Origin of the sequence: Terrabacter sp. 2TAF16 (assembly GCF_052115065.1) — a bacterium.
Classification (GTDB): Bacteria; Actinomycetota; Actinomycetes; order Actinomycetales; family Dermatophilaceae; genus Terrabacter.
This window is the reverse complement of the sequence record NZ_JBFRFZ010000015.1, coordinates 1-55,306: the sequence shown is the minus strand read 5'-3', so window position 1 is coordinate 55,306 and position 55,306 is coordinate 1. Positions and strand designations below refer to the sequence as shown.

Below are 55,306 nucleotides of genomic sequence, written 5' to 3'. Positions count from 1 at the left end.
TCGAAGCCGCGCTCGGAGACGTCCCGGTAGTCGCCGTGCCGGACCTCGGCCCGGTCGGCCAGGCCCTCGGCCTCGATCGCGGCCTGCGCCCACGTCGCCTGCTCGCGCGAGAGCGTCACCCCGAGCGCCGTGACGCCGTAGTGCCGCACCGCGTGGCGCACCATGCCGCCCCAGCCGCACCCGACGTCGAGCAGGCGCATGCCCGGCCGCAGGCCGAGCTTCCGGGCGACGAGGTCGTACTTGTACGCCTGGGCGTCCTCGAGCGAGGCCTCGTCGGTGGGGAAGCACGCGCACGTGTAGGTCATCGAGGGGCCGAGGACCTTCTCGTAGAAGGCGTTCGACACGTCGTAGTGGTGGCTGATGGCTTCGGCGTCGCGTGTCCGGCCGTGCCGCAACCCGTGTGCCAGCCGACGCAGCTGCCCCGGCGTCTCCTCAGGCGGCAGGGTCGGGGCGTGCGGCCGGTGGTGGGCGACGAAGCGCGCCAGCTCCGTCGCCTCGTGCCGCGAGGGGCGGCGCGGGGTGAGCCCGTCGCCGACGACGCGCAGCACGTCGTAGGGGTCGGCCTCGTCGATCCCGTCGATGACGAGGTCACCGAGCAGGTACGCGCGGGCGAGGCCGAGCTCGCCGGGCGCGGTCAGGAGGTGGTTGAGCGCGTCGGGGTTGGTCAGGCGCAGCACGAGCCCGTCGGGGCTGCCGCCCTCCGAGCCGTCCCACGCGACGACCCGCACCGGGGCCTCGGGGCCGAACACCTGGTCGAATGCCTGTCCCACTGTCAAGGTCATCGAGCCTGCACCGCCTTCTCGTAGAGCGTCGGGAACCGTCCCCCCGGGTCGTACCTGCGCTTGACGGGGGCGTATGCCGTGCCGCCGTAGAGGGCGGCGAAGGTCCCCTCGTCGTAGTACGCGTCGGAGTAGAGCGACTTGTGGCCGCCGAGCCGGGTCACCTCGGCCTCGATGCGGCGGTTGACGTCGCCGTCGGCCGCGCCCGGCTCGATGGCGACCGTCGACCAGAAGCCGACGTTGACGTAGCGCTCGTCCCGGCGCATCGGGTAGAGCGGCCACGGCGTCTCGTCGGGGGCCGCGCCCGGAGCCGGGCGCAGCTGGATCGGGCACAGCCAGACCGGTTCGATCGGCACCTCGTGCAGGAACCAGTCGACGAACTCGGCCGTGCGCGCGAGCGGGATCTCGACGTCCTGCACGACACGCTCGCGGTCGGGCAGTCCGCGCAGCCGGTCGAGCCGGCCCATGACGCGGTGCCGGTTCTCGAAGGCGACGATCCGCCAGTAGACGTCGCTGCGCAGTAGGTGGCGCGGCCAGAGCCGGCGGATCGCCGGGACCTGGGCGCCGAAGGCCCGGCTGCACCAGAACCAGTCGGTGTCCCAGCGCCAGAGGTAGTCGTGGGCGGTCAGCACGTCGGTGCGTCGCTGCTGGATCGAGCGGTAGAAGACGTGCTCGCCCGTGTAGTCGCTCGGCCGGGCCTGGCCCTCGAGGTGGTCGGTCCAGCGTCCGAGGCAAAGGTAGGCCTCAGTGGCGCCGAAGACGACGCCGTCGACGAAGTCGACCCGGTCGCCGTCCCACGTCTGGGACGACAGGACGACGTCGACCGCGTCGGTGAGGGCCCGCACCGAGTCGAACCGCACGTGCCGCAGGGCGACGTACGGCCGGGCGTGCTCGAGCTCGATGACGAGGTCGAGCGCGTAGCCGAGCGAGCCGTAGGAGTTGGGGAAGGTGTGGAAGAGGTCGGCGTGGTCGCCGTCGGGCGTCGCCGTCACGACCGCGCCGTTCCCGGTGAGGATCCGCATCGCGTGCACCGACTCGTGCGGCAGGCCGTTGCGGAACGACGCCGCCTCGATGCCGAGACCCGTGACGGCCCCGCCGATCGTGATGGTGCGCAGCTGCGGCACGACGAGCGGCACGAAGCCGTGTGGCAGGAGCTCGTCGACGAGCTGTTCGTACGTCGTCAGACCCCCGACGAGCGCGGTCGCCGGACCGCCGTCGACGCCGGGGCGGACCTCGACGACGCCGGACATGGCCGAGAGGTCGAGCCCGGGGGAGTCGGTGGCGCTGCGGTCGCGGAAGAGGTTGGACGTGCGCTTGGCGAGCCGGACGGGCCGGTCGGGCGGCAGGGCGGCATACGCCCTCCCCACCTGTTCGAGTGCACGCTCGTGCTCGCGGACCCGCTGGAGGGGATCGTGCCGATCCGCAGGAGACGTGACCTGAGGGGTTGCCACCATCTCAGTCAAACAGATCCGGATCGGGTGCGCTCGGCATGTGCGACTACTCGCGAGCGAGCATCGCCGCGCCGAGACCGACCATCATGACGCCGCCGGTGGCACCGAGCGTGTCGAGCCGGGCGGGCTTGCGGGCGAACCACTCCCGGGCCCGCGCGGCAAGCAGGGCCCACATGCTGTCGCTGCAGATGGCCATGAGGCCGAAGACCCCACCGAGCACGGCCATCTGGACGCCCACGTGGCCCGCGCCGGTGTTGACGAACTGCGGGAGGAACGCGACGAAGAAGAGGATCGTCTTCGGGTTGGTAAGGCCGACGATCGCACCGATGCGTAGGGCGTGTCCGCGCTTCGCCGACACGTGCGCCTCCATGGCCTCCCGGGCGTCGTGGCGGTGGCGGATGGCCTGGACGCCGAGATAGATGACGTAGGCGGCGCCCGCGACCTTGATGACGGTGTACGCGGTGATGCTCGCGGCGACGATCGCGCCGAGGCCGACGGCGACGAAGACGGCCTGCGCCGTGACGCCGACGGCGTTGCCGACGACCGAGAGCAGCGCCTCGCGCCGCCCGACGGTCAGGGCACGACCGATGGTGAAGAGCAGGCTGGGGCCCGGGACCTGGATGAAGAGGATCGACGCGACGAGGAACGCGACCCACTGGCTCGATGACGGCACCGGACCAGTGTGCTCCCGGCGGCCGACAAAGGGCAGGCGGTTTTCGAGGCTCGGACACTAGCGTCGGGGGGATGACGACGCCTGCTCGGACCGAGCGCACCGACCCGCCCCTCGCGGCCGACGAGGCCACCACCCTCGTGGCCTTCCTCGACTACCACCGCGACACCCTCCGTCTGAAGACCGAGGGCCTCACGGCCGAGCAGCTCGCCCAGCGCCTCGCGCCGTCGACCCTGACGCTCGGGGCCCTGCTCAAGCACGTCGCGCTCAACGAGGCGAGCTGGTTCGGCGAGGTGCTGCACGGACGTCCGATGCCCGAGCCGTGGGCGAGCGCGGACTGGGACGCCGACCGCGACTGGGAGATGACGTCGGCGCGCGACGACAGTCCCGAGGAGCTGCGCCGGATCATGGACGAGTCGGTCGAGCAGGCCCGGCGCGACATCGACGCGGCGCTCGCCGCGGGCGGCCTCGAGTTCCGCTCGGCGACGCTGTCGCGCAAGGAGAACCAGACGTTCAGCCTGCGCTGGATCCTGCTGCACATGATCGAGGAGTACGCCCGCCACAACGGCCACGCGGACTTCCTCCGCGAGGCGGTCGACGGCGTCACCGGGGAGTGACGGCCCGCCGGAGGCAGAAGCGACGGAGCGGCTCCGCCGGCATGACCTCGGCGAGGTCGCGGTAGCGCTGCGCCGCGTGCTCGCGTCGCCCCGTGCGCCACTCGAGGTCGGCGAGGGCGAGGCTCGCGTCGCGGCTGGCGTAGGCCGGTGACCCGGCCTCGATCGCGGCCAGCTCGGTCTCCACCTCGGCGACGGACCCACCGGGGTCGGCGGCGAGGATGCCCTGGGCCGTGGCGACGAGTCGAGCGACCCGGACGGAAGGGGAGGGCCACCGGTGCTCGAGCGCGCCGTAGAGCTGGACGATGCGCCTCCAGTCGGTGCGCTCGAACGACGGCGCGCTCGAGTGGACCCCGGCGATCGCCGCCTCGATGGCGAAGCGACCGTCTCCTGCCGCGGCGACCGTCGCGTCGGCGAGCCCGGCCCGGAGCAGGGCGCCGTCCCACCGGCTGCGGTCGACCTCGTCGAGCGCGAGCCCCGTCCCGGTCTCGTCGACGCGGCCGGGGCGACGGGCCAGGCCGAGCCGGATGACGGCTCGCAGGCCGCGTACCTCGGTGTCGTCGGGGTAGGCCGCGACGAGGGCGTCGGCGATGGACAGCGACTGGCGCCCGGTGTCGGCCAGGGCATCGGCAGGGTCGAGGACCGTCCGGTGCGCGACCGTGAACATGCCTGAGACGCAGGCGATGACGACAGGGAGCCGCCGACCGCGCTCGGTGGCGTCCGGCACGTGGAAGGTGCCCCGGGCTTCGGCGAGGGCCCGCTTGGCGCGCGTGAGCCGGGCTGCGGCCGCGGTGTCCTGCACGCCGAGGTGGCCCGCGATCTCCGGGATCGTCAGGCCGCACACGACGCGCAGGGCCAGGACCATGCGGGACGCGGGCGAGATGGCCTCGTCGCACGCGACGAAGAGCAGGGCGAGGCGGTCGTCGAGCCCCTCGCGTCCGTGCAGGGACAGGTCGTCGGCATCCATGGCGGCGTGGTCCGCCTCGGGACGGGCGAGCTCGGGGGCGAGCCGGCGCAGCGTCGTCCGCCGTCGGGCGTCGTCGAGCCAGGCGCGCCGGGCCACCGAGGTGCACCACGCGGCATACGACTCGATCGGCGCCCCGCCGGCGCGCTCGTGCGCGGCGGCTCGTGCGACGGCCTCGGCGGCATACTCCTCGGCGTCGTCGAGGCTCCCGGTGAAGGAGGCGAGGGCGCGCACGATGCGCGGCCACGCCTCCTCGAACTCACCCGTCCCGAGCGGCACTCACATCCCCGTCGGGAAGACCTTGCGCCACTCGATCCGACTGGTGGTCGGCACGAGGGCGGCGATCCGGCGGGCCGTGTCCTCGTCGTCGGTCTCGACGAGGTAGAAGCCCGTGATGACCTCCGAGGTGTCCGTGAAGGGCCCGTCGGTGTAGACCGCGTCCTCGACGGCGCGGTCTCCGGAGCCGGGAGTCACCGTGCCGCCGTGGCGGGAGTTCTGCAGGGCGGCGCCACCCATGATGCGGGCCCCGAGGTCGGCGACGGCCTGCTGGAAGGCCTTGTGCTCGGGGAACGACGCGTCCATGTCGGACGCCGCAGCGGCGCTGGGGTCCTTGCCGGCGGGGCCGGCGTCGGTCGTGGGCTCGCCACCGAGGTAGGCGTCGGAGTCCCAGTCACCCTCGTGGATCAGGTAGACATATGTGTCGGCCATGGCCGGCTCCTTCTCGAACGGGCGCGCAGCCGTGAGATCTGCGCGGGTGGCGACTCTCGCCACATCATCCTGACGAACTCGCCGGATGGGAATCGACACGCGGTCCCGAGAATCTCGGGCCGGCCCGGTCAGCTCCCCCCGAGACGCTCGAGGCGGCCCTCGAGCGAGGCCCGGCGGTGGGCGTTGCCCTCGAGGTCGAGGTAGCGCGTGCCGAACGTCGCGAGCAGTGCGTCGTCGAGTCGGCGCACCGCGCCGGGCGGGTACTTGTAGCCCATCCGCTCGATGAGGGTGGTGCCGTCGACGGGGGCGATGACCTCGGCGAGGGCGTCGACCGACGTGATGCCGAGCTCGAGCAGCAGGCCCGACACCCACGTGTAGTGGTCGGTGCGCGACCAGCCGGCGTCGGCGTACTTCGCGGCGAGGAACTTCGCGAGGTCCTGCGTGCTGATGCGGGAGTCCTGCGCCACCGCGTCGGGCGGACTGGCCGGCAGGGCCATCTGGAGCCGGTCGCGGATGGCCGAGAACTCGCGGTCGGCGAGCTCGATGAGCCCGGCGGCCAGCGTGAAGCGGCGGTCGAGGTCGTGGGCGTGCTCCTCGGGGACGGTGCCCTTGTAGCGGATGTCGTGCTCGAACTCGGCCCACGCGTGCTGGAGCACCGTCCGGATCTGCACGGACGCGCTGCGTCGGCGGAGCGCCTCGTAGGCCGTCGGGACGGTGCGACTCGCGTCGACGGCGACGAGCAGGTGGCGGCTCGCGTAGCCGAAGCGTCCCGATCGTGCGGTCTCGAGGCCCATGTCGCGGTCGTCCAGGACGGCGAGCTCCTCGGCCAGCAGCTCGGCCACGGCGGCGACGTCGTCGTGGACGTAGGTGATGACGCGCACGCCGATCTGGTCGGTGATGTCGGCGAGCGGGTCGGGGAAGAGCAGCTCTCCGTCGCGGCGTCGCTCGGCCTTGGCGGCGAAGGACGCCACGGACTTCGTACGGCCGCTCACGCTGAGGTAGTTGATGCCCGCCTCGTCGAGGAGGCCGGTGACCATCTCGACGAAGAGCGCCGTCGCGGCCTCGACCTCGGGGCGCACCGCGGCGTACGCCAGCGCCACCTCGCTCGTCTCGGTGGGCTCGACGGGCTCGTTGGGCGGGGTGCTCGCCCCGTCGGTCGCGCCTGCTCCATCGCTGTCGGACATGCCGCCATCCTGCCGTGCTCGCAGGACCGGCGGCGACCGGTAGTCGTGGAACCACCAGAGGTCCTCGCGCTCCGAGGCGCCCCACCCGTGCCGCACACCCCACCACGTCGGTGCCTGCGTCCACACGGCCCCATGTGCCGGGAACGCGCGCCTGGCCGCGTCGACGAGCCCGACCGCGCCGTCGTCCTCCCAGTCGTGGCATCGCGGCCTCACGTCGTCACTCTGCGGACACGGGAACAGGTGAGTCAGGCCGACGCCGAAGCCGAGTGCGCGGTAGAGCGAGATCGCGGACTCGAGCGTGATGCTGTGGTGGCCGCTCTCGAGCCGGGAGATGCGGCTGTGCGGGACGTCGAGCCGCTCCGCGAGGGCGCGCTGGCTCAGCAGGTAGGTCCGGCGCACGTGCCGCAGCGCGTTGCCGAACGCATCGGGGCCGTGGCCGAGGGGGACGGTCATCGGTCCACGGTCCCGGCTCCGCAAGCGCGCCGTCGCCGCTGAGCTCGGCACTGTGGACGAGCGGTCGCCCGGCCCCGAGGGTGTGGACGACCGCCACGAGGCCGGCGGGCCGCAGTGCCGTCACGGACGCTGTGCGTTGGGTTGCCCGGTGACTCAGCCGCCGGCGGGGATCTCGCGCGCGCTGTGCGTTGGGTTGCCCGGTGACTCAACCGCCCGGCGCGGCCGTCTGAGTCACGTGATGACCCAATGCACAGGGGGCACCCACGGTGGCCGTGGAAGCGTCGACTCGGACCGGGCGGGGGGAATGGCGTGGACGGGCGGGGCGGGCAGGTGCGAGCGTGTCGCCATGCACCTCGAGACCGCCCGCCTCACCATCCGTCCCTGGTCGCACGACGAGGCCGAGCGGCTGCTCGACATCCAGAGCCGCATCGAGGTCGTGAAGTGGCTCGGCGACGGCGAGCCGGTCCTCATGAAGGACCTCGACGAGGCGCACACCCGCATCGACCGCTACCTCGAGCGCAGCGAGGCGCCGCCGCTCGGCTTCTGGGCCGTCGAGGTCCGTGAGACCGGGGTCGTCGCCGGCTCCGTCATCCTGCTGACCCTGCCGGACGCCGACGACGGCGAGGTCGAGGTGGGCTGGCACCTGCACCCCGACTCGTGGGGCCACGGCTACGCGACCGAGGCGGCGACCGCGGTCATCCAGCACGGTTTCGACGGCGGCTTGCCCGAGGTCTACGCCCTGACCCACACGACGAACGAGCCCTCGCAGGCGGTGTGCCGCCGCCTCGGCCTCGACGACCTCGGGATCATGGAGAAGTGGTACGCGGACGAGTCGCGCGTCTACCGCACCACCCCGGAGCGCTGGGCCAACCGCGCCTGAGTATGCCGTCCGGCCGGTTCAGCCGCCGACGTGCACCTGCGGGCGACGGTCGGCTTCGGGCTCGGCCCGCCGGATGATCTCGTGCGTCAGGGGCGGGATGTCGCCCTCGCCGGCGAGCAGGAAGCGCAGCACGTTCTGCCCCGGCGCCTTCTCGCTCCACTCGAAGTAGATGTGGGGCGGCTTGCTGACGCGGTCGCGGACGTCGAGCAGGACCGCAGCGAGGACGTTGGGCACCGATGGGCCGGTCGCGCGCAGGATGTAGTGGCCGCCGACGACGGCGGACCCGACGTGCACGGTGGTCGCGAAGTCGCTCGCGTCGCTGATCTCCACCTCGAGGAAGATCGCGCCCTGCCGGGCGTTGAGGTGGTTGTGCATGCGGACGTCGAGGGACTTCGCGCGGTACTCGTCGCGGTCCCCGGCGTTGATCTTGTTGGCGATGAACCGCAGCGGCTGGGGACCGAGCGCGGCGTCGTCGAGGATCGCCCGCGCGCTGTCGTCGTAGACGACCCGCTGCACGCGCAGCTCGGTCGAGCGCACGATGCGCGACCAGACGCTGATGACGACGATGAGGGCGATGAAGATCAGGGCGATGACGAGACCCTCGGGGCGCTGCTCGATCGTGATCGTGATCGTATAGACGAAGATCGCGCTGACGACGGCGAAGAAGGCGGCTGCCGCGCGGTGGCCGCGCCGCAGCTCGGTGAGGAACACGGCGATCGCGGCGGACGTCATGAGCGCGAGCACGCCGGTGGCATACGCCCCCGCCTGCTCGTCGACGTTGGCCCCGAAGGCCAGCGTCACGACCGCGGCGATGAACGACAGGACGAGCACGAGCGGCCGCGTCGAGCGGGCCCAGTCCGGCGCCATGCCGTAGCGCGGCAGGTAGCGCGGGACGATGTTGAGCAGGCCCGCCATGGCTGAGGCGCCGGCGAACCACAGGATGCCGATCGTCGAGATGTCGTAGATCGTGCCGAAGCCCTCGCCGAGCAGGTCGTGGGCCAGGTAGGCGAGGGCGCGGCCGTTGGCAGGCCCTCCCGGCTGGAACGCCTCGGCCGGGATGAGCAGGGTCGTGACGAGCGAGGAGCCGATGAGCAGGACGCTCATGATGAGCGCGGCTGTCGTCAGCAGCTTGCGCGCGTTGCGGATGCGGCCCTCCGGCTTCTCCGGCGTGTCGGCCGGGTCGCCCTTGACGAGGGGCATGACGACGACGCCCGTCTCGAAGCCGGAGAGCCCGAGCGCCAGGGCCGGGAAGACGAGCAGGGACGCGCCGATGATCCCGAACGGGGCCGAGTGGGCCGAGGTCATCGCCGTGATCCAGTCGCTGAACGCCGTCGGGTGGTCGCCGATCTCGACGACGCCGCGCACGAGCACGACGAAGCTGAGGCCGAGGTAGGCCACGACGAGGACGACGGCGATCCCGATGGCCTCCTTGAAGCCCTTGAGGAAGATGCCGGCCAGGAAGACGAGCAGCGTCAGCGTCACACCGACCTGGTGGCCGGTCAGCGTGCTCTTGAGGTACGGGTTCTCGATGAGGTGGGCGCTCGCGTCGGCCGCCGACAGGGTGATCGTGATGATGAAGCCGGTCGCGACGAAGCCGATGAGGCACAGCACGAGGATCTTGCTCGGCCAGTAGGACAGCAGCCGCTCGAGCATCGAGAGACTGCCGTCGCCGTGCGGGCTCTCGGCCGCGACGCGGCGGTACATCGGGAGGGCACCGAAGAGCGTGATGAGCACGAGGACGAGCGTCGCGACGGGCGACAGCGCGCCGGCCGCGAGGGCCGCGATGCCGGGCTGGTAGCCCAGCGTCGAGAAGTAGTCGACACCCGTCAGGCACATGACGCGCCACCACGGCTGCACGTGCTGCTGCTCGGTCGCCTCGCGCTCGCGCTCGTAGTAGCCGCCCGGGTCGGCCTCCTCGGCGTCGAGGAACCACCGCATGAGGGGTGTGCGCTCCGCACTCTGTGTGATCACGGCGGCGAAGTCTAGGGGTCGGCGCTGGGAGCGCCCTACCGGCGGCGCGACCGGGACTGGTAGGCGAGGGAGAGGACGACGAGCCCGAGGGCCCACAGCGCATGGACTCCGTTGACGACGAGCAGGACGACGACGGACACGTGCGCGACGAGCGCGGTCCACCAGCCGCGGGTGCCGCGGGGCAGCAGGCGCAGGGCGGAGGCCGTGCCGAGCACGTAGACGAGCGTGAAGCAGCCCGTCGCGAGCAGCATGAGCGGCGTGAGGCCGAGGTCGAGCGTGACCGCGAGGACGAGCGAGAGCATCGAGCCGGCCGTGACGAGGGCGATGCTGCGGCGTGGAACCTGTCCGGCCTCGCCGCCCCGCGCCAGCCATCGCGGCAACGCACCGTCGCGAGCCAGCGCCGCGCCCAGCCGAGAGCCACCGGCGTAGTAGGCGTTCATCGCCCCGACCGTCAGCAGCACCGCCACGACGGCGGTCACGACGCGGGCCTGCTCGCCGAGGGCGATCGCCATGAGGTCCGAGAGCGGCGCCTGGCTGTGGCCCGTCGCCGGTCCCAGCACGAGGACGCTCGTCGTCGCGAGCCCGAGGTAGAGCACCCCGACGACCGCGACGGCGATCCCCGTCGCGCGCGGCACGTCGCGGCGCGGGTCGCGGTAGTCCCCGGCGAGCGAGGCGACGGCCTCCCACCCGGCGAAGCCCCAGACGAGCACGGCAGCCGCGGTGCCGACGGCGGCCCACCCGTTCGGGGCGAAGGGGGTCAGCGACGCCGTGCTCCCGTGCGGTAGGGCGACGGCCATCGTCGCGGTCATGAGCAGGGCGAGCACGGTCGCGAGGCCGAGCTGCACGCGGCCCGAGAAGCGCAGGCCGGCGAGGTTCATCAGTCCGGTGCCGAGGATGAGGGCCGCCGCGACGACGACGGTCGTCGTGCGTCCGCCGCCCACGACGTCCGCGACGTAGCCGCCGGCCATCATCGAGGCGGGTGGGGCCCCGACGGGCACGGCGAAGTAGAAGCACCAGCCGACCGCGCCCGCCGCGCGGTCCCCGAAGGCCCGACGGACGTACGTCGACACGCCACCGCCGTCCGGGTGCCGGGCGCCCAGTGCGGCGAACGTGCTCGCGAGCGGCACCGAGAGGAGCACGAGCGCCGCCCACGCGAGCAGCGAGGCGGGGCCGGCGACCTCGGCGGCGAGGGCGGGCAGCGTGATGACGCCGGTGCCGAGCACGGCGCCCACCGACAGGGCAGCCCCCTGTGCGACGGTGAGCGTGCCCCCGGTCGTGGAGTGGCCGGGGGTCGAGGTGGCCCCGGGGATGCGTGCGGTCGTCGCCATGGCTCCAGACTCCCGCCCAAGTGGACCGGTCAGAAGTGCCACTTCTTGCCAGGCTGTTTGGGCCAATCCAGACTGGTGGCATGGACCTGCACCTCAGCCTCACCGGGTCGGGCGACCTCACCGCCCAGATCTACGCCCAGCTGCGCGCCGCGGTCCTCGACGGCCGCCTCAGCGGTGGCGACCGGGTGCCCGCCTCCCGTGACCTCGCCGCGAGCCTCAGCGTCTCGCGGGGCACGGTGACGGCGGCCTACGACCGGCTCCTCGCCGAGGAGCTGCTCGAGAGCCGTCGCGGGGCCGGGACCTTCGTCGCGGCCGGGTGCGTGCCGCCCGCTCGGATGACCGGGCGACGGGCCCGGGCGGGAGCCGTCACGGCCACGTCGCTCTGGGCGACCGAGCCGGACGTGCGGCCTGCACCCGGTCCTCGGGGCGCGCTCCACGACTTCTCCGTCGGGGTGCCCGACGACTCGCTCTTCCCCCTCGCGACGTGGCGACGTCTCGTCAGCGGCACGCTGCGCCGGGGCCGCCTGTCCGCCGGCACCTATGACGATCCCGGCGCGAACCGTGGCGGGAGCCGTCTCGAGGCCGAGATCGCGAGGTATGCCGGCGTGTCCCGGTCGGTCGTCGCGTCCGGTGCCGACGTGGTGACCACTGCGGGGGCGCAGCAGGCGCTCGACCTCGTCGCGCGGGTGCTCGTCGAGCCCGGCGACGTCGTGGCCGTCGAGGACCCGGGCTACAGCGCCGCGACCCGCCTCTTCGCCACCCACCGCGCCGTCGTCCGAGGCGTCCCGGTCGACGGTGAGGGGATCGTCGTCGACGCCCTTCCGGACGCGGCCCGACTCGTCTACGTCACGCCGTCGCACCAGCACCCGACCGGGGTCGCGATGTCACGTGCCCGGCGGATCGCCCTGCTGGAGTGGGCCGTCCGGCACGGAGCGGTCATCGTCGAGGACGACTACGACAGCGAGTTCCGCTTCGCCGACCGGCCCCTCGAGCCGCTGCAGAGCCTCGACCGCGACGGGCGCGTCGTCTACGTCGGGTCGTTCTCCAAGTCGCTGCTCCCGGGGCTCCGCGTCGGCTACGCGATCGCCCCGGCGACGCTGACGCCCGCCCTGCGCGAGGCCAAGCGGGTCACCGTCTGGGACGGCGACGTCGTGACCCAGGGGGCGCTCGCGGACTTCCTCGCCGAGGGGCACCACGCCGCCCACGTCAAGCGCGCGACGAAGGTCTACCGCGCCCGGCGGGAGGCGCTGCTCGAGGTCCTCACGAGCCCCGACGGCCTGGGCGACTGGCTCGAGGTCGTCCCGTCGGCGGCGGGCCTGCACCTGTGCGCCCTGCTGCGCGACCCGGACCTCGACGACGTGGCGATCGCCGAGGCCGCCCTGGCCGTGGGGGTGTTCGTCGAGCCGCTGTCGGTGCGGCACCTCGAGCAGCCGGCCCGCCACGGGTTCGCCTTCGGGGTCGGCGGCATACCCCTGACGGGCATCGGCCCGGCGCTCACCGCGCTGCGGGGTGTCCTCAGCTCGAGCCGGCCGGGACGCCCCGGCGGCGGATGATCGCGAACTGCGTCGCGAGCGGGATGATCCCGAGGATCAGGACCATCGGCACGGCGAAGCCGAGGCGCAGGTTGTCCGAGCCGACGGCTCCGGTCAGCACGGCACCGAGCAGCGCTCCGACGTAGTTGAACTGGTTGAAGCGGGCGACGACCTGGTCGGTCTTGTCGATGCGCTCGCCGGCGGAGTCGGCGTCGCCAGCGGCGATGGCACCCGCCGCCGAGAAGCTGAGGGGCGCGATGGTCGCGACGGCGCCGCCGAGGATCGTGAAACCGACGACGGCGACCACCCACGTCGGCGCGAAGACGATGACGGCGAGCGCCAGGGCGGCGACGACGCCGCTGATCCGGAGCAGCCACACGGCGCCGTGGCGGTCGACGAGACGGTCGCCGACGGTGCGGGCCAGGAGCGTCGCGACGAGGTAGGGGAGCGTCGCGAGCGCGGTGAGCCCCGTCGGGGCGTCGAGCGTGCCGTCGAGGTAGACCGGTCCCCACGTCGTCGCGGCCGTGTCGACCATGTAGAAGAGGACCATCGCGACGCCGAGGAGGGCGATCCGCCGCCACGGCACGTCGACGGTGGCGTCGGTCTCGGCAAGGCGGTCGCGACGGACGTACGGCGCGGCCAGCGCCGCGACGGGGAAGACGAGCAGCGGGAGCAGGGCCGGCCCGAGGTCGACGCCCGACGTCGCCAGCGTGACGAGCGTGCCGAGGATGCCGCCGGCGGTCCAGAAGGCGTGGAAGGAGGGCAGGATCGGGCGGCGGTAGAGGTGCTCGACGGTGACGGCCTGCATGTTCGACGACGCGTCGACGAGACCGAGCGCGAGCCCGTAGGCCGCGAGCCCGCCGACGAAGACCCCGAAGGTCGGTGCGACGAGCAGCACCGCGAAGCCGGCCGTGGCCACGACGAGCCCCACGCGGACGACCATGGCGCTCGACGAGCGTGCGGCGACGAGCTCGGCGACGACCGAGCCGACGCCCGCGAGGAGCACGACCATGAGGAGCAGGCCGCTGACGGCGAGCTCGTCGAGCGACCACTTCTCCTGGACCTGCGGCAGGCGAGTGGTGAGCGAGATGAAGAGCAGGCCCTGGACGAAGAAGGCGGTGCCGGCGGCGAGGCGTGCCCGCAGCAGGGAGGAGGACTCGGCCCGAAGTGTCACGGTGGGTCACACTGTCGGTCGCCAGACCCGCCGTCAAGACTCATGCCGTGGTTCCGCGAGTCAGCAGCAGGCGTCGCCGCGCCAGTTCGAACGTCCCTCGCGGACCGCCACGGCCGCGATGACGAGCGCCGCGACGGGGTCGAGCCACCACCAGCCGAGGAGGGCGTTGGCGAGGAGGCCGACGAGGAGCACGCCCGAGAGGTAGGTGCAGAGCAGCGTCTGGGTGCCGTCGGCGACGACCGCTCCGGACCCGAGCTCGCGGCCCGTGCGCCGCTGCCACTGCGAGAGCAGCGGCATGACCGCGAGTGACAGGGCGGCGAGCGCGATGCCGACGACCGAGGTGTCGGGCTGCTCGCGGGCCACGACGGCGCGCACCGACTCGACGGTGACGTAGGCGGCCAGGGCGAAGAAGGAGACGGCGATGAGGCGTCGGGCCAGGTGCTCGCGCTCCTCCGGTACGGGGTGTCCGAACTGCCAGAGGATGACGAGCCCGCTCATCACCTCGACCGTCGAGTCGAGCCCGAAGCCGACGAGCGCGGTCGAGTCGGCCACGCGCCCGGAGGTGATGGCGACGACCGCCTCGGCGACGTTGTAGGCGACCGAGGCCGCGGCCAGCAGCCGGGCCCGGCGCACGAGCGCGGCCCGCCGTGACGGCGGCAGGAGCGAGAAGACGGGCCGGGACGGGGTGCTCACCAGTCGGCCCCTCGGCACTCGGACCGGTCGGTCGTCTCGACCTGGAGCGTCGCGTGGGCGACATGGAAGCGGTCGCGCAGCATGGCGCTCGCGGCCTCGAGCACCTCGGGCGCCGCATCGGCACGGGTCGTCACGAGGTGCGCCGTCGCGACGTCCATGCCAGAGGTCAGCGTCCAGACGTGGAGGTCGTGGACCTCGGTGACGCCCGGCACCTCGCCGAGCGCGGCCAGCAGGTCGGTGGGCTCGAGGCCCGTCGGGGCGTGCTGGCCGAGCACGGCCACGACCTCGCGGCCGAGCCCGACGGCACGCGCCGCCACGAAGACGGCGATGGCGAGCGCGACGACGGTGTCCCACCACGCGCTCCCGGTGGCCCCGACGAGGATCGCAGCCGCGATGACGCCGACCGAACCGACGGTGTCGGCGACGACCTCGAGGTAGGCGCCCCGGACGTTGAGGCTCTCCCCGGCGCCCCCGCGCAGCAGGAGGAGGGCGACGACGTTGACGAGGAGGCCGATCGCACCGACGACGAGCATGGTGCCCGAGGCGATCTCGGGGCTCGAGCCGATGCGCCCGAGCGCCTCGACGGCGATGTAGACGGATACCCCGAGCATGAGCAGCACGGCGAGACCCGACGCGAACACCTCGGCACGGTAGGAGCCGAACGTGCGTCGGCCGGTCGTGTCGGCGCGCGTCGCGATGCGCGTGGCGACGAGCGCGGCGCCCAGGGTCACGACGTCGGCGGCCATGTGCCCGGCGTCGGAGAGGAGGGCGAGGGAGTCGGACGCGAGGCCGGCCGCGAGCTCGACGCAGAAGAAGGCCGCGACGAGGCCGAAGGCGACGGCGAGCCGCCACCGGTGGCGCCCCCCGGCGTGGACCGCGGCGGCGCCCTCGGTCGGCCCGTGCCCGTGCCCGTGGCTCACCGGTGGCGCTCGCCGTCGTGGAGGGCGTGCTCGCGCGTCACGTCGAGGAGCAGGCGGACGTGGGCGTCGGAGAGCCGGTAGTAGATGTTGCGGCCCTCGCGCCGACCGGTGACGACGGCCGAGGCGCGGAGCAGCCGGAGGGCCTGCGAGACCGTGGTCTCGGCGGTGCCGGTCGCGGCCGCGAGGTCGCAGACGCAGAGCTCGCCGGCCTCGAGGAGGGCGTAGAGCATCCGGGCCCGGGTCGGGTCGCCGAGCAGCTTGAAGACGCTCGTGACGCGCGCGAGCTCCTCGACGCCCGGGGCGTTGTCGGTGGCCAGGGCGACCTTCTCGGGGTGCACGCACGGGGCGGTGCAGCCGTCGAGTCCGGTGACGGTGCTCATGGTCGTCCCTCTCATCTGAATGGATGATCAGATGTCACTGTCGTGCCACCTGCCCTCCGGCGTCAACCTGGCGGCAGACTGTCCGACATGTTGAGACTGACGGTCACCGTCCCGAGCGAGCTGACCGAGCAGGTCACCGCCGTGCTCGCCGACTCGAGCGCCGTGAGCACGCTGTCCGTTCTGCGCGGCGCGGCAGTGCGCCCGGTGGGCGACGTCGTGCACGCCGACGTCGCCCGGGAGGGGGCCAACGTCCTCGTCGACCGGCTCCGGGACCTCGGGGTCCACGAGGGTGGGACCCTCCAGATCGAGCCGGTCACGACGTGGGTCTCGCGCGCCGGCTTCGAGGCCGACGAGGAGACGCCCGGGAGCAGCGCCGACGCCGTCGTGTGGGCCCAGGTCGCCCAGCGTTCCTACGACGACAGCGAGCTGAACTGGACCTTCCTGTCCTTCATGTCGCTCGCCACCCTCATCGCCGGCATCGCGATCGTCCTCGACTCGCAGATCCTCGTCATCGGGGCGATGGTGCTCGGTCCCGAGTTCGGGGCGATCGCCGCCCTCGGCGTCGCGCTCGTGCGACGACGCCCGCTCCTGCTCGCGGTCGCGGCCCGCGCCCTCGTCGTCGGCTTCGTCGTGGCCATCGCCGTCACGTGCCTCGCCGGTCTGGCCGGCCGGGCCCTCGGGTGGATCACCCTCGACGACATCTCCGGCGACCGACCGGCCACCCACTTCATCTACTCGCCCGACAAGTGGTCGTTGATCGTCGCGGTCCTCGCGGCTGCCGCCGGCGTGCTGTCGCTGACGTCGGCCAAGCTCGGTGGCCTCAGTGGCGTGTTCATCTCGGTGACGACGATCCCGGCCGCCGGCAACGTCGCGCTCGGGCTCGCCTTCGGGGCGTGGGGCGAGGTGCGCGGCAGCGGCCTCCAGCTCGTCGTCAACATCGTCGGGATGGCGCTCGCCGGCTGGCTCACCCTCGCGCTCCAGAAGGCCGTGTGGTCGCGGGTGCCGGCACCGCGGTCGCACTCGAGGCTGAGCCGCCGGATCCATGCGGAGCCGCGACCGCGCCTCTAGGCCGCCTGGTGCGGTCGGCCCCACGCGGTCGACGCCGACGGAGAGATCGCCGGGGGCGGCTTCACGGAGTCGTTGTCGTCGGTCGGGGCGCGGGCGTCGGCAGCGTGAACGTCGTCGTCAGCGCACCGTTGACGAGCGAGAGCAGGATGCCGGTCTCCTGACGGATGACGGCGTACCGGCTCTGGGCCACCGGCGAGTTCGCCGTCGCCTCGTCGGACGCGGCGCGGGCGAAGAGTCCGAGCGACCCCAGCCGGCCGTAGTAGCTCGGCGCGTCCAGGCCCGGCGGAGGACCGTTCGCGCCGAGCCGCTCGAGGTGCTGGGCCATGAGGTCGAGCTGGAGCGCGGCGGCGTTGCCGGACAGCGCCATCCGGTCGAGCAGCCGCACGTCGACGACGAGGTTCGAGTAGTCAGCCAGCGCAGCGGGCCGGTTGAAGACGGTGCTCGTCGTCAGGCTCGGTCTCGGGAGTGCCGTGACGGTGACCGTCGGCGTGGCGAGGACCGTCGCCGTCCTCACGACCGTCGTCGTCGCGGTGACGGTACTCGTGTCGACCTCCGTCACCGTCACCGTCTCGGTCGGCACCGGCGTGCCCGTGGAGCCGGCCACCTGGCTGAGGTCGATCTCGGGCTTGCCGGACGAGCACCCGACGAGGGCGAGGGCAGCCGACAGCGCCAGGGCTGTGGCGACCTTGGCTCGGCGCACGACCGGCTCCTGTGCTCGACGTGGACAGTGGGTCGATTGTCATCGTTGGGCCGCCGCCGTGGGACCGAATGCGCGAATCGTCCGGTCAGGTGCGCGCCGCCGCGAGCTGCGGGCGCGTGAGGAAGAGCGCGCCGTCGAGCCGCGCCCCGCGCAGGTCGGCGTCGCGCAGGTCCGCACCGAGCAGGTCGGCCCACCGCAGGTCGGCGTCGCGCAGGTCCGCAGCGATGAGCAGCGCGCCCCGGAGGTCGGCCGTGCGCAGGTCACGGCCGCGGAGGTCGGCGGCGACGAGGTCGGCCCCGGCCCGCAGCCGCCGGGCAGGAGGGCGTATGCCGTCACGCCGCCTCCGACGTGCGCGTGCCGTCGCGCTGGCGGCCCGCAGCAGGCCACCGACCCGGGACCGCACGGCGACGAGGTCCACGGCGAGCAGCTGGTCCGGAGACCCGGCCGTCGAGGTCCTGACCTCCTCGGCGGACGCGGCGAGGCCGGACCGGGTCGGCTCGTCCGGGTCGAGCGCGAGGGCCTCGCCGAGGTGGGCGAGCATCTCGTGCAGCTGGCGCATGACGGGCAGGACGGCATACATCGTCGGGGCGGTCTCGGGGGCCTCGCGCCACGAGACGCCGCCGAAGGTCACCTGCGAGACCTGCTGGCCGGCGCCGAAGCAGTCGAACGTCACGCACCCGCGCCACCCGCCCTCGAGGAGCCGGTCGTGGATGCCGCACCGGTGGTCGGCGAGGAGGTTGCGGCAGGGCTCACCGCCGGACTTGTCGACGGGGAAGTCGGCCGACCGGGCGAAGGGGAGGGCGACGCAGCACAGGCCGAAGCACCGCGAGCAGTCGGCCTCGAGCGCCGGCGCCCCGTGGGAAGGGGTGCTCACGGCAGCTCGTTGCTGACCATCGTCGTGCGGTCCGTCCCGCCGCCCCCGCCGTCGTCGTCGTCGGCGTAGCGCAGCGCGTCGACGGTGCCGAGCGGGAGCTCCACCGTGTCGGGCGTGACCGTCACTGCGGACACGGGGAAGGACGCGTGGCCCTGGAGCTGGAGCCACGTCGTGCGCCCCTCCTCGATCTCCCCGTCGCGCCGGCCGTCGGTCCCGATCCGCCAACGCTGCACGGTCGCTCCGTCCTCGTCCGGGGCGACGAACCGGTTGACGCGCTGCCACGGCGGTCCCTCGGCGGGCTCCACGAGGTGGGTGGTCGTGCGTCCGTCGGGACACCCCGCGCGGATCTCGTCGGCGGTGACCGGCGTCGGTGCGGTGCCCGGTGCGAGCACGTGGGGATCGCTCATCCCGCCAGTATCACGGGCCGTCGGGCGCCCCGTCACCGTCGAGGTCGACGACGAGCTTGCCGAGCGTGCCGTTCGCGAAGTCGGCCAGGGCGGAGGGCGTGCCGTGAGCGAGCAGGCGCGCTGGATCGCCACGGACGTCAGGCGGTCGACCTGGTTCGCGGCGAGCCGGCCGGGCAGCGCCGGGGTGGGGGTGTTCGCGGATCGGTGAAACGCGCCGTCAGAGCAGCGAGCTGGGGTCGTCCGGGATGTCGGCGGCATACGACTGGAGCAGCTGGAGCGGCACGATCTCGAGCGCGCGCTCGTGCGTGGCGGCGAGGAAGACCGGCGCGGCGGCGCCGTCCTGGTGGGCCTCGAGCCATCGGCTCGCGACGACGCACCACCGGTCGCCCGGCGTCAGGCCGGGGAAGCGCCACTCAGGACGGGGCGTCACGAGGTCGTTGCCGACGCTGCGCTGGTGCTCGAGGAACTCGGTCGTGACGACGACGCAGACGGTGTGGCTGCCCCGGTCCTCGGGCCCGGTCGTGCAGTAGCCGTCGCGGTAGAAGCCGGTCAGCGGGTCGGTGCCGCAGGCCTCGAGCTCGCCGCCGAGCACGTTCCGTTCCCGAGCTGCCATGACCCAAACCTAGTGGCGGGCTGCTCGCTAGGCTGGCCCCATGCTGGGAGTGAAGGACTACGAGCAGGACTACATCGACGCCTGCCGGTCGCGGGTCGAGACCCAGGTCGTGATGTTCCACGAGGTGGCGCAGGCCGCACGCGACCACGGTGACGCCGACGTCTCCCACCTCGAGGGCGCGCTCGAGTCGCTCGAGTACGAGTACTTCAACAACATGCTCATCGTCCTCGACGGCTACTTCGTCCACCGCCTGCGCGGCGTCGAGGGCAAGGACGGCAACGCGCTCAACGAGGTGCGCGTGCTCGTGCGCTCGCTCATGGAGAACGGCGGCACCGTCATGGCCGACCCGCAGATCCGGCTCGACCCGGCGCGCAGCGTCCTCGGCCTGGAGGTCGGTGCCCCCATCACGCTGACCCTCCAGAAGTACCGCCGGATCTCCGACGCCTTCCTCCGCGAGATCGAGAACAAGTTCTCGCGCGACGACTGACCGGGACCCACCGCCCTCCCGTCCGACATGCCCGCAGATCGAAGGAGATCCGCCGTGCCCCGCGCTCCGATGTCCGCCGAGGTGCGACGTGACGCCGTGGGGGTCCCGCACCTGCGCGCCGGCGACGTCATGGAGCTGGCCCGCCTCCAGGGGCGCATCACCGCCCTCGACCGGGCGTGGCAGGTCGAGCACCACCGCTGGCGGATGGAAGGGCGGACGGCCGAGTACGTCGGCGCGCACGGGCTGCCCTGGGACCGGTTCGCCCGGCAGGTGCTGCTCGAGCCGACGGTGCGGCGCTGCTTCGAGCGGCTCGACCGTGAGACGCGGACGTGGCTGACGGCATACGTGGACGGCGTCAACGAGACCCTCGCCGAGGGGCTCGCGGGCACGCCCGAGGTCGCGCTGCTCGGGCTCCAGTCGTATGCCGCCGCGCCCCGCCCGTGGGAGCCGTGGACGCCGCTCGGCATCTTCTGGGGCATCCACCTGCTCTTCGGGACCTTCCCGGCCAAGCTCTTCAACGCGCACGTCGCCGACCGTCTCGGCGCCGAGGCCCTCGCCCTGTTCCACGCCGAGGGCGTCGAGCGGGCCGAGGCCTCGGGGAGCAATGCGTGGGTCATCGGCGGGGAGCGCACGGCGAGCGGGCTGCCCCTCCTCGCGGGTGACCCGCACCGCACGATCGAGCTGCCCGGCTGCTACCAGCAGGTCGGCCTGGCCTGCCCCGAGTTCGACGTCGTCGGCTTCACCTTCCCGGGGGTGCCCGGCGTGCAGCACTTCGCCCACACGGGCACCGTCGCGTGGGGCATCACGAACGCCATGGCCGACTACCAGGACCTGACGCTCGAGTCCCTCGGTCACGTCGGCCACGGGCCCGACGGATCGCCGCTGCTCAAGGCGCGCGGCATCGACGGGTGGGAGCCGGTGCGCGCCTCGACCGAGACGCTGAGGGTGCGCGGCGAGGCTGACGTGACCGTGCCCGTCGTCGTCACCTCTCGCGGGCCGGTCGTCACCGGCCTCGAGGCGGAGATCGAGCGGCTCGTCGCCGAGGCCGAAGCACCGCCGCAGTGGACCGACGAGAGCGTCCAGCCGCGCCGGGCCCACCCGGCCGCCCACAGCCTGCGCACGCCGACCCACGTCGAGGAGGACCTCGGCTTCGGCGCCCTCCTGCCCCTCCTTCGGGCGCGGACGGTCGCCGACGTCGAGGAGGCCCTGTCGCGCTGGGTCGAGCCGGTCAACAGCGCGCTCGTCGCCGACGACACGGGTCGCGTCCGTCACCTCGTCGTCGGTCGCGTGCCCGAGCGCGACGAGGTCGGGGCGGTGCTGCCCGTCCCGGCGTGGGACCCCCGGCACATCTGGCACGGCTACCGGCGGGGGCCCGGCAGCGACGTCGACGACGTCATGGTCAGCGCCAACGACCGGGCCAGCGGCGGCGGGCTCGGGGTGGAGTACGCAACGCCCTTCCGGGCCGGTCGCATCCGCGAGCTCGTCGAGTCGGGGGAGCAGCTGACCGTCGACGACTGCGCGGCGATCCACGTCGACACCCGCAACGGACAGGCCGACCTCATGCGCGAGCTCGTCGCGGCGGCAGAGGTCACGGGGGCCGCCGCCGCCGTGCGGTCCGAGCTGCTCGCCTGGGACGGCCACAGCGACACCGGCAGCCGCGGTGCCGCGCTCTTCGCCGCCTGGCGCACGGCGCTCGTGCGGTGGTTCTCCGAGCACCCGGTCCTCTCCGCGCTGCACGAGCCGAGCGGCCACTCCCGCATCTTCGCCGCGTGGACCGACGTCGTGACGCAGATCGGGGTGGGCTGGCACTCGATGGCGCACCTCGGTCCGGCCCACGGCATCGAGGTGCGCGAGGGCGTATGCGTCGCGCTCGAACACGTCGCGGCGCACCATGACTCGCTGACGACGTGGGGCGAGCGACACTGGCTCGACCCGGTCCACGCGCTCGACGCGACCGGGCGGGCGCCCCACGTCCCGCGCGACCCCGTCGGTGGCGACAAGGGCTGCATCCTCGCGGCGGCGAGCGCGCCCGGGGTGACGGACCACTGCTACGGCGGACCGGTGGCGCGCTACGTCTGGGACCTCGCCGACCGCGAGGCGAGCCGCTGGGTCGTGCCCTTCGGCGCGAGCGGAGACGCCCGCGACCCGCACTTCGCCGACCAGACGCCGGCGTGGCTCGCCGGCGAGCTGCATCCGGTGCAGCCGGCGACGGGCACGGGGGCCACTGAGGGCACCGGGTAAAGGAGTACTTTGCCCGTCTTTTACTATTTGCGGTACAAAACATGACTTTACGACGTACTGTTCGGGCGTAGGCCCCTCGAACAGGCCCCGCGAATCGCAGGAGTAGTGAGTCTGGTGACGACGAGCATGACGCCCACGCACGGCGATCCGTTGCGCCACGGCTCGAGACCGCTCTCCGACGGCGACCACGAGCGCTGGCTCCCCGACCCGTCCTGGCCCGTGCCGCCCCGCGGGTGGCAGCTCTGGGCCGCCGCCGGCTCGACCGCGCGCCCGGGACGCGCCGGAAATATCGACTCCCGACCGATCGATGACGAGTCGAACTCGCACCCGAGGCCCCGGATCGACGACACTGTCGACGTGAAGTCCGAAATGCCCTATTTGGCGGTTCTCGAGGATGCCTCGTTCACGCTGCCGACCCGCCCGAGCGCCCTCGTCGACCACGGGCGGGTCGACCTGCTCGCCGACCGTCCGGCGCGACGGGTCCCGGAGGGCGCGGTCGCGGGCTTCGCGGTCCTCGGTGCCCTCGTCCTCTTCAGCTGCCTCGTCGGCGGCCTGACCGGCGGCCTCATCGTCATGGGCGTCTCGACCCTGCTCGCGGCGAGCGCGGCCCTCGTTCGTGGCCACCTCTCGCTGTCGCGGGTCGGCGGCCAGCGCGGCGCCGGGCTGCTCCTCGGAGCGGCCGTCACCGCCCTCATCCTCGGGTCGGTCGCGACGCACGACCGTCGCCCCGGTGTCGAGGTCCTGCCGAGCGCGCCGGTGCCGGTCAGCTCCGACCGCGTCACCGACACCCAGACGGCGTATGCCGCCGTCCCCCGGACGCCGTCCGCGACGTCGGTCGCGTCCACGGCGCCGACCCCGCGTGCCATCCGCTCGACCGAGGCCGCTGCTGCGGCCGGGCCGACGCCTGTCGTGCCCACCGTTCCCACTGAGCCGGCCGAGCGGGCTGAGCCGGCCGAGTCGGACGAGCCGGTCGTCCCGGCCTCCGAGGTCACCCCCGCCGCCACGCCTCGGGCCGACGCGTCGGCCCTGGCGTCGGGCTCGAGGACCGGTGGCGAGGCTCTCACCCTCAAGCCCGACGCGCTGAGCCCGTCGGCGGTCGCGCCAGCCGGCGGCACGGGCCCGAAGGGGTCCACGAACGACAAGGGCGGCAAGAGCAGCAAGAGCGACAAGAGCGACAAGGCCCCGAAGAGCCCGAAGGGCCCCAAGACCTCGAAGGCCTCCAAGGACGCGAAGAACAACGGCGCGAAGAACAACGGCGCGAAGAACAACGGCGCGAAGAACAAGAACGGCAAGGACAAGAACGGCAAGGCGTCGGACGGCAAGGCGTCGGACGGCACGGCGAACGCCAACCCGCAGCCCAAGCTCTCCGAGGCCGGCATCGGCGGGTCGGGTGCGGCGACGACGTCGGTCACCGGCTTCTCGACGACCCCCGCGACGCGTGCCCACGCGGCCACGCTCCGGGCCGTCGCGGCCCTCCCGGTCCGCTGACCGGTCGACGTCGGGACGTGCCCCAGGGGGTATGCCGTCGCGCCACGGTCCCCGGACGCGATCGAGGTGCTCTCGAGCGCCCCGGACCTGTGCCACAGTGACCTCGTGGGGAATTCAATGACCCGGGTCACGATCATCTGGTTCGTCGGCGCCGCGGTCGTGGGGGCGGTTGCCGGCGGCCTGCACCTGCTCCGTTCCTCGATCGGTGGCGCGCACACCGGGTCGGCGCTCGCCGTGTCGGCCTTCGCCCTGACCGCCCTCGCGGCCGCCATGCTCTTCCACGGCGTCATGCTGGCGGCGCGTGAGCAGGACGCCGCAGCCGGGCCCGAGCCCCGCTTCGTGGACGAGCCGCAGGACGAGCTCGGGCGCACGCAGGGCGAGTCGGCCGGCGCCGTGCCCGACCCCTTCGAGCCGGACCAGAGCTCGTCCGACGGGCCGGCGGTCTACACCTTCCGCGGCGGCAAGCCGGTGGGCGACCGCTCCCACCGTCCGGACCGGCGCGACCGCTCGCCGCGCAGCTGACCGCACCGTCACACCCTCCGGGCACAATGGCGGGATGAGCACGGGCCCCACCCACTGGGTGCTGCACGTCGACCTCGACCAGTTCATCGCGGCGGTCGAGGTGCTGCGCCGGCCCGAGCTCGCCGGGCGGCCGGTCATCGTCGGGGGTCGCGGCGACCCCACCGAGCGGGCCGTCGTGTCCACGGCGAGCTACGAGGCCCGCGAGTTCGGTGTCGGGTCCGGTATGCCGCTGCGCCTCGCTGCGCGCAAGGTGCCGGATGCGGTGATCCTGCCCGTCGACGCCCCGGCCTACACCGAGGCGTCCGAGCGCGTCATGGACACCCTGCGCGGCCTCGGCGCGGTCGTCGAGGTGCTCGGCTGGGACGAGGCCTTCCTCGGGGTCGAGACCGACGAGCCCGAGGCCTTCGCCGAACGGGTGCGCGCCGCGGTGCTCGACGCGACGTCACTACACTGCTCGGTCGGCATCGGCGACAACAAGGTGCGCGCCAAGATCGCCACCGGCTTCGGCAAGCCCCGCGGCGTCTTCCGGCTGACCCGCGAGACGTGGTTCGAGGTCATGGGCGACCGACCCACGATCGACCTGTGGGGCGTCGGGTCCAAGGTGTCCAAGCGCCTGTCCGGTCACGGCATCCACACCGTCCGCGAGCTGGCCGATGCCGACGAGGCCGTCCTCGTCGGCGAGTTCGGTCCGCGCATGGGGGTCTGGTACTCCCAGCTGGGCCGCGGCATCGGGTCCGCCGTCGTCGACGACTCCCCGTGGATCGCCCGCGGGCACAGCCGCGAGACCACGTACCAGAGCAACCTCACGACCCCTGACGAGGTGCGCGAGGCCGTGCGTGACCTCGCCTCCCAGGTCTTCGACGACACCGTCAAGGAGGGGCGCCCGGTCTACCGGGTCACGCTCAAGGTGCGCTACGCCCCGTTCTACACGCAGACCAAGGCCCGCAAGCTGCCGGCGCCGACGAGCGACCGCGCCGACGTCGTTGCGGCCGCCGTCGCCCTCACCGCGTCGCTCGACCCCGGGCGAGAGGTGCGGTTGCTCGGCGTCCGAGCCGAGATGGTCATGCCCGAGGGTGGCGACCCGGTCGAGCGCACCCCGGTGCGCGGTCGGCTCTGAGCGTCGGTCGCTCTCATCTTCGTCGCCTACGGTCGTCCGCATGCCTTCTCGAGATGACAGCGCGATGGACGTCCGGCGGCGGTTCGGCGGCGAGCCGGCCACCGGCGTCCTGTCGACGGTCGTGGTCGTCGTGGTCGTCGTCGCGCTGCTCTTCGTCGTGCGCGACGCCGCCTACCGTGCGACGGCATCCGGGGCGGTGGCACTGCCGTCGGTCGTCGGTGGTGTCTTCGAGGTGGTCGGCGAGCTCGGGATCATCGTCCTCGCCGGTGTCGCCGTCGTGCTCACGTGGCGGGCCCGCTCACGAGGGCTCGAGCACCTCACGGTCGCGGTGGTGGCCGCGGTGTCGACGGTGGCGGCCTACGTCCTGAGCGAGGTCGTCAAGGGGTTCGTGCGCGAGGAGCGGCCGTGCCGGACGCTCTCGGTGCGGACCGTCGCGTCCTGCCCCGCCGCCGGCGACTGGTCGTGGCCGAGCAACCACGCGACGATCGCCGGCGCCCTCGCCACCGCCGTGGTCGTCATGGCGCCGGTGTGGTGGCGGCTCGTGGTCCCGCTCGCCCTGGCCGTCGGGGCCTCCCGCGTCCTCACCGGCGCGCACTACTGGCACGACGTCGTCGCGGGCCTCGCGGTCGGGGTGCTCGTGGTCTGGTTCGGCACGTGGGCGCTGGCACCGCTGGCTCACCGGCTGCTCGTGCGCTCGGTGGCGTCCGGCCCGCCGGCGTGGCGTCGCCTCCTCGGGCAGCGCTACGTCCCGAGGTATGCCGCGACGGACCGTCCGGACGACGACGCGAACGACGCCGCGGGCGACGCCGCGGGCGACGACGCGGACCAAGAGCGCGAGCGGCCCCAGACCGACTGAGCTCGGTTCGGACCCGGGCGGGCTGGACGCGGCGTGAGCCACCGCGCCGGCCCGAGGGCGATGCTCGCGATGGGATTTCTTCCGCTTCGCGACGGTGCCGGGACTGCAGATGCGGGTCCTCACCCACGCGACCGGGTCGCCGACCCTCGCGTCCTCCGTCAACATCGCCGCGTTCAACGTCGGCAACTTCCTCGGCGCGTCTGGGTCTCCGGCCTCGCCATCAGTGCCGGCCTCGGCTGGACGTCCCCGCTCTGGGTGGGTGCGGCCTTCGCGACGCCGGGACTCGTCCTCCTCGCCGCCAGCGGGCCGCTCGGTCAGAGTGCGGCGGCCACCGACCGACCGGCGGTGCGGCCGCTGAAGAGGCAGCCGCCGAGGAAGGTCCCCTCGAGGGAGTTGTAGCCGTGCATGCCCCCGCCGCCGAATCCGCTCACCTCGCCCGCGGCATACACCCCGGCCAGCGGCTCGCCGCCGGCGCGGAGCACCCGGCCGGCGAGGTCGGTCTCGAGTCCGCCGAGCGTCTTGCGGGTCAGGATGTTGAGACGCACCGCGATGAGCGGACCCGCCTTCGGGTCGAGCAGCTTGTGCGGTGTCGCGACGCGGATCAGCCTGTCGCCGCGGTAGTTCCGCGCCCCGCGGATCGCGGTGACCTGGGCGTCCTTGGTGAAGTCGTTGTCCATCTCGTTGTCACGCGCGACGATCGTGCGCCGCAGTGACTCGACGTCGATGAGGTCGTCTCCGGTGAGGGCGTTCATGCCTCGGACGAGCTCGTCGAGCGTGTCGGCCACGACGAAGTCCTCGCCGTTCCGCTTGAACGCCTCGACGGGGGCGGGTGCACCCTTGCGGGCTCGCCCGAGGACCTGCTTGACGTCCTTGCCCGTGAGGTCGGGGTTCTGCTCCGATCCGGAGAGGGCGAACTCCTTCTCGATGATGCGCTGGGTCAGCACGAACCACGAGTAGTCGTGCCCGCTGCGCATGATGTGGCCCAGGGTGCCGAGGGTGTCGAAGCCGGGGAAGTAGGGCGCCGGGAAGCGTCGTCCGCGGGCGTCGAGCCACAGCGACGAGGGCCCGGGCAGGATGCGGATGCCGTGGTTGTCCCACACGGGGTCCCAGTTGCGCAGGCCCTCGGTGTAGTGCCACATCCGGTCGGGGTTGATGATGTTGCCGCCGGCGGACTGCGTGATGCCGAGCATCCGGCCGTCGACGTGTGCGGGGACGCCGGCCACCATCCGGGCCGGCGGCGAGCCGAGCCGCTCGGGCCAGGCGCGGCGCACGAGGTCGTGGTCGCCGCCGATGCCGCCACTCGTCACGATGACGGCCTGGGCCGTGATCTCGAAGTCGCCGACCTCCTCGCGGCTGCTCGGCCGACCCCGGTCGACGCCGTCGGGCGCGAGGAGGCGACCGCGTACGCCGGTGACCGTGCCAGCCGTCTCGACGAGCTCGTCGACGCGGTGACGGAAGGCGAAGGTGACCCGCCCGCTCGCCACGGCTGCCCGGACCCGTCGCTCGAACGGCTCGACGAGACCCGGGCCGGTGCCCCACGTGATGTGGAAGCGCGGCACCGAGTTGCCGTGGCCGTCGGCCCGACCGTCACCGCGCTCGGCCCAGCCGACGACGGGGAAGAGGCGGTGGCCCTGCTCGTGGAGCCACGAGCGCTTCTCGCCGGCGGCGAAGTGGAGGTATGCCTCCGCCCACTTGCGCGGCCAGAAGTCCTCGTCCCGGTCGAACTGGGCCGAACCCATCCAGTCCTGCGTCGCGAGCTCGAGGCTGTCCTTGATCCCCATCCGCCGCTGCTCGGGGCTGTCGACGAGGAAGAGCCCGCCGAAGCTCCAGAAGGCCTGACCGCCCAGCGACTGCTCGCCCTCCTGGTCGACGAGCACGACCCGCTTGCCGCGGTCGGCGAGCTCCGCGGTGGCGACGAGTCCGGCCAGGCCGGCTCCTACGACGACGACGTCGGCATCCATGGTCAGAGCATGCCATCACTCGTCGACGTTCTGGCGAGGGTCGGGTCGGGTGCGGCCCAGTGCCGACCCGGACGGCTCACTGGCCGGTGGCTCCGTCGACGCACTCGCGGAGCAGGTCGGCGTGACCGCAGTGACGGGCGTACTCCTCGATGAGGTGGACGAGGACCTCGCGCAGGTTGATCGGGTTCGTCGGGTCGAGGCTGACGAGGTCGAGCGACTCCGCGTCGGCCACGAAGGCGTCGCCGTTGGCCGTCTCGTCGCGCCAGCGAGCCCAGGCCTCCGCGACGACGGCGTCCTCGCCGACGGCACCGGTGAAGTCGGCGTCGCGGTCGTCGGCCCGGCGATAGAGGTAGGGCGTGTCCTCCCCGGCCATGACGCGCCGCCACCACGTCTGCTCGACCTGGGCGAGGTGGCGCACGAGTCCGAGCAGCGACATCGTCGACGGCGGCACCGAGCGAGTCGCGAGCTGCTCGGCCGTCAGACCGGAGCACTTCAGCTCCAGCGTGAGGCGGTAGTTCGCGAGGTAGTCGAGCAGGGTCGTGCGCTCGTCCCCGAGGAGTGACTCCTGCGACCGCGGGTCGTCCTCGGGGTCGACCCACATGTCGGGATAGGTCTTTCCGGCCATGCCGCCCATCGTGGTGCCCGGGGACGGCGCGCGCCAACAGATATCGGCAGGGCGGCATACGCTGTCGGCGAATCTGCCCGTGGCAGAGCGGGACTCCCATGGGAGGGCGGCCGGGCCACGCTGGGAGCATGACCGAACCACTCACGCCCTCGCCGCTGGACGACCAGCTGTCGATGCAGCTGCTGCACCAGCGGATCATCGTCCTCGGGGCCGAGGTCGACGACCCGATCGCCAACCGGATCACGGCCCAGCTGCTCCTGCTCTCGGCCCGCGACCCGCGCGCCGACATCAGCCTCTACGTCAACAGTCCCGGCGGCTCCGTCACCGCGGGCCTGGCCATCTACGACACGATGCGGCTCATCCCCAACGACGTCTCCACTCTCGCAGTGGGATTCGCGGCCTCGATGGGCCAGTTCATCCTCGGCGCGGGCACGCCCGGCAAGCGCTTCGCCCTGCCCAACGCGCGGATCATGATGCACCAGCCGTCCGCGGGCATCCAGGGGACGGCCGCCGACGTCGAGGTCCAGGCCGCCAACCTCAAGGCGGTCAAGCGTCGGGTCAACGAGCTGCAGGCCGAGCACACGGGACAGACCGTCGAGCAGATCACCCGCGACAGCGAGCGCGACCGCTGGTTCAGTGCGGAGGAGGCGGAGGCATACGGCATCGTCGACCATGTCGTCAGCTCCCTCGCGGACGTCCGCCCCGGCGGTGCCGAGCGGAAGGTGGGACTGCGGTGAGCAGCTACACGATCCCGTACGTCATCGAGCGCACCCCGGCGGGGGAGCGCAGCTTCGACATCTACAGCCGGCTGCTCCAGGAACGGATCATCTTCGTCGGCACCGAGATCGACGACGGCGTCGCCAACGTCGTCATGGCCCAGCTGCTCCACCTCTCCTACGTCGCTCCCGACCGGGAGGTGTCGCTCTACGTCAACAGCCCGGGCGGCTCGTTCACGGCGCTCATGGCCGTCTACGACACGATGCAGCTCGTCCAGGCCCCGGTCGCGACGTACTGCCTCGGGCAGGCGGCCTCCGCCGCCGCGGTGCTCCTCGCGGCGGGGGAGCCGGGACGCCGCTTCGCCCTGCGCCACTCGAGGGTCCTGCTGCACCAGCCGTCCGCGGGCGGCCAGGGGACGGTGAGCGACCTCGCGCTGCAGGCCGACGAGCTCCTGCGGGTGCGCGCGCAGGTCGAGGAGGTGCTGAGCCACCACACCGGCCGGTCGGTCGACCAGCTCCGCCTCGACACCGACCGGGACAAGGTGCTGACGGCCCAGCAGGCCGTGGAGTTCGGCATCGTCGACCACGTCATCGAGCGGGCCACGGAGGTGGTTCCCGTCGGGGGATGAGGTGGACCGGGCGAGTTTCGCGGACAGGCCCAGCGGGTGGGTGCCGGAGTGCTGAGTGCACGGCCGAGTGACCCGGCGCCGAGGGCCCTCAACCGTTTGTCCGTCCTCGCCCGCCCGCGGCCCGCCCACCGTCCGGCTCGGGCGACGTCACCCACGAGCCAACGGCAAGCTGTGGGGCGCCCTCGACACCGCGCTCGACCCGGACACGGCGGCCCAGCGTGCCGGCATCGCCTGGTTCGTCGTCAAGCCGACGGTATCCGCGGCGGGCCAGGCCACCGACGACGGGTTCACGAGCTACCAGGCCCAGGTGGGCAACCCGCCGCGCACCCGGTGGGGTGACGACGGCGCCGCCCCCGTCGACGGCAGCACGGTGTGGATCGCCAGCGACTACGTCGCGAGCGCCTGCGACTACTCGACGTGGGGTGGCCGCTTCTTCGGAGGCACCACCGGCGACCACAAGCTCGGCACCGGTGCGGACTCTCCGGGGGCGGCAGCGTCGCGCACCGCGCTCGGCAACGGGTCGACGCGGATCAGCCAGGTAACGCCGTAGCGGCATCGGGCAGGGGACGGGTTGCGGTGGCGCAGGGAGGCGCCACCGATGGGCCCGGTGCCGCTCAGGCGACGAGCAGCACCGGGCCCGTCGCTGCGTCCGAGGTGGTCGCGATGCTCGACCCGACGCGCGAGGTGAGGTCGAGGACGCGAGCTCCGCTTTCGGACGTGAGGTCGCGCAGCTCGCGGTGGGCAGCGCCGACGAGGCCGGTGATGCTGGAGCCGAGGGCGACGCAGACCGCCTCGAGCACCTCGGACGACGGTTCCTTGAGCCCCCGCTCCACCTCGGAGAGGTAGGCGACCGAGATGCCGGCGCGCCCGGCGACCTCGGCGAGGGTGCGTCCCTGGCGGGTGCGCAGGCCGCGCAGGAGCCGTCCGTAGACCTCGCGCAGCAGCGGCGTCCGGAAGGTGGTCTGGGGGCGCGGGGCGAGCTGGGTCATGGCGGTCTCCGATCTCGGTGCGTCCGTCCAGCGTCGCACGCGAGCGCTCGGATCGTGCCGACTGCGGCGACCGACGCCGTACGCCGTGGGCGAACTCCCGAAACATGTTGACGGCGTTCACTTCGTCGATGAGGCTTGTCGGTGGTGACGCCTAAGGTCGTCGCACGCCGCAACTCACACCTCTCATCCCACAGGCACGACTCACCGGGGAGCCTTCACATGACCATCACCACCGACGCGCGCGCCGTGCGCGACCGGTCCACGGGTCCGGCCATCGAGGCCGAGCACCTCGTCAAACGCTTCGGCGACATGACCGCCGTCGACGACGTCAGCTTCTCCGTGCCCCAGGGCACGGTCCTCGGTCTGCTCGGCCCCAACGGTGCCGGCAAGACCACCACCGTCCGCATGATGACGACTCTGAGCCGCCCGACGAGCGGCTCGGCCCGCGTCGCCGGCCACGACGTCGTCCGTGACCCCGAGCTGGTCCGCCGCAGCATGGGTCTCACCGGCCAGGCCGCCACGGTCGACGAGCTGCTCACCGGCCGCGAGAACCTCCGGATGATGGGCTCGCTCTACGGCCTGCCGGGGGGTGAGGTGCGCCGCCTGTCCTCCGAGCTGCTCGAGCGCTTCTCGCTCACCGACGCCGGCAACAAGGTGGTCAAGGACTACAGCGGCGGCATGCGGCGCCGGCTCGACCTCGCGGTCAGCCTCATCGCCACGCCGCCCGTCCTCTTCCTCGACGAGCCGACCACGGGCCTCGACCCGCGCAGCCGCGTCGAGCTGTGGGACGTGCTCCGTGGCCTCGTGCGCGACGGCACGACGCTGCTCCTCACGACGCAGTACCTCGAGGAGGCCGACCAGCTGGCCGACCGCATCATCGTCATCAACCACGGCCGCATCATCGCCCAGGGCACGCCGCTCGAGCTCAAGGACCAGTCGGGCAAGGCCGCCATCGTCCTCACCGTGTCCCACGCCGACCAGCTCGAGCCAGCACGCGCGCTGCTCGCCGCCCACGTCCCCGAGGTGCACGTCGACGTGGCGGCCCGCCAGCTGACCGCCCCGGCCGACGGGCTGTCCGACATGACGCGCGTCGCGACGGTGTTCGAGCGCAGCGAGATCGTCCTCGACGACCTGGGCCTGCAACGGCCCAGCCTCGACGACGTCTTCCTCAGCCTCACCGGCCACCGCGCCGAGCCGCCGTCGGGCGACGGCGCCGAGTCCTCCACCGAGCCCAGCACGCAGATCGAGGAGCAGCGATGACCGACTCCGCCGTCAAGGACGCCACGCGGGTGGCCCACGTCGAGCCCCACGACTTCCAGCCGCCGGGCTTCGTCCGTCAGGTCACGACGATGGTGTGGCGCAGCCTCAAGCACATCAAGCGACAGCCCGAGATGCTCACCGACGTCACGATCCAGCCGGTGATGTTCGTGCTGCTCTTCGCCTTCGTCTTCGGAGGCTCGATCGTCATTCCCGGCTTCAACTACCGGGAGTGGCTGATGCCCGGGATCATGGCCCAGACCATGGCCTTCTCGGCGTTCATCGTGGCGATCGGCCTCAACATGGACCTCGGCAAGGGCATCATCGACCGGTTCCGGTCGCTCCCGATCTCGAGGGGCTCGGTCCTCGTCGGACGCAGCATCTACAGCATCATCCACTCGAGCATCGGCATCTTCGTCATGTCGCTCACGGGCCTCGCGATCGGCTGGCGCATCCACAACGGCGTCGGCAAGGCGCTGCTCGCCTTCGCGCTGCTCCTGCTCTTCGGTTTCGCCATGATCTGGGTGGGCATCCTCGTCGGCTCGTCGATGCGCTCGCCGGAGGCCGTCAACGGCCTGATGTTCACGACGATCTTCCCGATTACGTTCCTGGCCAACACCTTCGCCCCGACCGTGGGCATGGCCGGGTGGCTGCGCACCATCGCCGAGTGGAACCCGATCAGCTCACTCGTCCAGGCGATGCGTGAGCTGTGGGGCAACGGGCCCGAGGCGCTGCCCGACGCCGCTCTGCCCCTCCACCATCCGGTCCTCACGACGGTGATCTGGTCAGTCGCGATCACCGCCGTCGTCGCCCCGCTGGCGGTGCGTGCCTTCATCCGCCGCACGACCGACTGAGGGCGGGAGCGACCTCCCGTCGGCTCCGCCGTCGGTTCAGACGGCCGGCATGCAGCGGATGACGGTGACGTGGCCCTCGAGGCGCACGGCCCCGGCCCCGTACGGCAGGAGCAGCACGTCGCCCCGTGCCACCTCGGTGGTGCGGGGCGCGTCCGTTCCCGTCGTCAGGCGGCCACGGCCGTCGACCACGACGACGACGGCGAACGCCGCGTCGCCGCCGGCCGGGGTGTCCGGCGTCGCGCTCAGCACCTCGGCCCGGAAGAACTCCGCCGCCTGCTCGGGCAGTGCGTCGCCCGCACCCGTCACGTCGACCCAGCGGCGCCGCAGCGAGGCGAGTCCGTCGGTGGTCAGGGGCCCGCGGTCGACGCTCTCGAGCGCGCGCGGGACCGTGAGCCCGAGGAAGGCGTGCGCCTCCTCGAGCCCGAACCGCCGGTGCTCGAGCATGACCGAGAGGTCGGTCGGCTCCTGGAGCTCGAGGACGAAGACGCCCTCACCGATCGCATGCGGCTGGCCGCCGGGCACGAGCAGGGCGTCACCCGGCGACACCTCGATCCGGTTGAGCGCGGCGAGGAGACGCTCGTCCTGGGCGTCGACGAGCTCGGCCAGCTCGTCGGGAGGCAGCTCGTCGCGGAAGCCCAGCCAGACGCAGGCACCCGGCTCCGCGTCGAGGACGATCCAGGCCTCCGTCTTGCCGTGGTCGCAGTCGAGGTGGGCCGCGGCGAAGGCGCGGTCGGGGTGGGAGTGGACGGGCAGGCGCTCACCGGCGTCGAGCAGCTTCGTCAGCAGCCCCGGCTCGATGCCGTGGCGGGTCACGTGATCGGCCCCGAGCCAGTGGTCGGGGTCGGCAGCCAGGGCGTCGGGCAGGGGCGTCCCGTCGGTGAGCACCGTGAGCCCGCCGCCGCCCTCGGCGAAGAGGCGCGTCGTCGACGCGAGCCAGTCCTCGGGGCGGTGGTCGTCGAAGCCCTCCGGCACCTCGAGGCCGCGGAAGGCGAGGATGCGCTCGCCGCCCCGGTAGAACCGGTGGGGCGTGTTGGGCGGCAGTCGGGTCGGGTCGGACACGGTGGTCTGGGACACGGTGCTGGTGCTCCTCGGTTCGGTCATCGGGTGGGGGTCCCGCGGCGGACGCCCGAGGCGCGGACGATGAGCCGCGTCGGCATGACGACGGTCTGGGCCTGCGACTCGTCGCCGAGCAGGCGGGCGAAGAGCTGCTGGGCAGCCTTCTGTCCCATGGCCGCCGGGTCCTGGTGCACGACGGTGACCGGGGGGTCGATGAGGGCGGCGAGCTCGAAGTCGTCGTAGCCGACGAGCGACAGCGGGAGCCGCAGCTCGCGCAGGGCGAGGAGGGCGGCGAGGGTGATGCGGTTGTTGCCGGTGATGACCGCGGTGATCGGCTCCGGGCCCGTCGTCCACTGGCTCAGCGACTCGTGCACGGAGGCCGGACTGTGCGGACCCATCGAGACGCGTGGGGTCGTGGGCAGTCCGAGGCTCTGCTGCGTCGTGACGAAGGCGTCGCGGCGCTGCCGGGCGGTCCAGAACGCCGGGTCGTCGCCGTAGAAGGCGATGTTGCGGTGGCCGTGCGCGACGAGGTGCTCGACGGCGCTGCGGATGCCGCCGTGGTTGTCACTGAGGATCGTGTCGCGCGGGGTGCCCCGGACGGGACGATCCATGTAGACGATCGGCGTGTGGCTCGCCTCGAGCACGGCGTCCGAGGACGCGCTCTCGTCGGCCGGGACGACGACGATGCCGTCGACGCGGCGGTTCACGAGCGCCTCGATGACGGCGCGCTCACGCGAGGGCGAGCCCTCGGCCGATGCGGTGATGAGCTGGTGCTGGCGGATGCGCGCCTCGCGCTCGACGGCCGCGCCGACCTGCGAGTAGAAGGGGTTGGCGAGGTCCTCGACGACGAGGGCGATGGTGAAGGTGCGGCCCTGGCGCATGAGGCGGGCGCCGTCGTGGCGCCGGAAACCGAGTCGCTCGATGACGGCCCGCACCCGCTCGGCCGTGTCAGGACGCACGCCCGGCTCGTGGTTGACCACGCGCGAGACGGTCTTGACCGAGACGTGCGCCTCGGCGGCGACGTCGGCCATGGTCGGGCGGGTGGCTGTCCGGTGGTCAGACAACGCTGTCATGCCCGCAGTCTGGTCAGCGAGCGCTCGAATGGCAACGCCAGGGTCTGGTTGAGGGCCGCGCCCGTGACGTTCTGTCCGATCTGATGTCCTGACCGGACAGGATCGGTTCGGGCTGTTGACGGCCTTTGTCGGGTACGGCGAGTCTCGGCCGGGTCGGAGGCGGCTCGGGGTCGCCGGCCCCGACCTGACATTCAGCACGGCTCAACGACGAGCACGGAGGAACCCATGCCCATGAGATCCGGGATCCACAGAGGCGTCATCGCCCTGGCAGTCCTGGCCACGTCGACCGCGGGTGCGGTCGCCGGTCCTGCTTCAGCGAACGCCGTCGGCAGCCCTGCCGCGGCGCCGCTCTCAGCACCCACCGCCGTCACGGGCGCGGGTGACTTCTCGACCTCGTTCGAGACCGGCCAGGCGCAACCGGCGCTCTCGACCGTCGAGTCCGGTCCCGCCGGCCCGCGGCAGCAGAACGTCTCCGGCACGGCGAGCGCCAACGGCAGCCTCCTCGGCTCGGTCGTCGGCGTCACCGCGAGCGCGGAGAACACCCCGGGCGAGGTCGCGGCCAACCTCGCCGACGCCAACCCCGACAGCAAGTGGCTGGCCTTCGCCTCGAGCGGCTGGGTGCGCTACCAGCTCGGCACGCCGGCCAAGGCCGTCCGCTACTCGCTGACGTCGGCCAACGACTCCCCGGAGCGGGACCCCAAGGACTTCACGCTCCAGGGGTCGGCCGACGGCACGACGTGGACCGACCTCGACCGCCGCACGGGCATCGACTTCTCGGGACGCTTCGCCACGCGCACGTTCGACGTCACGACGGCGGGGACGTACGCGTACTACCGGCTCAACGTCACGGCGATCCACTCCGGGGGCACGGTCCAGCTCGCCGACTGGGACCTCTCCGACGGCAGCACGGGCTCGGGCCCGGCGACGCCGATGAAGACGATCGTCGGCTCGGGCCCCATCTCGGGCTTCAACATCAAGCCGCTCGTCGGCTGGACCGGTGTCAAGGCGCTGCGCTATTCCGGTGGCCACACCGCCGACGGCCGCGGCTACGCGTGGAACCGGCTCTTCGACGTCGACCTGCCGGTCACGTCGAGGACCCAGCTGAGCTACAAGATCTTCCCCGACATGATCTCGGGCGACCTCGAGTACCCGTCCACGTATGCCGCCCTCGACGTCCGCTTCACCGACGGCACCTACCTGTCCGACCTCGGCGCCGACGACCAGCACGGTGTCGCGGGCAGCCCGAGCGGCCAGGGCAAGGGCAAGATCCTCTACGCCAACCAGTGGAACGCCGTCGCGCTCGACGTCGGCAAGGTCGCCGCGGGCAAGACGATCGACCGCGTCCTCGTCGGCTACGACAACGTCGGAGGGGCCACGAAGGACACCCGCTTCGGCGGCTGGATCGACGACGTCGCGGTCCAGGCCGACCCGGCGGCCATCGACGGATCGGACCTGACGAACTACGTCGACGTGCGACGCGGCACCAACGCCTCGGGCGGCTTCTCTCGCGGCAACAACCTGCCGATCAGCGCGGTGCCCAACGGCTTCACCTTCTTCACCCCGGTGACGAACGCCACCTCGCAGTCGTGGGAGTACTACTACCAGGCGCAGAACAATGCGGCGAACCTCCCTGTCCTGCAAGGCCTTGCGGTCTCGCACGAGCCGAGCCCGTGGATGGGTGACCGCAACCAGATGTCGGTCATGCCCTCCATCGCGACGGGCACCCCGACGGGCAGTGCGTCCGGCCGGGCTCTCGCCTTCGACCACGCGACCGAGGTGGCCCATCCCGACTACTACAAGGTGGCTCTCGCGGGCGGCCTCACCGCCGAGACGGCACCGGCCGACCACGGCGGCGTCTACCGGTTCACCTTCCCCGCATCGGCGAGCAAGGGCAGCCTCGTCGTCGACACCATCGACGACAGCGGCACCTTCACCGTCGACGCGGCAACCGGCTCCATGACGGGCTGGGTCGACAACGGCAGCGGCCTGTCCGCGGGCCGGAGCCGGATGTTCGTCTACGGCACCTTCGACCGGCCGGCCACAACGGTGGGCACGGCGCCGGCTGGTCACGTGGGCACCCGCTACGCCTCCTTCGACACGAGCACGAACAAGCAGGTCGTCCTCAAGCTGTCGACGTCGTTCATCTCGCTCGACCAGGCGAAGAAGAACCACGCCCTCGAGCTCGCGGCCCGCGACTTCGACGCGGTGCGTGCCGCGGCCAAGACGGCCTGGAACGCCCGCCTCGGCGTCGTCAGCGTCAAGGGCGCCAACGACACCGAGCGGACGACGCTCTACTCCAACCTCTACCGGCTCAACCTCTACCCCAACAGCCAGTTCGAGAACACCGGCACGGCTGCGGCCCCGCGCTACCAGTACGCGAGCCCCGTTGCGGCCAAGAGCGGTTCGGCCACGGCGACGACGACGAACGCCGCCGTCAAGGACGGCAAGATCTACGTCAACAACGGCTTCTGGGACACCTACCGCACCGTGTGGCCGGCCTACAGCCTGCTCTACCCGGAGGTGGCGGCCGAGATCGCCGACGGCTTCGTGCAGCAGTACCGCGACGGCGGCTGGGTCGCGCGGTGGAGCTCGCCGGGCTACGCCGACCTCATGACCGGCACGAGCTCGGACGTGGCGTTCGCCGACGCGTACGCCAAGGGCGTCAAGCTGCCCGACCCGCTCGCGGCCTACGACGCCGCCGTCAAGAACGCGACGGTCCTGCCGACGTCGAGCGCGGTCGGTCGGAAGGGTCTCGACACGTCCACCTTCCTCGGCTACACGAGCACCGACACGGGCGAGAGCGTCTCGTGGGGTCTCGAGGGCCTCGTCAACGACTTCGGCATCGGCACCATGGCGGCCAAGCTCGCCAAGGACCCGGCCACGCCGACGTCGCGCCGCGCCCAGCTCGCCGAGGAGTCGAGGTACTTCCTCGAGCGGGCGACGCACTACGGCAACCTCTTCAACCCGAAGGTCGGCTTCTTCCAGGGCCGCGGCGCCGACGGCACCTTCCCGTCGAGCTTCGACCCCGAGGACTGGGGCGGCGACTACACCGAGACGAACGCCTGGAACTTCGCCTTCCACGCGCCGTTCGACGGCAACGGCCTCGCCAACCTCTACGGCGGCCGTGACGCGCTCGCGAAGAAGCTCGACACCTTCTTCTCGACGCCCGAGACGGCGACGAAGCCCGGCGGCTACGGCGGCGTCATCCACGAGATGCTCGAGGCCCGCGACGTCCGCATGGGCCAGCTCGGCCAGAGCAACCAGGTGAGCCACCACATCGCCTACATGTACGACTGGACCGGCCAGCAGTGGAAGACGGCCGAGAAGGTCCGCGAGATCATGCGTCGCCTCTACGTCGGCGGCGAGATCGGCCAGGGCTACCCCGGTGACGAGGACAACGGCGAGATGTCGGCGTGGTACGTGCTCTCCTCGCTGGGCATCTACCCGCTGCAGGTCGGCTCGGCCAACTGGGCCATCGGCTCGCCGAAGTTCGACCAGGTCACGGTCAAGCGCACGCAGGGCGACCTCGTCGTCAACGCGCCCGGCAACTCCGAGCGCAACATCTACGTGCAGAGCGTCACCGTCGACGGCACGAAGCACAAGAGCGTCTCGATCAGCCAGGACGAGCTCACCGGCCCGACCACGGTCGACTTCGCCATGGGTGCCAAGCCGTCCGACTTCGGCTCCCGCGCCCAGGACGCCCCGCCGTCGCTGACGCAGGGCACCGAGGCGCCGACGCCGCTCAAGGACGCGACCGGTCCCGGCCGCGGCACCGCGACGGCGACCGACCTCGCGTCGGGCGTCGACGCCAAGGCCCTCTTCGACAACACGTCGCGCACCGGGGTGTCCTTCACCTCGGGCACGCCGTCGGTGACCTTCGCCCTCTCGGGCGTCGGCCAGCGGGCCACCTGGTACACCCTCACCTCCGGACCGAAGGCCGGCGACCCGTCGGCCTGGCGTCTCGAGGGCAGCAAGGACGACGGCAAGACGTGGCAGACGCTCGACACGCGTACGGGACAGGTCTTCCCGTGGCGGGTGCAGACGCGTCCGTTCGAGATCGCGCACGCCGGCACGTTCACGACCTACCGGCTCGTCGTCACGGCGACCGCGGGTGGTGCGGCCGCGAACCTCTCCGAGCTCGAGCTGCTCACCGACGGCTCCAAGGCCCAGAACACCGGGCTCAAGGTCTCGGCGGCCGAGCCGTTCGAGGTCGCGGAGGACACCGCCTGGTCGGGCACCGTCGCCACCTTCTCGGGTGGCGTCGGCCAGGGCACCGACCCGTCCGCCACGGCCACGGCGACCATCGCGTGGGGTGACGGCACGAGCTCGGCGGGCACGATCGAGCCCGGCGACCTCGGCTCGTACACCGTCCGCGGCACCCACACGTGGGCCGAGCCCGGGCCGTACCAGCCCAAGGTCACCGTCACGACGGCGAACGACAGCGGCTCCGCCCTCGGCGCCGTCACCGTGCACCAGGCGTCCACGCCGGCGTATGCCGCCGGGTTCGACTCCGTGTGCTTCGGCAACGTCGGCGACGTCGTCCACTGCGACGGCAAGGACGCGGGCCTGTCCCGTGCAGCCCTCGCTGCCGCAGGTGGTGTGCCCGGCAAGCTGCTCACGGTGCCGGGGACCGACCTCCGCTACTCGATGCCGGGCATCCCGGTCGGCGAGAAGGACAACGCGACGGGTGCGGGTCAGACCCTGCCCGTGACGCTGGCCCCGGGGGCGACGAAGCTGTCGCTCATCGGCACGGGCACGCAGCGCAACCAGGACACGACCGCCACGGTGCGCTTCACGGACGGCTCGACGACGAGCTACCCGGTGCAGTACGGCGACTGGTGCGGATCCGCGCAGTTCGGCAACACCGTGGCCATCGAGATGGCCTACCGCCTCAACGGCACGGGCACCGACGGCTGCCGCGCCAAGCTGTTCGCCACCGCGCCGCTCACGGTGCCGGCCGGCAAGACGGTCGAGTCGGTGACCCTGGCCAGGCAGACCGGCGACCCGACGACGGCCGGACGGATCCACGTCTTCGCCGTCGCCGACAACGGCTCGGCCCTCACCGTCGCGGCCGCTTCCGACGCCACCGCGGCGACCGGCGCCGACACCGACGTCACGCTGGGCACTGCGTCGGGCGGCGTCCCCGCGGACACCGGCTACACGGCCCGCGTCCAGTGGGGCGACGGCACCGTGACCGAGGACGCGACGGTGACGACGGCGGCCGACGGCACGGCCACCGTCACGGGCGGCCACACGTGGGCCGCCGCCGGCACCTACACGGTGCGGGTCCTCGTCTCGGACTCCCGGTCCGACGTGCTGAGCTCGCTCACCGTCACGGTCGGCTAGCCCGGAGGCACCACAGCAGAGCGGCGCGGGGAACACGCCTCCCCGCGCCGCTCTGCTGCGTCCTCACCCGAGGTTGTGCTCGAAGTCCATCCGGTGGGTGCCGTCGGAGTCGACGTGCAGTCGGACGGTGCCCTCGATGCCAGCCAGCTCGTCGGTGCCGCTGCCCGGCACGATGAGGCCGTACTCGTTCGCGCGGTCCGCGCCGCTGGTCGAGGCCGCGTGCACGAAGTTGAAGGCGCCGTGGCGCCCGGCGACCGTGCCCTCGAAGGACTCCAGGGCGACGTAGGTGCCGACGCCGGAGGTCTGGTCGAAGGCCGACGTGAACTGGGTGACGCTGCGGCCCTCGACGTCACCGGCATACGCCTTGCGCATCCGCAGGTGCCCGGTGGGCAGCGCCGTCGTCACGTCGGGGACGTAGTCGGTGACGTCGAAGTCGGACGTCGTGAAGGTCGAGGTGCTCAGCATGCGCGCATGCGGTTGTTGCGGGTGCCGTGCTCGACCTCGGCGAGACCGAGCTCCTCGAGCAGCGGAGGCAGGTACATCCCGACGCGCCCTCGGTAGCCCTTGCGCAGGCCGTACCAGCCACCGACCGGGTTGCCCTCCGAGCGGGCCCAGGCCTCCACGGTCCCCTCCTTGGCCGGCTTCTGCTCGTCGGCCGACCCGAGCGGGACCCAGTTGCCCTGCTCCCGCAGCCAGGCGTGGAGGTCGTCGACGACCCGGGCGTCGTAGGTCAGCCGCGTCGAGCCCACCTGGCAGACGAGCTGCGGCGGCTCGGTGTCGTCGGCGCGGTGCATCGTGTACTCCGAGGTGCCCGGTGGCGTGCGCAGCACCCACGGGTCGTCGGCGCTTCCGGTCCCGCTCACGGTGTCCTCCTGGGTCTCGACGTCATCGCCCCACCTTTCTACTCCCGCGTCGTCAGGACGGCGTCAAGATCGCGTCAGGATGCAGGCGAAATGGCGAGGTGTCCCTGCCGCCGGGTGTTGCGTGGAGTCATGACCACTGACTGGCTCGCCGAGCACCGCTCCTGGACGCGGTGGGGCTCCCTGCTCCTGCCGATCGTCGTGGGCGCGGCCCTCGGACTCTTCCGTGACGGGATGAACCAGAGCACCGCCGCCATGGTGCTCGTCCTCACGGTCGTCGCGGCCGCCGCCACGGGTGACCGGGTCGCCGGTGTCGCCGCGGCGCTCGCGGCTGCCGGTGCCTTCGACTTCTTCCTCACGGAGCCGTTCTACTCGCTCTCGATCCACCACCGGGACGACCTCGAGCTCGCCCTGGCGCTCGTCGTCGTGGGCCTCGCCGTCACCGAGATCGCACTCTGGGGGCGTCGCCAGCAGGCCGCCGCCCAGCGCCGGGACGGCTACATCTCCGGCCTGACCCAGCTGCTCGACCTGCCGCCCGACACGACGGAGGACGCCCGGTCGACGGCCATCGCGACCGCGATCACCACGGTGCTCGGTGCCGACCGCTGCTCGTGGGACGCCGGCCGGCCCCGCTGGAACGACGCCGTCATCGGGGCTGACGGCCAGGTGACGACGGGAGGACGACGGCTCCCTGTCGAGCGCACCGGGTTGCCCACCGACGGCTACACGGCGGTCGTCGTCCGTCGCGGCACCGACGTCGTCGGTCACTTCCGCGTGACCGCGTCGACCCACGTCGTGCGGCCCACCTCCGAGCAGCTGAGGGTGGCCGTGCTCCTCGCGGACCGGATGGCGAACGCACGCGCGCCGCGGCCCGCCACCGAGGAGGGGATGGCGGGACGCGGCGCAAGCGTGCGGGCGCGAGGAGCCGGCATCGTCGGCGACCCGTTCGCAACCCCTGAGTAACCTAGGGGCCCGCGCGAGCCCGTTGGGTAAAGAGACGGTCAGGAATTCCTGAGACCGGGCTGGGAGACGACGGAATCAGTCGACCTGTGACCTCAGCCAGGCGATATCGGCCGTCTGGCCCTCGAGTCCGCCCGGTGTTTCGCACACGACGGGCGCCCCTGCCGCGCGGATGACGCCAGCGAGAGCCTCGCCGGCGATGTGCCCGGAGCCGAAGTTCGTGTGGCGGTCGGCGCCCGAGTCGAACTCGTCGCGCGAGTCGTTGGCGTGGACGAGGTCGATGCGCCCGGTGATGGCGCGCACCTCGTCGACGACGGTGCCGAGGTCGTTGCCGCCGGCGTGGGCGTGGCAGGTGTCGAGGCAGAAGCCGACCTGGTCGCTGCCGGACGCCGAGCCGATGGCGTCCCAGAGCCGGGCGATGGCCTCGAGCCGGCGGGCCATGGCGTTGTCGCCGCCTGCGGTGTTCTCGATGAGGAGCGGCACCGGCAGGTCGAGGCCGTCGACGCACTTGCGCCAGTTGTCGAAGCCCGTGGCGGCGTCCTCGTCGGCGCCGAGATGGCCCCCGTGCACGATGACGCCCTTGGCGCCGATCTCGGCCGCGGCGGTCAGGTGCTGCTGGAGCAGCTTGCGGCCGGGGATGCGGATGCGGTTGTTGAGGCTGGCGACGTTGATCGGGTAGGGCGCGTGGACGTAGAGGTCGATGCCCGCGGCCTCGGCGTCGGCCTTGAGCGCTGCCGCGCCACCGGCATACCGGATCACGGGGCCCTTGTAGCTCTGCGGGTCGCCGAGGAAGAGCTGCGAGAGCGACGCCCCGCGCGCCTTCGCCTCCGCGATCGGGTCCTCCTGGTCGACGTGCGCACCGATGTGTAGAGCCATGTCGCCAGCGTATGCCGCCCGGCCGACACCGATTTCGCGTGGCCGTGTCGAGACGGCGCGGGCCCGTTCGACGTGAGGGCATGACGACGACTTCGCAGCCCCAGACCCTGTCCACCGCGCGGCCGACCCGCCGGCAGTGGGTCGCCCTCGGCGTCCTCGCCCTGACGGCCCTGCTCCTCTCCCTCGACGTCAGCGTCCTCTACCTCGCGCTGCCGGAGCTGTCCGCAGACCTCGGCGCCAGCACGACCCAGCAGCTGTGGATGCTCGACATCTACTCCTTCGTCCTCGCCGGCTTCCTCGTGACGATGGGCGCGGTCGGGGACCGCATCGGGCGCAAGCGCCTCCTGCTCATCGGCGCGGTGGCCTTCGGCGTCGCGAGCGCGGCGGCCGCCTACGCCTCGAGCCCCGGTCAGCTGATCTTCTGGCGCGCGATGCTCGGCATCGCCGGCGCCACGCTCATGCCGTCGACGATGGGCCTGATCCGGACGATCTTCACCGACGAGAAGGCGATGATGACGGCGATCGGCGTCTGGTACTCGTGCTTCATGGGTGGCATGGCCGTGGGTCCGCTCGTCGGCGGCGTCCTGCTCCAGCACTTCTGGTGGGGCTCGGCGTTCCTGCTCGGCGTCCCGTTCATGGTGCTGCTCGTCGTCGTCGGCCGTCGCGTGCTGCCGGAGTCCGACCGGCACGCCGGCGCCCCGGTCGACGTGGTCAGCTCGGTCCTGTCGCTCGCCGCGATCCTGCCGGTCATCTACGGCTTCAAGGAGATCGCCCGCGGCGGCGACACGACGACGGCCCTCCTGACGATGTCGGTCGGGTGCGCCCTCGGCCTCGTGTTCGTCCGCCGTCAGCGGCGCATCGCCAACCCGCTCCCGGACCTGACGCTCTTCCGCAGCCGCTCCTTCTCGACGGCGCTCGCGGTGATGCTCGTCGGCGGCGTGGTCATGGCCGGTGTGTCGTTCCTCAGCTCGCAGTGGCTGCAGCTCGTCGCGGGCCTCGACCCGCTGGGCGCGGGCCTCACGATGCTGCCGGCCAACATCGCCCTGCTCGTCGGTGCGTCCTCGTCGGCGCGGATCGCCCACCGCCTCGGCACGGCGCGCACCATGGCCACCGGTCTGGTCGTCTGTGCCGCGGGACTCGCGCTCTACACGCAGGTCGGCCCGGCCCAGGGCCTCGGCCTGCTCGTCTTCGGCATGTGCCTGACCTCCTTCGGGATCATGCTCCCGTCGACCCTGACGATGGGGGTCATGATGCAGTCGGCGCCGCCGGAGCGCGCCGCGTCGGTCGCCTCCATGTCCGAGACGTCGGGTGAGTTCGGGATCGCCGTCGGCATCGCCGGTCTGGGCTCCCTCGCGACGTTCGTCTACCGCGACCAGCTGGCGCCGTTTGCCGCCGCGCACGGCGGGAGCGCCACCACCGCCGCGCTCGACTCCCTCGCCGGCGCCGTCCGCATGGCGACGACCCTGCCGGCCGAGGCCGCCCGCGGCCTCGTGACCGCGGCCCAGGAGGCGTTCACGGCCAGCCTCACCGTCGTGGCCGGCGTGGGCGCCGCGCTCTTCGTGGCCTGCGCGGTCATTGCCCTGCGAGTGCTGCGTTCGCGCTGATCGCCCAGGTTGCATAACCTTGACTTATGTAGTGCATAATGCAGGGATGAGTTCCTCGCGCTTCCCCGCCGTCGTCGACGAGATCACGGTCCGGCTCATCGCCGCCGTCGTGCTCGTCATCGGCGTCGTCGCCCTCGCGACCCAGCAGTGGTGGCTCTACGCCGTCCTCGCCGTGGACTTCAGCCTGCGGGCCACGCTCGGACCCCGGGTCAGCCCGATCGCCCGGCTCGTGCAGCGGTGGATCCGACCCGCCGTCTCCGCGCCGAAGCGACCGACGGCCGGTCCGCCCAAGCGGTTCGCGGCGGCCATCGGTGCGGTCATGACGGTCGCCGCGACCGCGCTCTGGGTCATCTCCCTCGTCACCGGCTCGACGGGCGTCATCGTCGCCGTCGTCGTCATCGGCGCCATCATGGTGCTCTTCCCGGCGCTCGAGTCGATCCTCGGCATCTGCGTCGGCTGCATCCTCTTCTCGGGCCTCATGCGCCTCGGCGTCATCCCCGAGGAGGTCTGCCTCGAGTGCGCGGACATCACGAAGCGTCGTGAGCGTCTCGTCGCCGAGCGCGCGGGCCAGCAGGCGGCCTGACCGTCAGTCGGCGGCCTGACCGTCAGCCGGCGGCGGCCCGCAGCTTCTCGAGCAGCGGGCCGGCGGCCTCGTCGAGGAAGCGCGCCTGGGCGTCCCCGCCGATCTGGACCAGGGCGATGTCGGTGAAGCCCGCCTCCCAGTAGGGGCGCACGGCCTCGACGATCGCGTCGAGGTCGGGCCCGCACGGGATCGAGGCCGCGACGTCCTCGGGGCGCACGAACTGTGTGGCACCGGCGAAGCCGGCCGGGGTGGGCAGGTCGGCGTTGACCGACCAGCCGCCGCCGAACCAGCGGAACTGCTCGTGGGCTCGGGCCACCGCCGCGTCGCGGTCGGGGTCCCAGCTGATCGGGATCTGGCCGATCGCGCGGGCGCCGGAGCCGATGCGCTCGGCGCCGTCGGTGCGGTTCCACGTCTCGACGAGCTCCGCCTCAGGCTGCACCGCGATCATGTGGTCGGCGAGCGCGGCGAGCCGCTCGATCGACGCGTCGCCGCTGACGGCCACGGCCACCGGGACGAGGATGTCCGGCAGGTCCCAGATGCGCGCCGAGTCGACGTCGAAGTACTCGCCGTGGTGGGTCACGAGCTCGCCGGAGTGCAGCTCGCGGATGATCTCGATGGCCTCGACGAGCATCTCCTGGCGGGTCACGACACCGGGCCAGCCCTCGCCGACGACGTGCTCGTTGAGGCTCTCGCCGCTGCCGAGGCCCAGCGTGAAGCGGCCGTCGGAGAGCAGCTGCATCGTCGCCGACTTCTGCGCGACGACGGCCGGGTGGTAGCGCATCGTCGGGCACGTCACGTAGGTCATGAGCTCGAGGCGCTCGGTGGCCTGCGCCACGGCGCCGAGCACCGACCACGCGTACGGAGCGTGCCCCTGCTCCGTGAGCCACGGGGAGTAGTGGTCGCTCGAGACCGCGAGGTCGAAGCCGACCTCCTCGGCGCGCACGGCCCAGCGGACGAGGTCCTTGGGGCCGCTCTGCTCGGTCATCAGGGTGTATCCGAAGTTCGTCACGCCGAAGACCTACCCATTTCTCGGGAACTGCCTGTACAGGGTCTGTCCACAGTTGTGGACGAGGCTGTGGATCGTGGCGGTCCCGTCAGGACGGGCGGTGCCTCCCGAGAAAGGTGCGGATCGCCTCGCGCGGCCGCTCGCGCAGCTCCGCGCCGTGCGTGAACGCAGCGACGTCGTAGTCGAGCTCGCCGAGCAGGTGAGCGGTCTGCTGGGTCATGCGGAAGTCGGTGCAGAAGGACTTGACGGGCCAGCGCAGGCCCATGACGTTGAAGATCGCGTCGCCCGTGATGAGCGTGCGCGACTCCTCGTGGAGCAGCGACACGTGCCCGGGGGAGTGCCCGGGAGTGTGCACGACCCGGAGGCCGCCGGCGATCGGGAGCACCTCGCCGTCGGTCATCTCGCGCTCCACGGTGAGCGGCTCGAAGTCGCGGCCGGGCCGGGAGAAGCGGTCGAAGAGGCGACCGAGCAGGAAGCTGCGGTCACGCGGCGGCGAGGACCCCTCGACGGCGTATGCCGCGTCGTCGTGGTGGATCGTGAAGCCGCGTCCCGTCTCGCGGGCCACGTGCGCCGCCCCGCCCGCGTGGTCGGGGTGGGCGTGGGTCAGCAGCAGGCGGGTGACGTCGGCCGGGGCCGCCCCGATGGCGCCCAGGGCCGCGATGACCTTGGGCCCCGAGCTCGGCAGGCCCATGTCGACGAGCGTCACCTGGCCGTCGTCGTCGCGCAGGATGAAACCGTTGACGAGGTCGCGCACGAGCGGGATGCGCCAGACGTTCGGCGCGAGGGGAACCACGAGCTCCTTGGCCATGGGCCGACCCTAATGGCGACCGGTGCCGCGCGCCCGGGCTGTCGAACGTCGGGTGAGAGGCAGCCGCTCTGCGGGTAGGAGCCGAGGGTGGCGGTCGACGCCACCCAGAGCAAAGGAGGGCCACATGGCCAAGCGAGTCGCATTCCTCGTCGCGAGCGAGGGCATCGAGCAGGTCGAGCTGACCGAGCCGTGGAAGGCCGTCACCGACGCGGGGCACGAGGCCGTCGTCGTCAGCCCCGAGGCCGGCGAGGTGCAGATGTTCAACCACCTCGACAAGGCGGACACCAAGGCCGTCGACGTCACGGTCGCCGACGCCACGGCCGAGGACTTCGACGCGCTCGTGCTGCCTGGCGGGGTCGCCAACCCCGACAACCTGCGCACGCACGCCGACGCCGTGGCCCTCGTGCGCGACTTCGTCGCGTCCGGCCGGCCCGTCGCCGCGATCTGCCACGCGCCGTGGACCCTCATCGAGGCCGACGTCGTCAAGGGCCGCCGCCTCACGTCGTGGCCGAGCCTGCAGACCGACATCCGCAACGCCGGTGGCGAGTGGACCGACGAGTCCCTCGTCGTCGACGGCAACCTCATCACGAGCCGCAACCCCGACGACCTGCCCGACTTCTGCGGCGCCGTCGTCGAGGCGCTCGAGCACGGCTCGGCTGCCGCGACGGCAGCACCCTCCGCCTGAGGGGCCACCCGGAGCTCAGCCGAACCCGTGGCGGGCCAGCGGGTGGAGCAGCTCGCGCTCCTCGTAGGCGAGGTGTGACAGGAGCGTGTCGGTGAGCAGGTCGAGGGCGCGCTGGATCTCGTCCAGCGCGTCCTGGCCGGCCCGGCCGTAGGGCTCGCTCCCGACGAGCCCGACGAGGGCGTCGTCGACCTGCTCGAGCACGTCCGAGATGACGTGGTGCTCCTCCTCGAGCCGGTCGATGACCGGGCCGAGATCGGGCTCCGCCCCGCGCAGGTGCACGAAGATGCTCCGGTCCTCGAGGGTGTGGTGCCCGGTGACGAGGCGGCAGTACGTCTCGCAGTAGGCGCCGAGCGTCCAGTTGTTCTGCCGCATCGCCATCGTGTTGATGACGGACCGTGCGGCCCCGGTCGACATCGCGCCGCGGCGCACCTGGCCGACGATGTCGCGCAGCTGGGCCAGCTCGCCCCGCAGGTGGTCGTGCACGTCGACGAGGTGCTGCGGGACGGCCTGCTCGGCGGCGGAGTATGCCGCGTGCTCGGGCTTGGCGGTCACGGGACGGTCGTCCTCCCCCCAGGGGAGTGTCGGGCTGAGTCGGACCCCGTCGTCCGGTGTCGCGCGGACGGTGAGTGGCGCGCCGTCGGCCGGGGCCGCCGAGGTCGGCGGGGTGGCTGGCGGCGCCGCACCGACGTCACCGGCCCCGCGGGCGCGGCGGGCACGTTCGGCGTCGACGAGGTCACGCACGGCTGGGGCGACCTCGACGGCATACCGCCGCAGGACGTCGGGGTCGTCGGTGCCGAGGACGAACGTGCTCATCCCGTCAGCCAGGGCGAGAGCCGCCAGCTGCTCGGCCCAGTCGTCGGCCGTGCCCCGGAGGAAGCCACCGCCCGTGCCGAACGAGCCGAAGACGTTGTACATCCGGCGAATCGCCTGCGGGCCGCGACCGGCCCGGTCGGCGGCCTCGTCGATGACGGCGTTCATCCCCGGGAGGGCCTCCGGGTCGGCGTAGCCCATGCTCGGCAGCCACCCGTCGGCGAGACGGGCCGTGACTCGCAGCATGCGCGGCTTGTAGGCACCGAGCCAGATCTCGACGGGGTGCACCGGGAAGGGGCCGGTGTGCAGCCCGGTCACCGAGTAGTGCTCGCCAGGCACGGTGACCGACCGCGCGCCCGGCTGGTCGGGGTCCTGGCCCCAGACGCCGCGGATGATCCGGATCGCCTCGACGAGCGCGTCGACGGCCTCCCCGGGTGTGCGGCGCTCGCCGCCGGCCGCGACGATCGCGTCCCAGAAGGCGCCGGTGCCGAGACCGAGCTCGGCACGGCCGCCGCTGATGACGTCGAGGGTCGCGATGTGCTTGGCGAGCCCGACCGGAGGCCGGAGCGGCAGGTTGGCGACGTTGGCCGCGACGCGGATCGAGCTCGTGCGCGCCGCGACCGCCGTGAGCAGGGTGGAGGTGTCGAGGTGCTTGGCGTTGTAGGGGTGGTCCTGCACCGTGAAGAGGTCGAGGCCCACGACGTCGGCCAGCTGCGCCAGCTCGAGCGTCTCGTGCACCCGGGACGCGTCGGGGCTCGCGAACACCCCGAAGTGGAGGTCGTGCAGGTAGTCCATGCGGTCAGGGTGGCATACGCTCCGGGCCATGAACGGGGACGACGCTGCCGTCCAGGCGCTCCGGGCGCTGATCCGCATCCCGACGGTCTCCGACTGGGAACCGGCGCGCGAGGACCGAGCCGTGTTCGAGGCGCTCCTCGCCGAGCTGCGCGAGCGCTTCCCGCGGTTGCACGCCGCGTGCGAGGTCGAGCGCATCTGCGGCGACGCCCTGCTCGTGCGCTGGCCGGGCCGTACGCAGGAGCCTCCGGTCGTGCTCATGGCGCACCTCGACGTCGTCCCCGTCGACGACGCGTCGGTGTGGACGCACCCACCGTTTGCGGCAGAGGTCGCCGACGGGCACGTCTGGGGCCGTGGGGCGCTCGACTGCAAGGGGTCGCTCGTCGCGACCTGTCAGGCGGTCGAGGACCTCATCACCGAAGGGGTGACCCCGGGCCGGGACGTGTGGCTCTCGTTCGGCTGCAACGAGGAGGTGTCGGGGCGCGCCGCCAAGGACGCCGTCGCGATCCTGCGCGAGCGAGGGGTCGAGCCGTGGTTCGTCATCGACGAGGGCGGCGCCATCGTGCAGGGCGCTCTCCCGGGGGTCGACGCGCCCATGGCCGTCATCGGCGTCTCCGAGAAGGGCACGGTCGACGTCGACCTCATCGCGCGGGGCGATGGGGGCCACGCCTCCGCGCCGCGTCGGATGGGCGCGACGAGCCGGCTGGCCCGCGCGATCCTGCGCCTCGAGCGGAAGCCCTTCCCGAGCCACCTGCCCGACGCCACCGTCGACATGCTCGAGCGCGCCGGCGCCCATGCGCGTATGCCGTATGCCGCGGTCTTCGGTCGTGCGCGCCTGCTGCGGCCCGTGCTCTCCCGGGTCCTCCCGCGGCTGGGGCACGAGACCGCGGCGCTGACCCGGACGACCGTCGCCGTGACCCAGCTCTCCGGCTCCCCGGGCGCCAACGTCATCGCCGCGACCGCGCGGGCCCACGTCAACATGCGGGTCATGGTGGGCGAGACCGTCGACGGCGCCATCGAGCGGATCCGCCGCACGGTCAAGGACCCCCACGTCGAGGTGACGCTGGTCAGCGGCGACGAGCCGAGCCCGGTGTCGCCGACGGACGACACGGCATACGCCCTCCTCGAGTCGACGGTGGGGGAGGTGTTCCCCGGGACGGTGGCGGTGCCGTACGTCATGCTCGCGGCCACCGACTCACGCCACTTCCACCGCGTCTGGCCGCGCGTCTACCGCTTCACGCCGTTCCGGATGACCGACGCGCAGCGCTCCTCGATCCACGGCGTCGACGAGCGCATCGGCGTCGCAGACCTCCACGACGGCATCGCGTGGTACCGCCGCCTCATCGAACAGCTCTAGTCGAGTCAGCCTGAGAGAGAACGAGATCCGCATGTCAGACAGCACGGCCGTCTCCGACGCCGCCCGGGCCGTGGCCCGCAGCCCGATCACGAAGGTCGTCGGCTTCCTCATCTGCGTCGAGCTCGCGAGCGGCGTGCTGCAGGGCTACTACACCCCCATCTTCACCGACATCGCGCGGCACCTGTCGATCAAGGACGCCGACGTCAACTGGTTCGAGGCCGCCCAGCTCATCGTGTCGGCGCTCGTCGTGCCGCTCCTCGCGCGGCTCGGCGACCTCATCGGGCACCGCAAGGTGCTCCTGCTCTCGACGGTCGTCACGGCGGTGGCCTCGTGGGGCGTCGCCTTCGCGCCGACCTTCGGTCTCTTCCTCGTGGCCTGGGCGATCCAGGGCTTCTACGTCGTGTGGCTGCCGATGGAGGTCGCGATCATCCACCGCCGCACCGGCGGCTCCGAGCGACGCGTGCGCGGTGCAGCGGGACTGCTCGTGGCCGGGCTCGAGCTCGGGGTCATCGCCGGCGCCCTGACCAGTGGCGCCCTCGCCGAGTCGCTCGGCATGACCGCCCTGCTCGCGCTGCCGGCCGTCGTCGTGACCCTGGCTCTCGTCGCGATCTGGTTCGGCGTCGAGGAGTCTCCCGTGCTCGCCCACGGCACCGTCGACTGGCGCGGCTTCTGGCTCATCACCCTCGCCCTCGGCCTCGTCATGGGTGGCCTCGTCATGCTGCGCGTCCTCGGACCGGGGAGCCCGTGGCCGTGGGTGCTCGTCCTGCTCGGCGCTGCCGCCTTCGTGCCGTTCGCACGGGCCGAGCTCGCGCACCCGGAGCCCCTCGTGGACCTGCGCATCCTCGGGGCGCGTGGCCAGTGGCCCGTCCAGGCGACGGCCTTCCTCTTCGGCGTGTCGGTGCTCGGCGCGCAGATCCCGCTGTCGACCTTCGCGCGCACCGACCCGGCCGTCACCGGCTACGGCCTCGGCGCCTCGGCGGGCAAGGTGTCGATCATCATCGGTGGCTACGTCCTGTCGCTCGCCGTCGGGGCCCTGCTGCTCCACCTGCTCGCGCACCGGACGGGGACGCGGGCGGCCATGGTCGTGGCGGCGGTCCTCGTCGCGGTCGGCTACCTGCTCTTCCTGCCCTTCCACGACACCCTCGCCCAGACGATGACGAACATGGTCATCGCGGGACTCGGGTCCGGAGCGCTCGTCGCGGGGCTGCCCACGGCCGCGGCCGCGCAGGCGCCACCGACCCACACCGGCCTGACGACGGGCATGACGAACACGACCAAGACGATCGGCGGAGCGTTCGCCTCGAGCGTCTTCGCGATCGCCCTCGCCTCGACGGGCACGGTCGACGCGGAGGCGACCGCCCACGCGTCACTGTCCGGCTACCTCACGGTGTGGGCGATCTGCGGTGTCACGGCCCTCGTCGCAGCGGTGTTCCTGGCCGTCGTGCGACCGGTCAGCGACCGGTCCGCTGTCGCTGCGCCCGGCTGAGCACGTCGGCGGCCACCTGGGTGACGGGCGTGCCACGCTGCTCCGCCTCGGTGATGAGCAGCTCATAGGCCGTCGCCATGTCGATCCCCTCCAGGTGTGCGAGGGCCCCCTTCGCCTGCTCGATGACGACCCGCCCGAGGAGGGCTTCGCGCAACGACTCGGTGATCCGGCGCTGGTCGACCGACTGGCTCTGCAGGATGACGATCGTCGACATGTCGGTGAACGCCTGGGCCATCACGCGCTGCGCGTCGTCGAGCGCGGCATCGCTGCGCGTGAAGACGTTGAGGGCGCCGAGGGCGCGGCCGTGCCACACGAGTGGGAAGGCGTGCACCGCGGCGAAGCCGGCCCGCACGATCGCCTCACCCGCGATCGGCCAGCGCAGCTGGATGACGCTCGCTCCGAGGGCGACGACCGGAGCGGCCGACCGATGGCACTCGACGCACGGGCCCTCGTCCTGACCCACCTGCAGGGCCTCGAGCTCGGCCACCCCGTGGGACGTCGACACGAGCAGCTCGAGGGAGTCGTCCGGCGCCTGGACGATGAGACCCATCGCATCGACGCCGAGCGAGGACGAGCCGTCGCGGAGCAGGCGCGTCAGCAGGTCGGTGACGTCGTGGCTGTCGACCATGGCGGCCGTGGCCTCGGCGAGGACCTGGCTGGTCGATTTCGGGTTCATGCGGGGTCCTTCGTCGTCGGGCCCGTGTCGGTGAAGTCGAGAGCACGGTCGAGCACGAGCGCTCCGATCGCCTCTACGGTCGTGTCATGCGCGTAGGCGTGGGCCCGGATGACCGCCATGGCGTCCACCGGTTTGACCCCCAGCTGCGCGACGACCATCCCGACGGCCTGGTGCACCTGCTGGCGCACGATCCACGGCCCGACGTCGTCGGTGAGCAGTGCGTTGTGGCCGAGCAGGGCGGCACCCACGGCGTCGGCGAGGAACTGGGCCACGACGGGGTCTCCCGCCACGGCCTCGGGCGACTCGTCGTAGACGATGACGACACCGAGGGAGCGGTCGTCGGGTCGCATCGGTGCGGCACACACCCAGAGCTCGCCCAGCTCCTGACGCGCCGTCGCCGAGAAGTGCTCCCACGGCGTGGGCTGTCGCAGGTCGGCGGTCACGACACGGCGCGAGGTGAAGGCGTCCCACCCGGGGCCCTCGCCCAGGACCTCCTGGAGTCCGTCGAGCCGCGCGGCCGTGGGGTCGGTCGCGCAGAGCGTCAGGCGGTCGGGCTGGTGGTAGCCCAGCGTGATCGCGGCGCCGGCGCCGCCGAAGACGTCGACGAAGGCGTTGCATAGGCGGGCCGGCAGGGGGAGGCGGTCGACGTCGCGCGCGATGCCGCGCGTCAGGGCCGAGAGGATGGCAGCGCGGTGGCGGGGGTCGGGGCCGACGTACTCATCCGTCATCGGAGGCCAGCCTTGCCGGGCTGGACTCGGTGGCGTGCCCTGGCGTGTCACGCACGGTGAGACGCTCCTCTGAGGGGATGGTGGTCAGGCTGCTGCGCGACCACTCCTGAACTCTACGCGCCCGTGGTCAGCGCATCTCAGTCCCCGAAGCAGCGGCGGCGCGGCCCCGGTGGTGATGTCATGGGAGCCATGGACATGCCGAAGCACAGCGACGAGGCCAAGGCCCACTTCCGGGGTCTCGTCAGCGACGGGCCCGGTGTCGAGGTCAAGCCGATGTTCGGCAGCCTCGGGGCCTTCGTCAACGGCAGCATGTTCGCCGGGCTCTTCGGAGAGGACGTCGGGGTCAAGCTCGATCCGGCTGGGCTCGAGGAGCTGAGGGCGCTGCCGGGCAGCGGACCGTTCGGTCCGGCCGGCCGCCCCATGGGTGGCTACCTCTCGCTGCCGCCGGACCTCGACGACGCTGCCCTGACCGCTTGGGTCGACCGCGCCCGCGACCACGTCGCGACGCTCCCGCCCAAGGTCAAGAAGCCGAAGACGTAGCCGGGTGGCCTCCCGCGACTCCAGGCACTCCGGCGATGCCGGCAATGCCGGCGACACCGAGTCGGCCGCTCGTTCGGAGCTGCGCGCGCTCCTCGGTGACGATTCCGGGGTCGAGCTGCGCCCGATGTTCGGCACCCTCGCCGCGCTGGTCGACGGGCACGTCTTCGCCGTCGCGCTGGACGACGTCATCGGGGTGAAGCTCGCCCCGGATGCTCGGGCCGTGCTCGAGACCCTGCCCGGCTCCGAGGTCCTGACGATGGGCAGCCGCCGGATGAAGGCGTACCGAAGCCTCCCGTCGGGGATGCCCGCCGCAGAGCGCCGCGCCTGGCTCACGCGGGCGCGTGACCATGTCGCGACCCTGCATGCCTGACCCTGCCTTCCCGACCCTGCCTTCCCGACCCCGCGTTCCTGACGCGGCACGGCCCACTCAGAAGGGTGGCGGGTCGTGCGCGCCGAGGTGACGATGCCCTGAATCGCCATGCGCCTGTGAGGGATCGGTTGACGTGGTGGGACTGCCCCGTCCTGCCGGTGGGTCTGCACCGTCGCGCCAGTTCTTGGGGTGGGTGGTGTAGGTGCGGCCGGTGAGGGTGGTCCAGGTGAGGCCGTGCTCGGGGGTCGGGGTGGAGGTCCAGATGCCGTCGGTCTTGAGGTTGTGGTGGAGGCGGTGTTTGGCGTGGAGGTTGCCGACGTTGGTGGGTCCGGTGGGCCAGGGGGTCTCGTGGTCGAGGTCGCAGCGGGTGGCCGGGACGTGGCAGTCGGGTCCGCGGCAGACCCCGTCGACGGCCTGGACGTGCTCGACCATGGCGCGGGTCGGGCGGTAGCTGCGGGTCGGGCGGGACAGGGCCCGGCCGGTGGGCAGCTCGACGGGCAGGGTGGCCCAGACGGATCCGGGGCGGGTGATGATCTCGCGGGCGTGGGTCGCGGTGACCCAGCCGTGGCCGGGCAGCTCGCAGGC

At 72.5% G+C, this 55,306-nt stretch carries 54 protein-coding genes (1 of these 54 cut by a window edge); 24 read left to right on the top strand and 30 right to left on the bottom strand.

Annotated elements, in window-relative coordinates:
* The 3 genes in view from AB4Z14_RS19115 to AB4Z14_RS19105 are tightly spaced (at most 46 nt apart) and all read right to left on the bottom strand, a layout consistent with a single transcriptional unit that may run on beyond the window.
* Positions 1-782, bottom strand: the 5' portion of a protein-coding gene (locus AB4Z14_RS19115; protein WP_442276585.1) for a class I SAM-dependent methyltransferase. 499 nt of this gene lie to the left of the window's left edge; only the first 782 of its 1,281 coding nucleotides appear in the window; the start codon lies at positions 780-782; its stop codon lies beyond the left edge, outside the window.
* Complete coding sequence (locus tag AB4Z14_RS19110; RefSeq protein WP_442276584.1) at positions 779-2,230, bottom strand: FAD-binding oxidoreductase; 1,452 nt, start codon at positions 2,228-2,230, stop codon at positions 779-781. The genes AB4Z14_RS19115 and AB4Z14_RS19110 overlap by 4 nt, the downstream gene beginning before the upstream one ends.
* Positions 2,231-2,276: 46 nt before the next feature.
* A complete protein-coding gene (locus tag AB4Z14_RS19105; protein ID WP_442276583.1) occupies positions 2,277-2,903 on the bottom strand; it encodes a LysE family translocator in 627 nt (208 codons plus the stop codon).
* A 71-nt stretch (positions 2,904-2,974) separates the two neighbouring features.
* Between AB4Z14_RS19105 and AB4Z14_RS19100 the strand changes: the two genes are divergently transcribed.
* Positions 2,975-3,517: a DinB family protein gene (locus AB4Z14_RS19100; RefSeq protein ID WP_442276582.1), complete on the top strand. Its 543-nt coding sequence runs from the start codon at positions 2,975-2,977 to the stop codon at positions 3,515-3,517.
* On the opposite strand, the gene AB4Z14_RS19095 is transcribed toward AB4Z14_RS19100, so the two are convergent.
* The 3 genes from AB4Z14_RS19095 to AB4Z14_RS19085 all read right to left on the bottom strand — a co-directional run bounded on the left by AB4Z14_RS19095 (position 3,504) and on the right by AB4Z14_RS19085 (position 6,823).
* Positions 3,504-4,757, bottom strand: a complete 1,254-nt coding sequence (locus AB4Z14_RS19095) for a DUF6596 domain-containing protein (RefSeq protein ID WP_442276581.1) — start codon at positions 4,755-4,757, stop codon at positions 3,504-3,506. The genes AB4Z14_RS19100 and AB4Z14_RS19095 overlap by 14 nt on opposite strands.
* Entirely contained in the window at positions 4,758-5,186 is a 429-nt protein-coding gene (locus tag AB4Z14_RS19090) for a YciI family protein (RefSeq protein ID WP_442276580.1), read from the bottom strand. It lies immediately after the preceding gene.
* Positions 5,187-5,314: 128 nt separating this feature from the next.
* Positions 5,315-6,823 (bottom strand): helix-turn-helix domain-containing protein, encoded by a 1,509-nt coding sequence (locus tag AB4Z14_RS19085; RefSeq protein WP_442276579.1) that lies wholly within the window; start codon positions 6,821-6,823, stop codon positions 5,315-5,317.
* A gap of 346 nt (positions 6,824-7,169) precedes the next feature.
* On the opposite strand from AB4Z14_RS19085, the gene AB4Z14_RS19080 reads away from it, so the two are divergent.
* Positions 7,170-7,703: a GNAT family N-acetyltransferase gene (locus AB4Z14_RS19080; RefSeq protein WP_442276578.1), complete on the top strand. Its 534-nt coding sequence runs from the start codon at positions 7,170-7,172 to the stop codon at positions 7,701-7,703.
* An 18-nt stretch (positions 7,704-7,721) separates the two neighbouring features.
* Here AB4Z14_RS19080 and AB4Z14_RS19075 read toward each other — a convergent pair whose 3' ends face one another.
* Both AB4Z14_RS19075 and AB4Z14_RS19070 read right to left on the bottom strand, forming a co-directional pair.
* Positions 7,722-9,641: an APC family permease gene (locus AB4Z14_RS19075; RefSeq protein ID WP_442276617.1), complete on the bottom strand. Its 1,920-nt coding sequence runs from the start codon at positions 9,639-9,641 to the stop codon at positions 7,722-7,724.
* Between the two features lie 68 nt (positions 9,642-9,709).
* Positions 9,710-11,002: an APC family permease gene (locus tag AB4Z14_RS19070; RefSeq protein WP_442276577.1), complete on the bottom strand. Its 1,293-nt coding sequence runs from the start codon at positions 11,000-11,002 to the stop codon at positions 9,710-9,712.
* 80 nt (positions 11,003-11,082) lie between these two features.
* On the opposite strand from AB4Z14_RS19070, the gene pdxR reads away from it, so the two are divergent.
* Positions 11,083-12,555 carry a MocR-like pyridoxine biosynthesis transcription factor PdxR gene (gene pdxR, locus AB4Z14_RS19065; protein WP_442276576.1) on the top strand — a complete coding sequence of 491 codons (1,473 nt, stop codon included), beginning with the start codon at positions 11,083-11,085 and terminating at the stop codon, positions 12,553-12,555.
* Here pdxR and AB4Z14_RS19060 read toward each other — a convergent pair.
* From AB4Z14_RS19060 to AB4Z14_RS19045, 4 genes are read right to left on the bottom strand one after another with little or no spacing between them, the layout of a single operon-like run.
* Positions 12,518-13,708 (bottom strand): MFS transporter, encoded by a 1,191-nt coding sequence (locus tag AB4Z14_RS19060; protein ID WP_442276575.1) that lies wholly within the window; start codon positions 13,706-13,708, stop codon positions 12,518-12,520. The genes pdxR and AB4Z14_RS19060 overlap by 38 nt on opposite strands.
* Before the next feature lie 60 nt (positions 13,709-13,768).
* Positions 13,769-14,401 (bottom strand): cation transporter, encoded by a 633-nt coding sequence (locus AB4Z14_RS19055; protein WP_442276574.1) that lies wholly within the window; start codon positions 14,399-14,401, stop codon positions 13,769-13,771.
* Positions 14,398-15,321: a cation diffusion facilitator family transporter gene (locus AB4Z14_RS19050; RefSeq protein WP_442276573.1), complete on the bottom strand. Its 924-nt coding sequence runs from the start codon at positions 15,319-15,321 to the stop codon at positions 14,398-14,400. The genes AB4Z14_RS19055 and AB4Z14_RS19050 overlap by 4 nt, the downstream gene beginning before the upstream one ends.
* Positions 15,318-15,701 (bottom strand): ArsR/SmtB family transcription factor, encoded by a 384-nt coding sequence (locus tag AB4Z14_RS19045; RefSeq protein ID WP_442276572.1) that lies wholly within the window; start codon positions 15,699-15,701, stop codon positions 15,318-15,320. The genes AB4Z14_RS19050 and AB4Z14_RS19045 overlap by 4 nt, the downstream gene beginning before the upstream one ends.
* Before the next feature lie 87 nt (positions 15,702-15,788).
* Here AB4Z14_RS19045 and AB4Z14_RS19040 point away from each other — a divergent pair, with 87 nt between their 5' ends.
* On the top strand, positions 15,789-16,769 hold the full coding sequence (locus AB4Z14_RS19040; protein ID WP_442276571.1) for a DUF389 domain-containing protein: 981 nt from the start codon (positions 15,789-15,791) through the stop codon (positions 16,767-16,769).
* A 61-nt stretch (positions 16,770-16,830) separates the two neighbouring features.
* Here AB4Z14_RS19040 and AB4Z14_RS19035 read toward each other — a convergent pair whose 3' ends face one another.
* The 4 genes from AB4Z14_RS19035 to AB4Z14_RS19020 form a co-directional block, all read right to left on the bottom strand.
* Entirely contained in the window at positions 16,831-17,469 is a 639-nt protein-coding gene (locus AB4Z14_RS19035; protein ID WP_442276570.1) for a hypothetical protein, read from the bottom strand.
* Positions 17,470-17,554: 85 nt separating this feature from the next.
* Complete coding sequence (locus tag AB4Z14_RS19030) at positions 17,555-18,343, bottom strand: pentapeptide repeat-containing protein (protein WP_442276569.1); 789 nt, start codon at positions 18,341-18,343, stop codon at positions 17,555-17,557.
* Positions 18,340-18,750, bottom strand: a complete 411-nt coding sequence (locus AB4Z14_RS19025; RefSeq protein WP_442276568.1) for a hypothetical protein — start codon at positions 18,748-18,750, stop codon at positions 18,340-18,342. The genes AB4Z14_RS19030 and AB4Z14_RS19025 overlap by 4 nt, the downstream gene beginning before the upstream one ends.
* 217 nt (positions 18,751-18,967) lie before the next feature.
* Positions 18,968-19,363: a DUF2237 family protein gene (locus AB4Z14_RS19020; protein WP_442276567.1), complete on the bottom strand. Its 396-nt coding sequence runs from the start codon at positions 19,361-19,363 to the stop codon at positions 18,968-18,970.
* Between the two features lie 40 nt (positions 19,364-19,403).
* Between AB4Z14_RS19020 and AB4Z14_RS19015 the strand changes: the two genes are divergently transcribed.
* The 6 genes from AB4Z14_RS19015 (at position 19,404) to AB4Z14_RS18990 (ending at position 26,074) form a co-directional block, all read left to right on the top strand.
* Positions 19,404-19,850 carry a hypothetical protein gene (locus tag AB4Z14_RS19015; RefSeq protein WP_442276566.1) on the top strand — a complete coding sequence of 149 codons (447 nt, stop codon included), beginning with the start codon at positions 19,404-19,406 and terminating at the stop codon, positions 19,848-19,850.
* Positions 19,851-19,904: 54 nt separating this feature from the next.
* Positions 19,905-22,091 (top strand): penicillin acylase family protein, encoded by a 2,187-nt coding sequence (locus tag AB4Z14_RS19010; RefSeq protein ID WP_442276565.1) that lies wholly within the window; start codon positions 19,905-19,907, stop codon positions 22,089-22,091.
* Positions 22,092-22,205: 114 nt separating this feature from the next.
* Positions 22,206-23,579, top strand: a complete 1,374-nt coding sequence (locus AB4Z14_RS19005) for a hypothetical protein (protein ID WP_442276564.1) — start codon at positions 22,206-22,208, stop codon at positions 23,577-23,579.
* 117 nt (positions 23,580-23,696) lie between these two features.
* A complete protein-coding gene (locus tag AB4Z14_RS19000) occupies positions 23,697-24,101 on the top strand; it encodes a hypothetical protein (protein ID WP_442276563.1) in 405 nt (134 codons plus the stop codon).
* A gap of 34 nt (positions 24,102-24,135) precedes the next feature.
* Positions 24,136-25,218, top strand: a complete 1,083-nt coding sequence (locus AB4Z14_RS18995; protein WP_442276562.1) for a DNA polymerase IV — start codon at positions 24,136-24,138, stop codon at positions 25,216-25,218.
* A 40-nt stretch (positions 25,219-25,258) separates the two neighbouring features.
* Positions 25,259-26,074, top strand: coding sequence for a phosphatase PAP2 family protein (locus tag AB4Z14_RS18990; RefSeq protein ID WP_442276561.1), 816 nt, complete (start codon positions 25,259-25,261; stop codon positions 26,072-26,074).
* A gap of 314 nt (positions 26,075-26,388) precedes the next feature.
* Here the strand turns inward: AB4Z14_RS18990 and AB4Z14_RS18985 are convergent, their stop codons facing one another.
* Entirely contained in the window at positions 26,389-28,035 is a 1,647-nt protein-coding gene (locus tag AB4Z14_RS18985; RefSeq protein ID WP_056778824.1) for an FAD-binding dehydrogenase, read from the bottom strand.
* Between the two features lie 76 nt (positions 28,036-28,111).
* Positions 28,112-28,660 (bottom strand): DinB family protein, encoded by a 549-nt coding sequence (locus tag AB4Z14_RS18980; protein WP_442276560.1) that lies wholly within the window; start codon positions 28,658-28,660, stop codon positions 28,112-28,114.
* Between the two features lie 128 nt (positions 28,661-28,788).
* Here AB4Z14_RS18980 and AB4Z14_RS18975 point away from each other — a divergent pair, with 128 nt between their 5' ends.
* Genes AB4Z14_RS18975 through AB4Z14_RS18965 form a run of 3 tightly spaced genes read left to right on the top strand, consistent with a single transcriptional unit; the run spans position 28,789 to position 30,555 of the window.
* Positions 28,789-29,397: an ATP-dependent Clp protease proteolytic subunit gene (locus AB4Z14_RS18975; RefSeq protein ID WP_442276559.1), complete on the top strand. Its 609-nt coding sequence runs from the start codon at positions 28,789-28,791 to the stop codon at positions 29,395-29,397.
* Positions 29,394-30,005 carry a ClpP family protease gene (locus AB4Z14_RS18970; protein WP_056778818.1) on the top strand — a complete coding sequence of 204 codons (612 nt, stop codon included), beginning with the start codon at positions 29,394-29,396 and terminating at the stop codon, positions 30,003-30,005. The genes AB4Z14_RS18975 and AB4Z14_RS18970 overlap by 4 nt, the downstream gene beginning before the upstream one ends.
* 55 nt (positions 30,006-30,060) lie before the next feature.
* Entirely contained in the window at positions 30,061-30,555 is a 495-nt protein-coding gene (locus AB4Z14_RS18965) for a hypothetical protein (protein ID WP_442276558.1), read from the top strand.
* Positions 30,556-30,619: 64 nt separating this feature from the next.
* On the opposite strand, the gene AB4Z14_RS18960 is transcribed toward AB4Z14_RS18965, so the two are convergent.
* Complete coding sequence (locus tag AB4Z14_RS18960) at positions 30,620-30,994, bottom strand: helix-turn-helix domain-containing protein (protein WP_442276557.1); 375 nt, start codon at positions 30,992-30,994, stop codon at positions 30,620-30,622.
* A gap of 219 nt (positions 30,995-31,213) precedes the next feature.
* On the opposite strand from AB4Z14_RS18960, the gene AB4Z14_RS18955 reads away from it, so the two are divergent.
* A complete protein-coding gene (locus AB4Z14_RS18955) occupies positions 31,214-32,254 on the top strand; it encodes an ATP-binding cassette domain-containing protein (protein WP_056778804.1) in 1,041 nt (346 codons plus the stop codon).
* Positions 32,251-33,105: an ABC transporter permease gene (locus tag AB4Z14_RS18950; RefSeq protein ID WP_442276556.1), complete on the top strand. Its 855-nt coding sequence runs from the start codon at positions 32,251-32,253 to the stop codon at positions 33,103-33,105. The genes AB4Z14_RS18955 and AB4Z14_RS18950 overlap by 4 nt, the downstream gene beginning before the upstream one ends.
* Positions 33,106-33,141: 36 nt before the next feature.
* On the opposite strand, the gene AB4Z14_RS18945 is transcribed toward AB4Z14_RS18950, so the two are convergent.
* Both AB4Z14_RS18945 and AB4Z14_RS18940 read right to left on the bottom strand, forming a co-directional pair.
* On the bottom strand, positions 33,142-34,179 hold the full coding sequence (locus AB4Z14_RS18945) for a class I mannose-6-phosphate isomerase (protein WP_442276555.1): 1,038 nt from the start codon (positions 34,177-34,179) through the stop codon (positions 33,142-33,144).
* Positions 34,180-34,202: 23 nt separating this feature from the next.
* A complete protein-coding gene (locus AB4Z14_RS18940) occupies positions 34,203-35,234 on the bottom strand; it encodes a LacI family DNA-binding transcriptional regulator (protein ID WP_235509650.1) in 1,032 nt (343 codons plus the stop codon).
* A gap of 231 nt (positions 35,235-35,465) precedes the next feature.
* Here AB4Z14_RS18940 and AB4Z14_RS18935 point away from each other — a divergent pair, with 231 nt between their 5' ends.
* A complete protein-coding gene (locus AB4Z14_RS18935) occupies positions 35,466-40,580 on the top strand; it encodes a GH92 family glycosyl hydrolase (RefSeq protein WP_442276554.1) in 5,115 nt (1,704 codons plus the stop codon).
* 63 nt (positions 40,581-40,643) lie between these two features.
* On the opposite strand, the gene AB4Z14_RS18930 is transcribed toward AB4Z14_RS18935, so the two are convergent.
* Positions 40,644-41,045, bottom strand: a complete 402-nt coding sequence (locus AB4Z14_RS18930; RefSeq protein WP_442276553.1) for a DUF3224 domain-containing protein — start codon at positions 41,043-41,045, stop codon at positions 40,644-40,646.
* Positions 41,039-41,443, bottom strand: coding sequence for a DUF6855 family protein (locus AB4Z14_RS18925; protein ID WP_442276552.1), 405 nt, complete (start codon positions 41,441-41,443; stop codon positions 41,039-41,041). The genes AB4Z14_RS18930 and AB4Z14_RS18925 overlap by 7 nt, the downstream gene beginning before the upstream one ends.
* A 129-nt stretch (positions 41,444-41,572) precedes the next feature.
* Here AB4Z14_RS18925 and AB4Z14_RS18920 point away from each other — a divergent pair, with 129 nt between their 5' ends.
* Positions 41,573-42,403: a DUF4118 domain-containing protein gene (locus tag AB4Z14_RS18920; protein ID WP_442276551.1), complete on the top strand. Its 831-nt coding sequence runs from the start codon at positions 41,573-41,575 to the stop codon at positions 42,401-42,403.
* A 75-nt stretch (positions 42,404-42,478) separates the two neighbouring features.
* Here AB4Z14_RS18920 and AB4Z14_RS18915 read toward each other — a convergent pair whose 3' ends face one another.
* The gene (locus AB4Z14_RS18915; protein WP_056778768.1) at positions 42,479-43,276 is read right to left on the bottom strand and encodes a deoxyribonuclease IV; all 798 of its coding nucleotides are present in this window, start codon (positions 43,274-43,276) and stop codon (positions 42,479-42,481) included.
* Between the two features lie 80 nt (positions 43,277-43,356).
* Here AB4Z14_RS18915 and AB4Z14_RS18910 point away from each other — a divergent pair, with 80 nt between their 5' ends.
* Both AB4Z14_RS18910 and AB4Z14_RS18905 read left to right on the top strand, forming a co-directional pair.
* Positions 43,357-44,880 (top strand): MFS transporter, encoded by a 1,524-nt coding sequence (locus tag AB4Z14_RS18910; RefSeq protein WP_442276550.1) that lies wholly within the window; start codon positions 43,357-43,359, stop codon positions 44,878-44,880.
* A gap of 46 nt (positions 44,881-44,926) precedes the next feature.
* Positions 44,927-45,463: a DUF4395 domain-containing protein gene (locus AB4Z14_RS18905; RefSeq protein ID WP_056778762.1), complete on the top strand. Its 537-nt coding sequence runs from the start codon at positions 44,927-44,929 to the stop codon at positions 45,461-45,463.
* A gap of 22 nt (positions 45,464-45,485) precedes the next feature.
* Here AB4Z14_RS18905 and AB4Z14_RS18900 read toward each other — a convergent pair whose 3' ends face one another.
* Together AB4Z14_RS18900 and AB4Z14_RS18895 are read right to left on the bottom strand one after the other, a co-directional pair.
* Positions 45,486-46,472, bottom strand: a complete 987-nt coding sequence (locus tag AB4Z14_RS18900) for an LLM class F420-dependent oxidoreductase (protein WP_442276549.1) — start codon at positions 46,470-46,472, stop codon at positions 45,486-45,488.
* Between the two features lie 85 nt (positions 46,473-46,557).
* A complete protein-coding gene (locus AB4Z14_RS18895) occupies positions 46,558-47,277 on the bottom strand; it encodes an MBL fold metallo-hydrolase (protein ID WP_442276548.1) in 720 nt (239 codons plus the stop codon).
* Positions 47,278-47,401: 124 nt separating this feature from the next.
* Between AB4Z14_RS18895 and AB4Z14_RS18890 the strand changes: the two genes are divergently transcribed.
* Complete coding sequence (locus AB4Z14_RS18890; protein ID WP_442276547.1) at positions 47,402-47,962, top strand: type 1 glutamine amidotransferase domain-containing protein; 561 nt, start codon at positions 47,402-47,404, stop codon at positions 47,960-47,962.
* Positions 47,963-47,977: 15 nt separating this feature from the next.
* On the opposite strand, the gene AB4Z14_RS18885 is transcribed toward AB4Z14_RS18890, so the two are convergent.
* The gene (locus AB4Z14_RS18885) at positions 47,978-49,567 is read right to left on the bottom strand and encodes an LLM class flavin-dependent oxidoreductase (protein ID WP_442276546.1); all 1,590 of its coding nucleotides are present in this window, start codon (positions 49,565-49,567) and stop codon (positions 47,978-47,980) included.
* A gap of 28 nt (positions 49,568-49,595) precedes the next feature.
* Between AB4Z14_RS18885 and AB4Z14_RS18880 the strand changes: the two genes are divergently transcribed.
* Positions 49,596-50,921, top strand: a complete 1,326-nt coding sequence (locus tag AB4Z14_RS18880) for a M20/M25/M40 family metallo-hydrolase (protein ID WP_442276545.1) — start codon at positions 49,596-49,598, stop codon at positions 50,919-50,921.
* 31 nt (positions 50,922-50,952) lie between these two features.
* Positions 50,953-52,407 carry an MFS transporter gene (locus AB4Z14_RS18875; protein WP_442276544.1) on the top strand — a complete coding sequence of 485 codons (1,455 nt, stop codon included), beginning with the start codon at positions 50,953-50,955 and terminating at the stop codon, positions 52,405-52,407.
* Here AB4Z14_RS18875 and AB4Z14_RS18870 read toward each other — a convergent pair.
* Together AB4Z14_RS18870 and AB4Z14_RS18865 are read right to left on the bottom strand one after the other, a co-directional pair.
* Positions 52,373-53,083, bottom strand: coding sequence for a GAF and ANTAR domain-containing protein (locus AB4Z14_RS18870; protein ID WP_442276543.1), 711 nt, complete (start codon positions 53,081-53,083; stop codon positions 52,373-52,375). The genes AB4Z14_RS18875 and AB4Z14_RS18870 overlap by 35 nt on opposite strands.
* Positions 53,080-53,811: a GAF domain-containing protein gene (locus AB4Z14_RS18865; protein ID WP_442276542.1), complete on the bottom strand. Its 732-nt coding sequence runs from the start codon at positions 53,809-53,811 to the stop codon at positions 53,080-53,082. Before AB4Z14_RS18865 ends, AB4Z14_RS18870 begins: the two co-directional genes overlap by 4 nt.
* A 189-nt stretch (positions 53,812-54,000) precedes the next feature.
* On the opposite strand from AB4Z14_RS18865, the gene AB4Z14_RS18860 reads away from it, so the two are divergent.
* Both AB4Z14_RS18860 and AB4Z14_RS18855 read left to right on the top strand, forming a co-directional pair.
* Entirely contained in the window at positions 54,001-54,351 is a 351-nt protein-coding gene (locus tag AB4Z14_RS18860) for a TfoX/Sxy family protein (protein ID WP_442276541.1), read from the top strand.
* Between the two features lie 4 nt (positions 54,352-54,355).
* Positions 54,356-54,721, top strand: coding sequence for a TfoX/Sxy family protein (locus tag AB4Z14_RS18855; RefSeq protein WP_442276540.1), 366 nt, complete (start codon positions 54,356-54,358; stop codon positions 54,719-54,721).
* 57 nt (positions 54,722-54,778) lie between these two features.
* Here AB4Z14_RS18855 and AB4Z14_RS18850 read toward each other — a convergent pair.
* The coding region (locus tag AB4Z14_RS18850; RefSeq protein ID WP_442276539.1) for an HNH endonuclease signature motif containing protein at positions 54,779-55,306 on the bottom strand (528 nt) is incomplete at its 5' end.

Excerpts from the sequence above, each read along its gene's own strand:
- AB4Z14_RS19100 (WP_442276582.1), top strand. The coding sequence starts at position 2,975 with ATGACGACGCCTGCTCGGACCGAGCGCACCGACCCGCCCCTCGCGGCC.
- AB4Z14_RS19090 (WP_442276580.1), bottom strand. The coding sequence starts at position 5,186 with ATGGCCGACACATATGTCTACCTGATCCACGAGGGTGACTGGGACTCC.
- AB4Z14_RS19085 (WP_442276579.1), bottom strand. The coding sequence starts at position 6,823 with ATGACCGTCCCCCTCGGCCACGGCCCCGATGCGTTCGGCAACGCGCTG.
- AB4Z14_RS19080 (WP_442276578.1), top strand. The coding sequence starts at position 7,170 with ATGCACCTCGAGACCGCCCGCCTCACCATCCGTCCCTGGTCGCACGAC.
- AB4Z14_RS19075 (WP_442276617.1), bottom strand. The coding sequence starts at position 9,641 with ATGCGGTGGTTCCTCGACGCCGAGGAGGCCGACCCGGGCGGCTACTAC.
- AB4Z14_RS19070 (WP_442276577.1), bottom strand. The coding sequence starts at position 11,002 with ATGGCGACGACCGCACGCATCCCCGGGGCCACCTCGACCCCCGGCCAC.
- pdxR (WP_442276576.1), top strand. The coding sequence starts at position 11,083 with ATGGACCTGCACCTCAGCCTCACCGGGTCGGGCGACCTCACCGCCCAG.
- AB4Z14_RS19045 (WP_442276572.1), bottom strand. The coding sequence starts at position 15,701 with ATGAGCACCGTCACCGGACTCGACGGCTGCACCGCCCCGTGCGTGCAC.
- AB4Z14_RS19040 (WP_442276571.1), top strand. The coding sequence starts at position 15,789 with ATGTTGAGACTGACGGTCACCGTCCCGAGCGAGCTGACCGAGCAGGTC.
- AB4Z14_RS19025 (WP_442276568.1), bottom strand. The coding sequence starts at position 18,750 with ATGAGCGATCCCCACGTGCTCGCACCGGGCACCGCACCGACGCCGGTC.
- AB4Z14_RS19020 (WP_442276567.1), bottom strand. The coding sequence starts at position 19,363 with ATGGCAGCTCGGGAACGGAACGTGCTCGGCGGCGAGCTCGAGGCCTGC.
- AB4Z14_RS19015 (WP_442276566.1), top strand. The coding sequence starts at position 19,404 with ATGCTGGGAGTGAAGGACTACGAGCAGGACTACATCGACGCCTGCCGG.
- AB4Z14_RS19000 (WP_442276563.1), top strand. The coding sequence starts at position 23,697 with ATGACCCGGGTCACGATCATCTGGTTCGTCGGCGCCGCGGTCGTGGGG.
- AB4Z14_RS18995 (WP_442276562.1), top strand. The coding sequence starts at position 24,136 with ATGAGCACGGGCCCCACCCACTGGGTGCTGCACGTCGACCTCGACCAG.
- AB4Z14_RS18990 (WP_442276561.1), top strand. The coding sequence starts at position 25,259 with ATGCCTTCTCGAGATGACAGCGCGATGGACGTCCGGCGGCGGTTCGGC.
- AB4Z14_RS18985 (WP_056778824.1), bottom strand. The coding sequence starts at position 28,035 with ATGGATGCCGACGTCGTCGTCGTAGGAGCCGGCCTGGCCGGACTCGTC.
- AB4Z14_RS18980 (WP_442276560.1), bottom strand. The coding sequence starts at position 28,660 with ATGGCCGGAAAGACCTATCCCGACATGTGGGTCGACCCCGAGGACGAC.
- AB4Z14_RS18975 (WP_442276559.1), top strand. The coding sequence starts at position 28,789 with ATGACCGAACCACTCACGCCCTCGCCGCTGGACGACCAGCTGTCGATG.
- AB4Z14_RS18960 (WP_442276557.1), bottom strand. The coding sequence starts at position 30,994 with ATGACCCAGCTCGCCCCGCGCCCCCAGACCACCTTCCGGACGCCGCTG.
- AB4Z14_RS18955 (WP_056778804.1), top strand. The coding sequence starts at position 31,214 with ATGACCATCACCACCGACGCGCGCGCCGTGCGCGACCGGTCCACGGGT.
- AB4Z14_RS18950 (WP_442276556.1), top strand. The coding sequence starts at position 32,251 with ATGACCGACTCCGCCGTCAAGGACGCCACGCGGGTGGCCCACGTCGAG.
- AB4Z14_RS18940 (WP_235509650.1), bottom strand. The coding sequence starts at position 35,234 with ATGACAGCGTTGTCTGACCACCGGACAGCCACCCGCCCGACCATGGCC.
- AB4Z14_RS18935 (WP_442276554.1), top strand. The coding sequence starts at position 35,466 with ATGAGATCCGGGATCCACAGAGGCGTCATCGCCCTGGCAGTCCTGGCC.
- AB4Z14_RS18930 (WP_442276553.1), bottom strand. The coding sequence starts at position 41,045 with ATGCTGAGCACCTCGACCTTCACGACGTCCGACTTCGACGTCACCGAC.
- AB4Z14_RS18920 (WP_442276551.1), top strand. The coding sequence starts at position 41,573 with ATGACCACTGACTGGCTCGCCGAGCACCGCTCCTGGACGCGGTGGGGC.
- AB4Z14_RS18915 (WP_056778768.1), bottom strand. The coding sequence starts at position 43,276 with ATGGCTCTACACATCGGTGCGCACGTCGACCAGGAGGACCCGATCGCG.
- AB4Z14_RS18910 (WP_442276550.1), top strand. The coding sequence starts at position 43,357 with ATGACGACGACTTCGCAGCCCCAGACCCTGTCCACCGCGCGGCCGACC.
- AB4Z14_RS18905 (WP_056778762.1), top strand. The coding sequence starts at position 44,927 with ATGAGTTCCTCGCGCTTCCCCGCCGTCGTCGACGAGATCACGGTCCGG.
- AB4Z14_RS18895 (WP_442276548.1), bottom strand. The coding sequence starts at position 47,277 with ATGGCCAAGGAGCTCGTGGTTCCCCTCGCGCCGAACGTCTGGCGCATC.
- AB4Z14_RS18890 (WP_442276547.1), top strand. The coding sequence starts at position 47,402 with ATGGCCAAGCGAGTCGCATTCCTCGTCGCGAGCGAGGGCATCGAGCAG.
- AB4Z14_RS18885 (WP_442276546.1), bottom strand. The coding sequence starts at position 49,567 with ATGGACTACCTGCACGACCTCCACTTCGGGGTGTTCGCGAGCCCCGAC.
- AB4Z14_RS18880 (WP_442276545.1), top strand. The coding sequence starts at position 49,596 with ATGAACGGGGACGACGCTGCCGTCCAGGCGCTCCGGGCGCTGATCCGC.
- AB4Z14_RS18875 (WP_442276544.1), top strand. The coding sequence starts at position 50,953 with ATGTCAGACAGCACGGCCGTCTCCGACGCCGCCCGGGCCGTGGCCCGC.
- AB4Z14_RS18870 (WP_442276543.1), bottom strand. The coding sequence starts at position 53,083 with ATGAACCCGAAATCGACCAGCCAGGTCCTCGCCGAGGCCACGGCCGCC.
- AB4Z14_RS18865 (WP_442276542.1), bottom strand. The coding sequence starts at position 53,811 with ATGACGGATGAGTACGTCGGCCCCGACCCCCGCCACCGCGCTGCCATC.
- AB4Z14_RS18860 (WP_442276541.1), top strand. The coding sequence starts at position 54,001 with ATGGACATGCCGAAGCACAGCGACGAGGCCAAGGCCCACTTCCGGGGT.